This is a genomic window from Methylocella silvestris, from assembly GCF_002891535.1.
Taxonomy (GTDB): Bacteria; Pseudomonadota; Alphaproteobacteria; order Rhizobiales; family Beijerinckiaceae; genus Methylocapsa; species Methylocapsa silvestris_A.
Genome location: NZ_PDZR01000015.1, coordinates 55,823 through 97,518 on the forward strand (window position 1 = coordinate 55,823; position 41,696 = coordinate 97,518).

A 41,696-nucleotide genomic window follows, 5' to 3' on the forward strand; every position below is an offset into this window, starting at 1 on the left:
TGAGCGCGGAGCAGGTGAGGACCGGGCGTTCGCCGGCGCCAAGGCAGGCGACGAGTTCCTCGCCCAGGCGATCAAGCCAGCCCGCGCGATCTTCGTCCGTCAGCGGCGCGCCTGCGCTCATCTTGGCAATATTTGCCGGAGGATGGAAGGCGTCGCCTTCGATCAAACGCCCCTCGCTGAGGACCGCGATGGCGGCGCCGACGCAGCTTTTGCCGCAGCCGGCGACGCCCATGACGGCGAGGGCGGAGATTGCGCGGTCCATATTCCCCCCCCTTAGAGCGTTTTCCGGTCACATGGAAACATGTGACCGACAAGAAATCGCTCCACGTCAATAAGTTGGAGCATGTCCTTATCGTCCAGATGATTCCATCTGAACGGGACATGCTCCGAGCGCGGCGCTTTTATAGCGTTCAGCTCAATTTAACGCTTGCAAGGGACGGCCGGAAGACAAAAGTCAGGCCGCCGAAGCCGAACCTAGGCCTTTGGCCTGCAGGGGTTTCTAGGCGGTCTGCGGCCGCGCGCGTGCGCTCAAAAGATCATGCCGGTCTGGCGGAAACGGAAGCGTCGATTATATCGGTTTTCAAATCGCCGCATTTCGTATATTGAATTGTTGCAACGCGAAAAATATCCCAAATCGCTGGCGGGCCGGCTCAGCTTTATGCCGCTGAGCGCGAAGGCTCGCCTTATTGGCGTTTGCTCTCTGCCTTATGCGCCGGAGCAAAACCTGGCGCTCGATCGAGACACTGCACCTATGAAGCTGCGCAATATCGCTATCATCGCTCACGTCGATCACGGCAAGACGACTCTCGTCGACCGGCTGCTGCAGCAGTCGGGCTCATTTCGTGAAAACCAGCGCGTCGTTGAGCGCGTCATGGATTCCAACGATCTCGAAAAAGAACGTGGCATCACGATCATGGCCAAGGCGACGTCGATCGCCTGGGGCGACACCCGCATCAATATCGTTGATACGCCCGGCCATGCCGATTTCGGCGGCGAGGTGGAGCGCATTCTGTCGATGGTCGATGGCGCGATCGTGCTCGTCGACGCCTCCGAAGGACCGATGCCGCAGACCAAATTCGTGGTCGGCAAGGCGCTGAAGATCGGCCTGAAGCCGATCGTCGCCGTCAACAAGGTGGACAAGCCCGACGCCCGCGTGACCGAAGTCGTCAATGAGGTATTTGATCTTTTCGCAGCGCTTGACGCCACCGACGAGCAGCTCGATTTTCCCATTCTTTACGGCTCGGCGAAGCAGGGCTGGATGGCGGACAGCCCCGAGGGGCCGAAAGACGGCATGGGGCCGCTGTTCGATCTTGTCTTGAAGCATGTTCCGACGCCGCGCATCGAAGAGGGCGGCTTCCGTATGCTCGGCACGCTGCTCGAGGCCAATCCCTATCTCGGCCGCCTCGTGACGGGCCGCGTCTTCGCCGGCTCGATCAAGCCCAATCAGGCCGTCAAGGTGCTGGATCGCAAGGGCAATATCGTCGAGACGGGCCGCGTCTCAAAGATTCTCGCCTTCCGCGGCATTGAGCGCACGCCGATCGAGGAAGCCGAAGCGGGCGATATCATCGCCATTGCCGGCCTCGAAAAATTCAACGTCGCCGACACGCTTTGCGCGCCGGAAGTCACCGAGCCGCTGCAGGCGCAGCCGATCGATCCGCCGACCCTGTCGATGACCTTCTCGGTCAATGATTCGCCGCTCGCGGGGACCGAAGGCGACAAGGTGACGAGCCGGGTCATCCGCGCCCGCCTCTATAAGGAGGCCGAGGGCAATGTCGCGCTGAAGATCGAGGATTCGCCGGGGTCGGATTCCTACATCGTCTCCGGGCGCGGCGAATTGCAGCTCTCGATCCTGATCGAGACCATGCGCCGCGAGGGCTTCGAGCTCAGCGTGTCGCGGCCGAAAGTCGTGTTCCAGAAGGCTGAAGACGGCTCCATTCTCGAACCCATCGAAGAGGTGGTGATCGACGTCGACGAGGAGCATTCCGGCGTCGTCGTGCAGAAGATGGCCGAGCGCAAGGCCGAGATGATCGAGATGCGTCCCTCCGGCGGCAACCGCTTGCGGCTCGTGTTTCACGCGCCGACGCGCGGCCTGATCGGCTACCAGGGCGAGCTTTTGACGGACACGCGCGGCACCGCGATCATGAACCGGCTGTTCCATGAATATGCGCCGTGGAAGGGCGAGATCGCCGGCCGGCGCAACGGCGTCCTCATCTCCAACGATACCGGCGAGTCTGTCGCTTACGCCATGTGGAAGCTGGAAGATCGCGGCCCGATGATGATCGAGCCCGGCTGGAAGGTCTATCGCGGCATGATCGTCGGCGAGCATACGCGCGAGAACGATCTTGAAATCAATGTGCTGAAGGGCAAGCAGCTGACCAATATCCGCGCCGCCGGCAAGGACGAAGCTGTGCGCCTGACGCCGCCGATCAAGATGACGCTCGAGCGCGCGCTGGCCTATATCGAGGAAGACGAGCTCGTCGAAGTGACGCCGAAGTCGATCCGGCTGCGCAAGCTGTTCCTTGATCCGAACGACCGCAAGCGCGCGGTCCGGACCAAGGAAAGCGCCTGAGCCAGAGCGGAGAGGATGCGATGACCCCCCCGCGCATCGACGCCGCAGGCCTTGCTCCTTACCGCGACTATGTGCTCGAGGAAGCCTTCATCCCCGAGTTGCCGAATTATTATCGCGGCAAGGTGCGGGAGAATTACGATCTCCCGAATGGCGAACGCATCCTGATCGCGACCGACCGCGTCAGCGCCTTCGACCAGAATCTGGCGTCGATCCCCTTCAAGGGGCAGGTACTGACTGAAATCGCCCGCTTCTGGTTCGAGGCGACCGCCGATATCTGCCCGAATCACGTCCGCGCCAATCCCGACCCCAATGTGGTGGTCGTCGAGCGGCTCGAGATGATGCCGGTTGAAATCATTGTACGGGACTATCTCGCGGGCTCGACGGCGACGTCGATCCTCACGATGTACAGGGCCGGCGCGCGGCGGATATATGGGCTCGACTTTCCGGACGGCATGCGAGCCAATGAGAAGCTGCCGCAGACGATCGTCACGCCGACCAGCAAGGCGGGGCATGGCTCGCATGACGCGCCGCTGACGGCGGACGAAATTCTCGAGTCCGGGCTTTTGACGCCGCGGCAGTGGGAAGACGTCTGCGAAAAGGCGCTGGCGCTGTTTACGCGTGGGCGCGAGATCGCCGCGGGGCGCGGCCTCATTCTCGCCGACACGAAATATGAATTCGGCTTCAACGCCGAAGGCCATATCGTTCTCGCCGACGAAATCCATACGCCGGACAGCAGCCGCTACTGGCTGGAGGAAACCTATCCGGAGCGGCTCGAAAGCGGCGAGCCGCCGGATAGTCTCGACAAGGATTTCATTCGCCACTGGGTCAGCGCCCGCTGCGATCCCTATCGTGATCCGATCCCGGCAATCCCGCCGGAAGTGATCCTCGAGGCTGCCGCGACGTATATCCGCACCTTCGAGACGATCACCGCCAGAAGCTTCGTCTTTCCCGAGGACCAGATCGCCCCGCTCGATCGGATCCGCGCCAGTCTCGCCTTTTACTGGACGCGATAGGCGGTCCGGGACGCGGCCGTTCAGCTGGCGTCGACCGCCTTGGCCGCCTCATCGAGAATGGCGGTGATTTGGGCGAGTTCGTCCGCGCTGAGCGGACCGCGCGACGTACGAAGACGGAGCGCCGTCTTCACATTTTCCATCGCCCGGATGACCTGCGGCGCCGGACCGCCGCCATGGCGGGTATTGATATCGGCCATGCGCTCGAAAATCGCCGAGACGGTCGCGTCCTTGTCGCGCAGCAGCGTCTCGCCGTCGGGCGTTATCTCATAAAGTTTGCGCGGACCGTCGGTCTCCTTGACCCGGATCGCGCCCATTTCTTCGAGAAGCGTCAAGGTCGGATAGATGACTCCGGGGCTTGGCGCATAGGCGCCGCCGAGCCGGTCCTCGATCGCCTTGATGATCTCATAGCCGTGCGAAGGCTTCTCGGAGATCAATTTCAGAACGACGAAGCGAAGGTCGCCCTGCTCGAACATGCGCTGCCGTCCGCCCGGCCGGCCGTGACGGCGAAACAGCCCCGCAGGACCGCATCCCTCGCGGCGCGAGCCATCTTCGCGATGGGCGAAAGCGTGGAAATAGGGGTGAAATCTCAATTGTTTTTCCTTTTGCAGATTATCTAAAACTGTATCTAGATATATCGAACTCAAAAGATATATCGAACTTCTGGGATTGCAAGCGATTTTTCGGAAAAACCTCCGCTGCGCCGCGCGGGTGGGCCGCAAGCATTAAGTTCAAAGAATTTTAAGGCGTGACTTCTGTGCAATATCGCCGCCGGTTTTTCTGCTTTATCTTGCTGGAAATTCCATTCCTTTAACCAATGAATCGCCCCATGACTCAGCTAAACCGCCGTTCCCTTCTCGCTGGCGTCTCCTCTGCAGCAGCTTTAGGCCTTGGCGGCTGCGTCGGCGGCCAACAAAGTCAGATCGCTGCGAATGTTCCCGCGTCGGCTCCCGCGGGCGCCGTTGTGTCCCAGGGCGGCGACTTCAATTCGATGTATGGCGAGCTAAAGGACGGCAAATTCGTCGTTCCCGCCGTCAGGCAATCCGATCTTGGCCCCGCGTTCCGCCGCGCGGAAGTCTCCTACTCCGGCGCCGAGGCGCCAGGAACAATCGTCATCGACCCGGCGGCGCATTATCTGTATCTTGTCCAGCCGGGCGGCAAGGCGATGCGTTACGGCATCGGCGTCGGCCGGGAAGGCTTTGCCTGGTCGGGCGATTCAACCGTTAACAGCAAGCAGGAATGGCCGGATTGGTATCCGCCGAAGGAAATGCTGGAGCGCCGCCCTGAATTGCTGAAGCAGATGAGCCAGCTGCAGAGCGGTACCGGCATGCCGGGCGGCCCAAGCAATCCGCTCGGAGCCCGTGCCCATTATCTTTATCAGGGCAAGGTCGACACGCTTTATCGCATCCACGGCACCAACGAACCGGCGACGATCGGGCAGAGCGTCTCGTCAGGCTGTATTCGCATGGTCAATCAGGACGTGATGGATTTGTATCAGCGCACAAATGTTGGAACAAAGGTGGTCGTCCTTGGCTCGGCTCAGCCGATGAAGGTCGCCCATTCCTGATTTGATCCGAGCCCGTTGCGGCGCGGAGGATGAAAGCAGCGGCGCCCGGCTCATGAGTCGGGCGTTTTATTTTTGACACAGGCTACAGAAGAAGCTCGATCGGCCGCCTTGCGCGATTCGCGTGATTTCGCCTTCGCAGCGAAGCGTCGGACAAGGATGCCCCGCGCGATCGTAGACCCGAAAGCTGTGCTGAAAATACCCCAGGGCGCCATTGACCTGGCGATGATCGCGCAGCGAGGAGCCTCCCGCCGCGACAGCCTCTTCGAGCACTTCGCGGATCGTCTCGGCGAGCCGGTTCGCGCGTTCCGTCGGCTGCCCGGATTGTCTTGTCAGGCTGCCGGCCTGGCGCAGGGGCGACAGGCCGGCGCGATGCAAGGCCTCGCAAACATAAATATTGCCAAGGCCGGCGACGAGACTTTGATCGAGCAGCGCGGCTTTAAGCGACGTTGTTTTCCCGGCGAACAGCCGGGCGAGCGCCGCGCCGCTCAATTCATTGCCAAGAGGTTCGACGCCAAGTGATCGCAAGAGCGGATGGGCCGCCAATTCCGCGCGCGGCGCGATCTGCATGAAGCCGAAGCGGCGCGGATCATTGTAGATAATGCGCGCTCCGCCGGCGAGGGCGAAGACGACGTGGTCATGCAGGGCGTTTTTCGGCGCCGGGCCGCCGGCCGAGAGGTTTTTCGCGACGCCGGCTTGCTCGATGCGAAAGGAGCCCGACATGCCAAGATGCATGATGATGACATTGGCGTCGTCGAGATCAGCCAGAAGATATTTAGCCCTGCGGCCGAGCACCAGAATGCGCCGGCCGGCGAGGCGCTCAGGAAAGCGGTCCGGGAAGGGAAAGCGGAGATCTGGCCGCCGCTGATCGACGCTCAGGATGCGCGCGCCGACCATCACAGGCTCCAGTCCGCGCCGCACGGTTTCGACTTCGGGCAATTCGGGCATCGCGCATCCAAAAGCATGACGCCGAAAACTCCGCAAGCTTTTGCAATCATGCTTTGGCAAAGGCGGAAGGCGGTCTTTGCCGCAGAGAGCAGGGGAAGCCTCGGGATGGCGCCTGTGGCGCTAAAATGCTTTAACCGCGGGACGCGCGGCCATTTGTCTCCTGCTCAAGACGCTTCAGGTCAAGGCGAATCGGCGCTGGATCGGCTGAGTTTCGCAGATCGCGCATGGCGCGCTTGGATTTGGATCATGGTCGCGACAGTCTTGAGTTTTGCTGGAGCCATTTGGCTTTGCGTCGCCCTGGCGCTGCTTTTGACGACCTTCGTTTGCGGCCTTGCCCAGCCCTATATTCAAAGGCGGCGCGCGAGCGCAACCGCCCGTCCGCCCGTCTCGGCGATCCTGCCGATCAAACATGTCGATCCCGGCTTTGACGTTACGCAGGGCTCGATCTTCACGCAGGACTATCCCGATTTTGAAATTCTGATCAGCGCGGCCGAGGTGGACTCTCCGGCTCTGGCGGCAGCGCGGCGGATTGCGGCGAAGCATCCCTCCCGTCCCTGCCGGTTTATCCATTCGTCCGGCGCTTTCGCGATCAGCCCGAAGCTGAACAATATCGCTGCGCCTCTGGTCGAGGCTCGCCATGACGTCGTCATGACGAAGGATTCAAACATCGCGCTCGACCCGGACGTCATGACGGCTTTCCTGCAAAATCTGACCTCGGACGTCGGCCTCGTGGTCGGCGTTCCCGTCGCCGTCAGGCCGGAAGGTTTCGCCGCCAGGATCGAGGCGAGCCTTCTTAACGCGCATGCCCGCCTCCTGCTTTCGGCCTCGGCGCTAGGACTTGGTTTTGGCGTTGGCAAGGTGATGGTTTTTCGACGCGGCGACCTCGAACGCGCGGGCGGCGTCAAGGCGATGAGCCGAAATCTGGCGGAGGATACGGCCCTCTCGATGGCCATGGCGCGGATCGGCCTCAAAACTGTTTTCGCCCACCGCACCATCCGCCAAGAGGTCGGCGCGCGCAGTCTCAAAGCCGTTTTTCAACGCCAGGCGCGCTGGGCGGTGATCCGCCGCGCCAATGAATTATCCTACGCGCTGGAGCCGCTTGCGAGTCCTTTGCCGGCCGCGATTGCGGCCGCTCTTGCCGCGCCGCTTTTCGGATGGCCGGCCCCGGCGGCTTTTGGCGTCACGCTCGGCGGATGGTTTTGCGCCGAAACGGCTTTTGCCGCCGCCAAGGGCTGGGAGATTTCCCTGTGGTCGCCGTTGGCTTATCTTGGTCGGGAAGCGCTGGCGCTTAGCGCTTGGCTGCGCGGCTGGACGACGCATGAGGTCATCTGGGCGAGCCATAAGTTCGACGCGCGCAGCGGCGCTCTGGCGCCCCGGCAAAACAGGTCATCGCGCGAGCAAGTCTAGAGCATATGCGCCCAGATTGAATAAATCTGATTGACCTAAATATCCTCAAGCTTCTGAATCTGAAGCTATTTCTTTTGTCGGCCGAATGCTCCGATTCGATCGAAAGCGCTCCGGAAAGTTCGGGCGCCGCCTTCAATCGGCGGCGTCGGCGGCGCGCTCGCGCTTCTGCTTCTCATGCTGCGTTCCGAACACATAATCCCACCAGGGCGCGCTGACTCCGAAGCCGCGCGTCGGATCGCGGAAATGATGCATCAGATGCAGGCGGCGCAGCGTCTGGCCGAGGCGCGTCGTCGGATGCGCATGATGCGTATAATAATGCACCATGTCATAGGCGAGGTAGCCGATGATGAAGCCCATCAGTACGGGATAGCCGTAGGGCAGGCCGAACAGCACCCGGACCACCAGAAAGGCGATCAGCATGATCGGAATGCTGAGCAGCACCGGCATGACGAGCCGCAGCGGATCGTTTGGATGATCATGGTGGACGCCGTGAACCAGGAAATGCAGGCGCGCGCCGATTTTGCTCGGATGTTTGTAGTGGAATGGAAAGCGATGGCCGAAATATTCCGTCAACGTCCAGAGAAGATAGCCGAATGCCCCCGCAATCAGGACCACGGGAAAACTGAAAGCCTGAAGGCTCCAGACCGCGAGCAGGATAATGACGGGCGTATAGACGAAAACTGGCGTCGACCAATGGACGCGGGACAGCTTGTCCAGCAAGGCGTTCTCGAATAGCCGCGGCGAAGCCTTCAGGCGGTCGACATGCTGCGGAATAGTGTAGTCGAAATTGTTTCTGGTCTGCGTCATATCGGCATGGCTCCCGCGCGGCCTTAACCCAGCGTCTTAAAGCAATTTGCCGCAAATCCAAAGATTCAGATCAATCGCTCAGCTGGATGGGCCCTCCGCGTCGATAGATCGCGCCGGAATATGAGACCGCTCATCGCCTTCTGCGTCCGATCGAATCGATCCGACCGGAACAGCTTTGCGCGGACGGGAGATGGAACGTCAAACGCCGCGGTGCAGTTCATGGACGCTGAAAAGATCGCCTTCGTCCGTCCACACCCGCTGGCAGGACCATCCCGCCAGTTCCGCCAAAGCCTTAAATTGCGCAATCGAATATTTGTAAGAGTTTTCCGTATGAATGCTTTCGCCGGCTTCGAACGGAAACAGGCAACCGAGCAGGGCGATTTTTTGCCGGTGGCGGCTGACGAGATGCATTTCAATCCGGCCCTCGGCCGCGTTGAAGCGGGCTTCGTGGCGGAAGCTTTGCAGATCGAAATCGGCCCCGAGCTCCCGATTGAGGCGCGCCAGAATATTGAGATTGAACGCAGCGGTGACGCCGGAGGCGTCGTCATAGGCCGGGATGAGGACGGAGACGTCCTTCAAAAGATCGACGCCGATGATGAGTTTGCCGCCATGACCCAGTCCCTGCGCCATATGGGTCAGGAGAGCAGCGGCCTCGGCCGGCGCGAAATTTCCGATCGTCGAGCCGGGGAAAAAGCCCGTCCGCGGCCGCCGCGACAGGCCGGCGGGCAGGATCAGGGGCGCGGAAAAATCGCCGAGCGTCGGAATGACGCGTAGGGTCGGGAAACGGCGGCCAAGCCGGGCCGACGCTTCGGCCAACGCGCTTTGCGACACGTCGATCGGCGCATAGGCGGCCAGATTGGGCAGCGCGTCCAAAAGAATTTCCGTCTTGCGGCTCGATCCCGATCCATATTCGACCAACACCGCGCCGGGCGGCGTATGAGCGGCGATCTGGGGCGCCGCTTCGACGAGGATCGCCGCCTCGGTGCGCGTTGGATAATATTCCGGCAGACGCGTAATCTCTTCGAAGAGATCGCTGCCGCGCGCGTCGTAAAAGAGAAAGCTCGGCAGGGTCTTTTGCGGGCGCGAGAGGCCGTCGAGGACGATCTGGGCAATGGGACTTGTTGCGGCGTCCTGGACGCTGCCGAGCTTTTGTTCTGCGATCTGCGACATCACGCCTCGTCCGCCAGCCGCAACCCGCTGAACTGCCAGCGCTGGTGCGGGTAAAAGAAATTTCGGTAGGTTTTGCGCGCATGCCTCTTTGGCGTTGCGCAGGACGATCCGCGCAGCACCTGCTGGCTGCACATGAACTTGCCATTATATTCGCCGATCGCGCCGGGCTGCGGCCGGTAGCCCGGGTAGGGCGCATAAGCGCTCTGGGTCCATTGCCATGCGTCCCCGAACATTTGGCGCAGCCCTCCGCGCGGCGTCGCGGGCAGCGGACGCAACGCGTCCTGTTCCAGCATATTTCCGGCGACAGCGATGCCCTCCGCGGCGGTCTCCCACTCGAATTCGGTCGGAAGCCTTTTGCCGGCCCAGCGCGCGAAGGCGTCCGCCTCATAATAGCTGATGTGGACGACCGGCGCCGCCGGATCGATCGTTTGCAAGCCCCAAAGCGTCATCTGCAGCCAATGATCGTCCTGCTGCTCCCAATAGAGCGGCGCGCGCCAGCCTTCCTTCGTCACCTTCGCCCATCCATCGGAGAGCCAGAGCGTCGGCGTCAGATATCCGCCATCCGCCATGAACTCCATCCATTCGCCATTTGCGACAAGGCGGTCGGAAAGTTTAAAGGGCCGCAGCAAGGCCTGATGCCGGGGGGCTTCATTGTCGAAGGCGAAGTCGTCTCCCTTATGTCCGACGAAGCGGAGGCCGCCCTCAAAGGACAGATAGGCCATTTCGTTGACGTCGTGACGCGCGCAGGGTTTTGGACTTTCTCGATAGGCGGGACGCAGCGGGTTTTGCGCAAAGAGCGCAAGAATATCTGTGAGCAGCAGCTCCTGATGCTGCTCCTCGTGATTGACGCCGATTTCCACCCTGCTCAAAAGCTCCGGGTCAGCCGACCGCGCCGAGGCAAAAAGCGCGTGGAGCTGCTCGTCGACATGGGCGCGATAAGCCAAAACTTCCGGCGCGGTCGGCCGCGTCAGGAGACCGCGCAGCGCTCGCGGCTGGCGCGCGCCCTGTTGCTCGTAATAGGAATTGAAACAGAAATTGAAGCGGTCGTCGAAGACGCGATAGGTCGGAAGATAGGGCTTCAGCACGAAGGTTTCGAAGAACCATGTCGTATGCGCAAGATGCCATTTGGTGGGGCTGGCGTCTTCGTTCGCCTGGACCGCCTGATCTTCCGGCCCGAGATGCGAGGCAAGCGCTAGCGTTTGACGGCGAACCGCGAATAGATCGTCAGCCAGATTGGCGAGGGGAGGTCGTGGGGCGAGCTCAGGAGACGATATTGCCGGTGCGCTCATTTTCGATGTCTCCAGGCGTGGCTCTCTCGGCGCACGTTAATAACTGCGATATCACGGAGCGGGTTCCGCTTCGTGCTTTGCATGCGGAGGGCGCGGCAGACGCCGGCGATCTCTTCCAGGTTCGGAACAATGGGCGACGGCGTGGGATGGCGATCGCGATGGATGTGGGGTGGCGCGCGCGCCGAACAAGCCCTGTCGATCATGCTTTGGCGACGAGGTGGAAGAGCCGCGTCATCACGTCGCGCGCCGGCGCAAGGCGCGGCCAAGCACCATCAGCGCCTTCGCATTGACGGCGGGGGCTTCGCTGCCGAAGCCGAACCAGCGCCGCGGCTGGAGCCGCTCGATCGCCATGAGATCTTCGCCCACGGCAATCAGCGTTTGCGGCGGAGCCTCTGAGAGACCTGGCGCAATGGCGTCGAGATCGGCGGGACGATCAGCGTAGGCGCGGGCTCGGCATTTGACGAGATGAGTGACGGTTTGTCGGGCTCGAGCGTGAAGGAGCGCTTCGAGGCGCGCGCGGGGAGGGGATGTGCGGGCGGAAACGGGAGGCGGCATGGTCTGCTCCGGCGAAAGGCCAAAGCAGAATAGCAGGTATTATTACCTATAAAACGGTATTAAAACCTTACGACAAGCAATCTTACCGCTATCGCCTGCGCCACTGACCGGCTCGGACAACCCCCTGGATCGCCGCCGCCCACTCAATTTTGACGCTGCGAATGGGCGCGGCGTTGTGGCTTTCGAGATCGAAGGTGCCGGCCTTTGCGCCGCGCTGGATTCGCTTGAGATAACGCTTGCCGTCGGCGGTGCGCACAGCCGCCTCCCAGCCGACCACCTCCGCGGCGTCGGCTCCTTCGCGCCAGCAGATGATGACGTCGCCGGGGTCATAGCGCGGCCACATGCTGTCGCCTTCAACCTGAAAGGCGATCGCGTCCGAAGCGATGGGGAAGGGCACTTCTATTTCATAGAGGCCCTCGGGCGGCGTCTGCTCGAATTCGGGAAAAATCTCCGCGCCGGCGCCGATCCGCCCGACGACATGGACGCGATTGCCGGGGGTCGGATCGCCGACGCCTTCAAGCAGCCAGGCGGCCGTGGTCTTCAAAACGGGAGCGAGCGCCGTGAGCGTCTCGGTGGTGACGCCGCGCCGGTCGCCGCTTTTCACCGCCCGTTTCAGATTGCGAATGGCGTCTGGCTTTCGCGCGGCGAGCGAGGCCGCATGGGCCGACAGGCCGACGACGGCGAGGCGGCTTTCGATTCGGGTGAGAACGTCTTCGAGTTCCATACAGGTAGAATAACCGTACACACTGCCGCGCGCATCAGGTAAATTTACCTGGACATTTAAGGTATTTTTACCGTACACCCTGACCGCGGCGAAACACCGCCGCCGGAGCCAGGGAAGGGTAAGAGGCCATGACGATCCATACTGAAATCCGCAAATCCCGTTGGACGGGCGAGCGCATCGCAAGACTGGGCTTTCTGCTCGGCATGGGCTGGGACGCGCGCCGCATCGCGGAAGATCCGCTGATTTCATCGACCCCGAATAATGTGCATCGTCAGGCGCAGCGCTTTGGCCTCGCCTTCCGCGCCGCCGCCGCCGCCCTCGCCCTGCGCCTGCCCCCCGAGGCGACACAGCATTTCGACGCCGCCGCGGCAAGGCGCAACCTGACCCGAGAGGCGATGGTGCGGCTGCTTCTTCTCGTCGTCGCCGCCGATCCCGCCCTCATCGACAATATTCTCGACGACGGATTTTGATGATGGAGCCTGATGCGAAGATCAATGCGCTCGAGGCCCCTTTCCCGCTGCAGTCAAACGGTCTGCCAGAGCGCTGGGATGCCGAGCAGGTCGCAAAGGCGCTCATCAAGGCCTTCGTCACGCTCGACCGGCTGCCACGGTCGCGCGGACCGAGAGAGCCGGGAGGTCATTGGCCGCGCCACCAGGTCGAATGGGCCGATCAACTGGCGCAGGCCGAACTTGGCGAAGCCGAGCGCCGGGACCGCGCCGCCACGCTAAATCGAAGCGAGCTTCGTCCGACCAGCGCTGAAATAGCGCAGATGGACGCCGTCATCGATTGGCTGCGGCAATTGCGGCTCGTCGATAGCGGCATGGCGCTCGTCACCAGCCTGTGGGCGGCGCGCACGGCGCGCGGGAGATCAGTTAAAGCCTTGTGCAAGGAGAAGAAATGGGCGCCCCACACATTCTACCGTAAAAGAGCCAAGGCTCTTTCCTATCTGGCGTCATGGCTCAATGACCGAAACATCCTTGTGTTCTGATCGCCACGCTACGGCGCGTTCGTCGGATTTGACGAACGCGTCTCCCCAACCCACTCCTCGCCATCCCCCGGCGGTCGATGTGGAGCGCGTCGCAAGTTCTGCTGCGCGCAGCGTAATCCACACATGCTTCGACATCGAGGCGTAAGATCACGGCAATCCCAACCGCGCGAGAGACTTGACGCGCGACGAAATGTGAACGCTTTATGCGCGCATGTGCAGCGCCACAATTGCGCGAGCGCATCCAATCTCCTCGCAACATCATGACCATGATCCGGCTGCGCTGTGGCGTCCCGGCATGCGAGGTTGCGTTTAGGTCAAAGCCACAGGGACGGCTGCACGACGCCGCGCAAAAGAGCTTCTGATCACTTCATGGTAGTTCTGTAAGATACGTCATATGATGGCTGGCGCGGAACGTTGACCTGCAACGGTTTGCGACCCTAATATGCGCGTATGCCGGGCCAGAGATGCGTCTGCGTCTTGCCGCAGTCCGTTTCGGATCGCGGGCGCCAACGCACGAATCGCTGACGCGGCGGCCTGTTGGCCCGTAGCAACGACATCCGCTCTGTTGTGAACAATCGCAAAAGGCGCCGCGCCTTTCATTCTTCCTTCGCCTGCGTCGAGCAATGTAAGATATACGAATCCTGCTTTTGTCTGACGGCTTGACCTGCAACGGTTTGCAAGGCCAATATACGCGCATGCCGAGCCACACTTGCGTCTGGCGCTTTCGGCGGCGTTCTGGAGCCGCATGACGGCGGCGTTGGCAAAAGCCGAACAATGTTCATCTGCGCTGCCAAAGCGCGGTCGACCGGATCATCTGGTGTTGATCGCGGCGCGCGCCATGCGGCCACACCATTCATGCCGCTGAATACGTAAGATCTGATTTTCCTCTACAGCCTGGATGCATTGACTTGCAACTAAATGCAACGCCAATATGCGCGTATGCAGCGCCCCTGTTGCGTCGCGACGCCATGATCCAGTTCATGCGGCTGCGGCAGCTTATCGGGCCCCTGCGCCAGCAAACACGTCTTGCCGTCCCGTCGCGCGACGATCATCGCGCCGGCGCGCCTCGCCGCCCTTCGACTTGAATTTTCAACGACGAGACGGATCGTGCATGGTGACATTCAGCCTGGGCCAGGATGCGGCGCGCCGCTTGCTGGAGGGACCGCAGCGTTACACCTGTCTTGCCGGAGGAACGCGCTCGGGCAAGACTTTCCTTATCCTCCGCGCAATCATTATACGGGCGCTACAGGCTGAAGAGTCACGGCATGCCGTTCTGCGCTTTCACGCCAATGCGGCCCGCGCGTCCATCGCGCTGGACACGCTGCCGCGCGTCATGCGCCTTTGCTTTCCAAAGGAGACGCTGCGCGAGAGGCGGCAGGACGGATATTTTGAACTTGGTAATGGATCGCGCATCTGGATCGGCGGCCTCGACGACAAAGACCGCGTCGAGAAAATACTCGGGCTGGAATACGCGACTATTTTTCTGAATGAGGCGTCGCAGATTCCCTATTCATCGGCCATTATCGCTTTCACGCGGCTCGCGCAGATCGCGCCGCTGATCGGTCAACGCGCTTTCGTTGATCTGAACCCTGTCGGCAAGACCCATTGGACCAACCAGCTGTTTGGAGAAAAGCGCGACCCTGTATCGAAGCAACCTTTGCCGGATCCTGAGAGCTACTGCCGGGCGTTTCTCAACCCGCCTGACAACAGGGCAAATCTGTCGCCTGAATTTCTGACAAGCCTCTCGCATTTGCCGGAAAAACAACGCAAGCGCTTTCTTGAAGGCGTGTATGTGGATGAGGTCGAGGGAGCGCTCTGGACCTATGCCGGAATAGATGCGGGACGATGCGCCGCAGAGCGCATATCCATCGATAAGAGAGCCGCGGTCGTTGTTGCTGTGGATCCATCGGGAGCCGCCGGCCGGGACGATCTTGGAGCCGATGAAATCGGCATTGTCGTTGCGGCCAGGGGCGTCGACGGGGACGCTTATATTCTGGAGGATTTATCGTGCAGGGACGCGCCGGCCGTTTGGGGCAGGCGGGTGGTGGTCGCCTTCCACCGATATCAAGCCGACTGCATCGTTGCGGAAAGCAATTTCGGCGGTGAAATGGTTCGGGCGACGATACAGGCGGCGGATCGGAATGTCCCCGTTAGGCTCGTCACCGCAAGCCGGGGAAAGGCCGTGCGCGCCGAACCGGTCTCGGTGCGCTACGCACAGGGACAGGTCCATCACGTCGGCCGATTTCCCAAGCTGGAAGACCAGCTCTGCGCATTTTCAAGCGCCGGCTACAACGGCGGCGGCAGTCCGGATCATGCCGACGCGGCGATCTGGGCGTTGACGCATCTGTTTGGTTCTGACGACGGAACCGGCATCATCGAATTCTATCGCCGCGAAGCCGAAATCCGAAGTCGTGGCTGATCCTCTGAAGCCGTGACGCATTGGAAAAAACGCGAAGGAATCAGCATGGTCGATCGCAGCGCCGGGACGAGAAGCTGGTCGCTCAGTCCTTATGAGGTCGATATCCGCTTTACCTCCTCCCCGGCGAGCGAGGATGGCTGGTTTGGGCCGCAGCGGCCGATGACCCCGCTGGGGCCGCCGGACATCGCCGGGCGGCAGTGGGATTTTCCGGCCGGTTATAATCTGTCGACCACGCCGCGCAATACCGAGCCGGTCACTTTCGCGACCTTGCGCGGTCTTGCCGATGGATATGACCTGTTGCGGCTCATCATAGAGACGCGCAAGGATCAGGCGGCGCGGCAATGCTGGACAATCGCCGCCCGCGACAAGATTGGAAACGCCGCGGGCGTCGGCGATCGCATTGGCGCGGCGACGCGGTTTTTCGCTCGCCCGGACGGCAGCCGCTGCTTTGCCGACTGGCTGCGCATGCTGCTCGAAGAGGTCTTTGTCACCGACGCCGCGGCGCTCTACAAGCGGCGGGATCGAGCCGGTCGGTTGCTGGCCCTGACGCCTCTCGACGGGGCAACCATCAAGCCTGTCATCGACGGCTTCGGCCGCACGCCGGAGCCCTATTTCAAAGACGGTCAGCTCGTCTATCCGACCGCCTATCAGCAGGTGTTGAAAGGCTTTCCGGCGATTGACTATTCTGTCCGCGACTTGGTCTACAGGCCGCGCAACATGCGCGTCAACCGGGTCTATGGCATGAGCCCGGTCGAGCAGATCGTGACGACCGTCAATATCGCGCTCCGCCGGCAGATGTATCTGCTCGACTATTTTACGGAAGGCAACATCCCAGACAGTCTGATTGGCGTTCCCGAGAATTGGACGCCGGACCAGATTGCATCGTACCAAAAATATTGGGACGCCTATTTCGATGGGGATGTCGGACGCCGCCGCCGCGCGAAATTTGTCCCTGGCGGCGTTGCGAAGACCTTTATCCAGACCAAAGAGCCAGAGCTCAAAGGGCCATTCGACGAATGGCTCGCGCGGATCGTTTGTTTCGCCTTTTCGATCTCGCCTCAAGGCTTGACGCAGACAATGAACAGGGCGACCGCGGAGACGCAAAAGGAGCTTGCCGCCGAGGAAGGTTTAGCGCCGATCCTCGCCTGGATCAAGGCCCTGATCGACGACGTGCTGGCCGATGAGTTGGAGGCGCCCGATCTCGAATTCGTCTGGACCTCCGGGCACGAGACCGATCCGCTGACGCAGGAAACCATCCTTTCCAATTTCACGTCGAAGGGAATCTTGACGATCAACGAAGCGCGCGCCGCGCTTGGCCGCATACCCTTGCGCGAAGCTTCGGCGAACAAGCCAATGACCTTGACGGCGGGGGGCTATGTGCCGCTTCCGGATTGATCTCTGCTTGGATTGGCGAGACGCCTTCTCAATTGCAAACTGTCAAGGAGGACGTATGTCCGCGTTGCGAATGTTCATCCCGATTACCAAGGTCGACGCTGCGCAGCGCCTGGTCTATGGCCTCGCCACAGCCGAAGCGGAGGATCGCGCGGGAGAGATCTGCGACTACGCCTCCACGGAGCCCTTTTATGAGAAGTGGTCGGCGGCGATAGCGGCTGCGACCGGCGGCAAATCACTCGGCAATTTGCGGGCGATGCACGGACCCGTCGCGGCCGGCAAGGTCATGCAAATCAATTTCAATGATGAGGAAAAGCAGATCGAGATCTGCGCGAAAGTGATCGATGACGCGGAGTGGAATAAAGTTGCGGAAGGCGTCTACACCGGTTTTTCGCAGGGCGGCGCCTATGCGCAGCGTTGGACCGATGATCAAGGGTTGACGCGTTATGCGGCCGATCCAAATGAAATTTCGCTGGTCGATCTGCCCTGCCTTCCGCAAGCCTGCTTTGAAATGATCAAGCTGGACGGATCGCGGGAATTGCGGCGCTTCGGAAAGGCGGCGGACGCGGCGTCTCAAGCGCAAGGCCTCCTCGACGAGTTGCAGGCTCTTGACGGCAATGCCGGGGCAAGCGCGGAGCACGAGGCCGGAGCGCCCACCTTGGCGGATCAGTTGCGTGACATCCTGATGCGGACGGCGGCGCTCCTGCGCGAAGCGGCGCAAGAGAGCTTGGCGCAGGATACATCGGCGAGTAAGGCGGCGTCGCAAGCCAAATCCGTATTTGCAAATGAGTTTGCCCCCGCTGCAGCCAAGCGCGCTCAGGACGTCGAAACTGATCGAAGCAGCCGGCAAAGCGGCAGGACGGCTGGCGCCGTCGGGGGAGATTTCGCAACGCAGGACAGCGTCTCCGCCAGTCTGGAAAAGCGCTTCGACGCGTTCGCGTCGACGCTTGCCGATGTGCTGAAGCGCGTGCAGCAGATCGAGGCGCAGCCTTTGCCGCCGCCTTTCTATGGGCCAATGCGCGCGGTGGCGAAGTCCGAAGACGGCCGCGGCGATGAAGTGGAGAAGCTTCTCACCGATCCGGAGACGCTGTCGATTCTCGCCATCAAGCTCGCTCAGCGTAACGCCAGGTCGCCGCTTCGCTAGACGAGACGCCGGCGGCTCCGCCTCAAGCGACTGTCGATCGGCGCGCCGGTTTCCCCAATTCCACTTTCGCTGCGCGTTGCGCAGGCGAATTTGCTGTGGCCGACCCTACGTTCGCGATGGGCGCACTTCAGGCTCGTCACGCTAAAGCGATTTCCGTCAGGAGCAAATCATGACCACGCAGACCGAGTCACAAGACATTCTCGAGCGGCTTAAGACGGCTCAGTCGAAGCCGCTTGGCGATCCGCGCTTCAGGAGTCTGATGGGTCTTGAGAAGAGCACCTTCTCTGAAAGCAACAGCGCCAGTTCGGGACTCACCTTTTACGATCTCGAGCTTGGCGCCAAGTTTCTTTACCCGGTGATGACGCCTCTACGCAACGCGATCCCCAGAGTGTCCGGCAAGGGCGGCATACAGGCGTCCTGGCGTGCGATCACCGCGATCAACACGACCGGACTGCGCTTTGGCGTATCCTCTGCCAATCGTGGCGGCGTGCTTGCCGTTGCGACGCAGGACTACGCGGCCAACTACAAGGGGATCGGCGTCGAAACCAGCGTTGACTTCGAAGCCCAGTTCGCCGGTCAGGGATTCGACGACATTCGTGCGATCGGCGCCAAGACCGGTCTCGAGGCCCTGATGATCGGCGAGGAGGCGATGATCCTCGGCGGTTGTTCGTCCGCAATCGCAGCCACGCCAACGCCGACTCTCACGGCGCAGACGACCGGAGGCGCTCTTCCCGCGCAGACCTGGTCGATCATCTGCGCAGCCCTGACGCTGGACGGATTGATGAACGGCTCGGTCGCAGGCGGCGTTCAGGGCTCGATCACCCGCACGAACGCCGACGGCTCGACGGACACCTTCGGCGGCGGAGTCGCCAAGAAGAGCGCCAATGCGACGGTCGCGACCACGGGCTCGACGGGCCTCGTCAACGTGACCGTCGCCCCGGTCTCGGGCGCGATGGGATACGCCTGGTTCTGGGGCGCGGCGAACTCTGAAGTTCTAGGCGCGATCACGACGATCAATTCGCTCGTCGTCACGGCGCCCGCCTCCGGAACGCAGACTGCCGCGTCGCTTGGCGCGAGTGATAATTCGGCCAACGCGCTCGCCTTTGACGGGCTGATCTACCAGGCGACCAAGCCCGGATCCGGCGCGACGCTCTACACGATGGGGACGGGGTCAGCTGGCGTCGGAACCGGGCTGACCACCGACAGCGCCGGCGGCGTTATGGAGCTTGACGCCGTACTGAAGTCCATGTGGGACAATTATCGCCTGTCCCCGGATACCATGTGGGTCAGTTCGCAGGAAGCGCTCAACATATCGAGAATCATCGTCAAGGGCTCGCAGACTGCTGCGCAGCGCTTCGTCTTTGAGACCGCGCAAGATCTCATCGGCGGCGGCATCATGGTCCGCACCTACCTCAATCGGTTCTCGATGCAGGGCGGCAACGTGATCGATATCCGGGTGCATCCCAATATGCCGGCCGGAACCATTCTCCTCACCACCAAAACCTTGCCCTATCCGCTTGCGGGCGTCGGCAACGTCATTCAGATCCGCACCCGCCAGGACTACTATCAGATCGAATGGCCGCTGCGGACGCGCAAATATGAATATGGCGTCTACTCGGATCAGGTTCTGCAGAACTATTTTCCGCCCTCAATGGGATTGATCACGAATATCGGCAACGTCTGAACCATCATTGGGGCGGTCGCGTGCGACCGCTCCATTGTTCAGAAGCGCCAAGAATGCAACGACGAAGGGCTGTGTCTATGAAACTTCGCGCTCCACCATGTTGCGAGGCCGTCACACATGACGGACGGGCTCTCGAGATCTCCGAAGACAGATCATTGGTGGTTAAGGCCACGGATTGGCGGGCGCTGGCGGCGCATGGTTTTAGCTGTTGGGAAGTTGGCCCCTCGCCGCAAGGGGAAGGATTCACGGCGGAGGCGACGGGACGTCAAGGCGCAGCTGTCGCGACACGAAGCTTCGCAGATTTATTCGGACAACGCCAGGCTCAGTCGCCAGCAGTCGAAAAGCCAAAACACGTCGATGTCGCCAATGGCGTCGGCGTCAACACAATATCCCAACTCAATCGCCGTCAGCTGTTCTTCTTTCTCAAAGAGCGTCGCATTGGCGTGCGCATACCGATCACGAACGACCGACTCCGCGCTCTGGCTCTGCGCGCAATCGAGTTCGTCTAGGCGCGAACTGATCGCGAACCGCCCGCATTTCGTGACGGACGACGAAATCCTCGCTTCGAGACGACGGCCGCATGCGGTCGCATAGAAGGGTACCGGTCGATGGCGTCTACTTATGATCTCGCGAAGCTCGCAGATGTCAAAGACTGGCTTGATATCTCGGGCGCCGACGATGACGCTCTGCTTTCACGGCTCATCACGAGGCTCAGCCGCGGGATCTTGAATTATCTCGATCGGCAATCGATTCTGCCGACGAAATTCTCCGAGACGTTTGACGGCGGTGGCGAGCGATCTCTCCTGCTCGGTCAGTGGCCTGTCAATGTGGTGCTGGGCTGCGCCGTGAACAGCTTGCCGATTCCCCCGGCGCCGGCGATGACGCCAGATTCGCTGCAGCCCGGATTTGTTCTGGATGAGGGCGACATCGCCCCTCCGGGCCGTCGGCAGCGCCTCTCGCTTCGCGGGCGGCGCTTCGATTGCGGCATACAGAATGTGTCCGTGTCCTATTTAGCAGGCTACCAAATCGCGGGCGAGGCCGCCATGATCCCGCCAGGGGCGCCCTTTTTGGTCACAGCTCTGTCGCCCTACGGCGATTGGGCGAGCGACGGCGGCGTCACCCTAAACGGGCTCGCAATGACCCGCGTTGCGGCAAGTCCTGCGGCTGGCCAATATTCGGTCGCCGATGGAATCTACACATTCAATGTAGCAAATGCGGGAATGGGCGCGACAATCACCTATGGCTTTGTCCCGGCGGATCTTGCGATTTGCTGCATGGACTGGGTCGCCGAGCGCTACTCCTATCGGTCGCGCATCGGCCAACAATCAAAATCTCTCGGCGGCCAGGAAACCATGGCTTACCTTGTTAAGGACATCCCCGATTTCGTCGCGGCCGGCCTGCAGCCTTACCGCCGCGTCGCGCCATGAGCGATTTCACGCTCGATTCCGATGCGTTGCATCAGGCGCTGGTTCAGCGCGCCGAAACAGCGCGAACCGCGCTCGAGGAGAGGATCGTCAAAAAGCTGTCTGGCGAAAGCTTGCAGCAAAAGTCAGGCGCGCTGGCTGCTTCGATCCGCTCGTCGATCGCGGATGATGCAGGCGCAATATCGATCATAGCGTCGAGCGTCGGGGTCGCTTATGCGGCCATCCAGGAATTTGGCGGCAAAACCACGGCGCACGACATTGTGGTCGTGAAAGCTCGGGCGTTGAAGTTCAGCGGCGCGGGAGAAGCTTTCGCCAAGAAAGTTCATCATCCGGGCTCGACCATTCCGGCCCATTCCTTTTTCGGTGGGTCGATGTCCGAGATGAGGGACGACATCGCTGCGAGCCTCAAGGAGGCCGCGCTGGAAAGTCTACGGAAAGACTGATCCCGGCGCGCGTGACGCGGACTTCAACGCCAGATCAAGGAGCAGGCATGGCTACGACGAAGCGGGAGACCGCGTTGGCGGCGCTACAAAGCGCTATCGCCGCCGCCTATGCGTGGAAACTCGGCCCCTCGCGCCGGCTTAAACTCTGGAGCGATGTTCCTTCGGCGATGCGGCCGGCGTGTTTCCTGTATGAGGGCGGCCAAGAGACATACGCGTGGAGCGAAGGCGCAACGCCGAAACGTGTGATGGAGGTTAAGCTATTCATCTATCTCAACGCCAAGGATACGTCGATCACGGGCGCCGTGCTTTTGAACGATTTGATGGACGCGCTTGACGTCGCCCTTTCCATTTCAGGAGGAGATCTAATCCGCGGGCGCAACACGCTCGGCGGCGCCGTGCACCACTGCCGCATCGACGGGAAAACCCTTAAAGATCCCGGCGATCTTGACGGCGATGCGATGTTGATCGTTCCGATCAAACTCGTTCTTCCCTAGCGTGCTTTCCGATCCGTCGCGTCCGCGCGGCATCGGCGTAGATCGAACCAGCGAGGTCACTCATGTATAGTTTCGGCTCGGGCGTGTTGCTCGGAACCCGCACGGATATAGCGAATGCGACGCCGATCAATTTCGGCCTCGTTCAGGAGGTGACGATCGAGGAGACTGCGACCATCAAGGAGCTGACGGGCCAGTTTCAGCGCCCCGTGGCGATCGCGAGAGGCACGATCAAGACTACCGGAAAAGCCAAGGTTGCGCGCATCTCCGGATTGGCTTTCGCTAGCCTTTTCTATGGCTTGACGCCGACTGCGGGTCAAATCGCAACATCCTTCGCCGAAGCCGCCGCCATTCCGGCGGCGTCTCCTTACACCGTGACTGTGGCGAACGCCGCGACGATTGTCGATGATGAGGGCGTTCTCTATGCCGCGACCGGCCTGCCTCTCACAAAAGTTGCTTCGAGCCCGGCTGTTGGGCAATATTCCATTTCCACCGGCGTCTTGACGTTCAACTCCGGCGACGCAGGAAAAGCAGTATTGGTGAGTTACACCTATTCCATCGCCGGCTCGGGACAGAAATTCACGGTCGCCAATCAGCTGCTTGGCGTGACCCCGACGTTTCAGGCTGTGTTCTACACAACATTCCAGGGACAGGCTGTGACGCTGAAGCTCAACAATTGCACCTCGAACAAGCTGAGCTTTCACACCAAGCTCGAAGATTTTGTTATGCCAGAGTTCGATTTCTCCTGCTTTGCTGACGCCGCCGGAAATGTGATGACCTGGTCCTTCGCGGAGGCGTCGTGATGAGGCCGGCTTCAGAAACGATCCGGCTCGGAGCGCGCGAATGGTCGATCCGGCCGCTAAATTTGCGTCAGGTTCAGGAAATTGAGCCGATTCTGATCGCGGGAGCCTCCGAGGCAAAGGGCAATATTTCGGCCGCCATGGCGATCGTTGCGATCGCCCTGAAGCGCGACAACGCCGAGGCCGCGTCGGCGCTCGGAGACGTTGAAGCGACGGCCCCGGAAATCGCGGCAGCCATGGCGACCGTGCTGCGTCTTGGCGGATTTCTGCCGGCGGCCGAAGGAGACTGCGCGCCGGGGGAAGTGTGAGCGGGCGCTCAGGCGCAGCCGACGCCCGCATTGATTTTGGCTTCATCTATTCAAGGCTGATGTCGGCTTGCGGATATACGCCGGCCGAGATCGATGAAATGACGCTGCATGATGTGCTCGGCCTGTTTGCCTATTGGCGAGACTACCCGCCGACGCATGAAATCCTGAAAAGCGTCTATGGCGTCGAACGCAGACCTGAAACTGAAAGTCGCAAGCCCGGATATGACCCAAGCGGAATCGGCAGCCTGATCGCGCGATTTCCAGATGGGTTCGTACCGGCGGGCGAAGGCCGGCGTCACCCCGGGGGTGGGCCGACGCTTGGCGAGCAGGACTATCGGGCGGCGACCCAACCTTGAGGAAATGTGTCAATGGCAGATGACGTCACTATTCGATTTACCGCCGACGTCTCCTACCTGCAGCGTGGCATTCAGCAAGCAAACACCGCCCTCGGAGCGACGACGACAACGCTTATTTCGGGAGCAAGTCAGATCAACGCGTCCTTCGCCAATCTGACGCAGGCGTATGTCGGCAATGCGGGGCAGGAAATATCAAGCGCGCGCCCAGCAGGAGAGGCGCAGATCGCCATAGCGCGACAAGCGGAGCAGGCTCGCTTCGACATTGCATCGAACGGAGCAAAGTTGCAGGCGTCGCTTATTAGGGAACAGAGCGATTGGACGACGGGCGATGGCGGCGTCGATTTTCGTAATTGGTCGGCGCCGGCCTCTACCGCATGGCCGCCGGCGCTTTCGTGGATCCTCCAGGCAATAGGCGTCCCGAGCGCATCGGCTGGCATTGAATGCGCCGTCCTGGCGGCGGCGGGGGACGTCAACCTGTCATCATTTCAAAATACGCTTGCCATGCCTGTGAGCGTTGCCACGAACGCTGCGCTGTCTCTCAAGGTTGCGACCTTGTGGGGGTCGACAGGAACCGGCGTCAATCAGATCAAGCTCAGTCAGCTCGTCGTGGAAGCTCTCAACTAACGCCGTCGACCTCATGCCCAGATGAATCCGCCCTTCATGGCGGGATAATTCCTTTGCGTGGAGCGGGAGCTAAATTGCTATGAAGACACAACTCATGTCACCGCCCGAAAATGGCAATCGTAATGATGTGTCGATCAACGGTCGCGTTTATCAAAGCGTTCCCGGAGCGGCCATTTCAGTCCCGCCGTTCGATGTTGCGATCCTTGAGGCCAATGGATGGCAAATATTCGACGGCCCGTCTTCGCCGATCACGACCACAAATTACGCCTCCGGGTCTGTCAGCGGCATAGTGATGAGTCCAAGTGGGAACGCCATGGGGCTGGGCGTCCGACTCTATCTTGACGGGTCGGCAAACGCTGCGGGCGTCACGGCGGCCGACGTAAACGGGCGCTGGTCCATCGCGACCGGAGCGTTGTCAGCGGGACCTCATAGCTTCAGCGTTGAGATCGACGAGGGCTCTGGCGTCTTCTTGGTCGGCGGCGGCGGCGCTTCGAGCGGCGTCATGGATTTCAGCGCATCAGTAAATAGTGGATTGATTGCTGCAGTCGCAGCGTAGAACGGAGTAAAGCAATGGCTTTGCCGACGCTTAGCGTTACCCCAGGATCAGGGGCGACGATCAATACCTTGCCGAATGCGCCGCAGGCGACCGTGAATAGCGTGGCTGTCGCGCTGGCTACCGACCAGGCTGCAGTACCAATATCTGCCGTCGCCCTGCCACTTCCGGCGGGCGCCGCTACTGCGGCAAATCAGGCGACAGAGATGTCGACGCTCGCGTCAATCCTTGCCGCGATTCAGGCGATGGACACGGCAATCGCGGTTACGAGTCGATCAGGCTATATATGGGGGGCAGTCTCCACGGCGGCGATTGCGTCCGCAGGATTAACGGGCGGCTATGCGCCGAGCGATACGATTACGTTACCCACCGGAACCGGCGTAAATGCTCCGGCGGTTCTCATGGTTGTGGCGACCCAACTCGCGGCAATCCCGACGATCGTCAATGCGGGGAGCGGCGGCGCGGCAGGAACACAGACCCTGACCGGCACCACTGGAGCGGGAACGAAGTTTGCGCTGTCTGCGACGGTCGCTGGTGGAGTTATCACCTCGATCAACAGTATCACGACAGCGGGAAATTATACCGTCAATCCAACCACGGTCGCCGCCGAGCCCGTGACGGGAGGCAGCCTTGTCGGTGCGACAGTCAGCGTCAAGATGGCTCCGTTGACCCTGACTGTCGCCACTGGCGGCGTCTATGCGGCTCAGGTTGCAAATCCGGTGTCACAAGGATCGTCCTCGGGCTCGGGAGTGGGAGCGACTTTCAATCTGACAGGATTTGCGCCGCTCGCCACTCCGGTCGCGGCTGTGAATGCATCGCGGCAATATCTCGCATTCCGTAATGACAGTCAGGCGTTGAGCCTTGGCGCTTCGCTCACTGGATCAGCGGGTTTGGGCGCGCTCGGGACCACGTCATTCGATCCTGGCGGATATGGCTACGAGTGGGGTGGAAGCCGCGTTCCAAGCAATGCACTGAGTTTGATTGGTCAGGCCGCTTTCCAGCAATTCACGGCGTGGGAGGGCTAATTCGATGGATCTTCGCGGGCGTCCCCAACCTGGGGAAACGATTTTCGGCAAGATCAAACGACTGGCGTCGCGCGCCCGGTCAGGCCTCGGCAATCCTCATTTCATCGATCCGGCGACCGGCCTGCCGATGCTTATGGCCAACGCGCCGACCGTGACGACTACGGCGAGCCTCTTCGCCAATCAGGCCGCTGTTGTGGCGGCGGGCTATAGCAAGCTCTTCGCCGCCGTCGTCAGTGGAAGCGTCAATCCGGTGTATTATTGCGCCGGTGGCTGGCCGAGGATCAACGCCAACGTCTATCTCGTCCTGCCGTCAGGCACGACCTGGTCGACGGGAAACGGCAACGCGGGCAATAATCCGCCGTTGCAGGCGCTCGCCCCCCGCGTGAAATTCAAGACTGACAGCCCGAAGTTTGTCCTCGGCGTCACCGGCACATATCGGCTGATCGTCAATGGGCGATATCTCTCTGGCGCAATATGCGCCATCGGGCGCCGTGCCCTCCTATTCGCTGGTCGACTTTACCGCTGTCGGCGGCCGGCAAGAGCGGCAGATCGAGATCGAGATGATCACCGCCACATCGTTCTATGGCGCATGGGTTGGGCCGACAGAGACGATCTGGGCGCCGCCGTCCAGCGACAATCTACGCTGGATCCAGAACGGCGACAGCCTCACGCAGTCGGCCGGAAATCTGCCTGGCGGTCTTGGGGACGGCTATGGCGAGATCATGGCCGATTGCCTCGGCATATCCGATTATCGCGCGGCGGGCATCGGTGCACCGGTTATTACGCCAACAACGGCGGCGTCAATTACCGAATGCAGGAACATATGTTTGACCTGCTCAACTACAACCCGGATGTGATCTCGCTGGCCGCGGCGTCAATGACGCAACGTTCGGCTTCGCTCTTGCGCAACCTGGCCTTGCGTCATGCATCGCGCAGGCGCGGGCCTATTCCGTCACCATGCCTATTTTCGTTACCGGCGTCCTGGTGTCGGCCAATGATGCGGTTGCGCTTGCGTGGGAGACGGCGCAGGCGGCTTATGTCGCGTCGCTGAACGATCCCAACTTGTTTTTCATCCCGATCACAACAGACCCTAACGGCTGCTTGGACCAAGCCGGAATTGCGCCCCGAATTTGATCTCATTTTCCGGCGTCGTTTCGGGGCGCCGTCCTCGCGGAGCGGGAGATGGGCGATTCGCTCCGATTAGGGCGCGAGGCGGACACATGACGTCCGCGCCGACCCGGCTTTTTTGATGAAAAAGTTCAACCACCTCATTTTCTTACGCTGTGTTCGCCTCGCCTTGTGCGGGCTTTTTCTTGTTTGGAGACCGCGATGGCCATGGGACGATTTTCCTTCTGCCTCCCCTATACTTTGCGAGAAGAGGGTGGGGAGTCGAACGATCCGCGCGATCCAGGCGGCTACACCAATAAGGGCGTAACGCAGAGTCGCTACGATCAGTACCGCAGCGCCGGCCGCATGCCGCGTCAAAGCGTCTCGAGGATTTCCGATACCGAACTGGAAGACCTCTACCGCCGCTGCTATTGGGATGCGGTCAATGGCGAGAAACTACGACCGGGCGAGGATCTATCCGCCTTCGATTTTGCGGTGAATTCGGGTCCGACGCGCGCCCGATCCGCGCTGGCCAAAGCCAGTGTGGGATCCCCGCCGATCGCCACAGTCATCGAAAACATTGCGAATATTCGGCTTTCCTTCCTCCATGCGCTCGGGACCTGGGGCGCCTTCGGTAAGGGCTGGGGCGCGCGCGTGGCGCGGATTGAGGCCGCGAGTTTGAAGATGGCTTCTGCGCCGATCGCCCCGCATGCCGCTGCGGCCAAGGCGCGGCAAAAGGCAAACGCCACTGCTGCAAAGAGAAGCGCCGCCGCGGCTCCCGTAGGCGCCGCTGGGGCGCAGCATTTTCTCGAAAGTCCGTTATGGGTCGCCGCGCTCGTTTTCGTGGCGATGATCGCCGCAACGGCTGTTGTCGCCTATGCGGCATGGCGTCAAAGCCAGCGCGCTGAAGCTCTCGGTGATGCGGCCGCCGCTCAGGCCACCGCCGTGGACCAACTCTTAACTACAAGCGTGGCCCAGGTCGCAGTTGGGCAAGCAAAATCCTGACGCTAAAATCCGGAGATCCTGGAATGATCTGGTTTGCTCTTTTCAGCACGGCGAGCCTCGCCGTCTATTTCCTTCTCATCCGGCCGAAGCTGAAGGAATTCCGCCTCATCGCTGGAATTCTCGGCAAAATCGACGAGGCCGGGCTCTCTGGATGGGAGAAGTTCAAGCTGCGCTTGCTCGGCCAGAAGACCTGGCTTTCCGGCGCCGTCGGCGTGTTTGTGACGGTCCTGCCTGGCGCCCTCGAGAATCTCCACCTCGTGGATTTTTCGGCCTTCTTCGCGGAGGGAGTCGCGCTGAAGATCTCGGGGGCGATCATGTTGCTCATGACCGTGACGCATATTTTCGGAATCGTAAAGGCGGCGCAGATCGAACCGAAAAGGCCTGATCAATGATTGCGCTGCTTCTGCCAATTCTGAATGCGTTGTTCGGCGGCTTCATAAAACCCTTCGTCGCCGCCTGGACGAATTACGAGCGCGCCAAGCTCGATTTGAATGAGAAGGGCTTTGAGGCGGCCGCGTCGTCCGACGCGGCCGTGATGAGCCAGGCGCTCAAATCAGATATCGAACTCAACGCCTTGAAGGTCCAGGTCTACGGCCAGCCGGTCAATCGGCTGATCATGCTGATCGCGGGCGTCCCGCCGGCCATTCATTTCGGCCTGGTCTTCCTTGATACGATCCTCGCCGCAAAATTTCTGTTCGGCGCTCCTGGGCCGCTGGGCGTTCCGAAGCTCCCTGCGCCTTATGACACTTTTGAATGGGCGATCGTCTCGAGTTTTTTCCTCGTTCATGCCGTCGCATTAGGCGCCGGGAATGTCTCGGCATGGCTAAGCCGGAAGGGTGGGTGACGCATGAAAATCATCGTCCTTATCCTGACCTGCCTCGCCTCGACGCCGCAGGAGGCGTGCACGCGAGAAACCGCCCTCGATGTCCGCGAGGTGACGGCGTCACCCGGGGAATGCGGGATGGCCGGTCTGGCGACAGCGGCGGCCGATCCGCGCGGCGGCGACGGACTGCGCCTCAAGATCGTTTGCGGCCGCCCCGTGCGAGAGGAGCGCGCATCAAATGGCGGTTCCTGACGCGACGGATGTCTGGTCGAATATTGTCTCGGGCGGCGTCGGGACGGCGCTTGGCGTGCTGGGAACCATCATTGTCGCGGTGCTCAATCGCCAGCCATCGATGGCGACGATCGTCGACGCGCGCATTCGCACCCTTATCGAGGGATATGAGAAGCACGTCGAAGACCTGCAGCACGAGATCCAGAAGCTGGAGGCCAAGGTTGATACTTTGACACGGGCGCTTGCCGCCGCTCACGCCTATCGCTTTTCGGGAAAAATCGACGACGTCTGATACGAAAATGCTGGCGGGAGCAAAGCGGCGCCTATCAAAAGAACATATCACACGCCGCGCTTTGTCTGACGACTCTCGCAGCGCCGCGGCCTCCCATTTTGCCCCTGTCTCGCTCTAGCGAGGCGGGGGCTTTTTTGCTGTTTCGAGCTCAACTTATGAAAGGCATGATCCAATGCTGTGTTGCGCGAAATTGGCCTCGCGCGGCTTGCAGGAACAAGTATTATGCGCCAACAATCGGGCCGAAAACTTGCATCAGCTGCTTAAAGGGATCGCGTGCAGGTGTCTGGCGATGGGCAGTCCGGGAGGTGGAGGTGACGGCGCGTTTGCTTTCAGTGAACGTCGGCCTGCCGCGCGATATCGACTGGCGCGGGAAGACTGTCCACACCGCCATCTGGAAGACGCCCGTGCAAGGGCGACGCATAGTGCGTCATCTCAACATTGACGGGGATGGGCAGGGAGACATCGCCGGACACGGAGGCGAGCACCGCGCCGTCTTCGTCTATCAGATCGACTCCTATCGCTACTGGCAAATCCAGCTCGGCCGAAACGATTTCACCCATGGGCAGTTCGGCGAGAACTTCACCATTGATGGCTTGTCCGACCAAGACGTGTGCATCGGAGATCAATATCGTATCGGCGGCGCGTTGCTGGAGGTGACGCAGCCGCGCGTCACCTGTTACCGGGTAGGCATCCGAATGCGCGAACCACAGATGGCCGCGCTGCTGGTGGCGCATGGCCGGCCGGGGTTCTACTTTCGTGTTTTGCAGGAAGGCGAGGTGGGAGCCGGCGACGAGATCATGCAGGTCGCCGCGGGCCCCGAACGCATGAGCGTTTTCGAGATCAACGCTCTGCTGTATATGCCCGGTCACCCTCGTGGCCAGCTCGAGCGCGCGCTGCGCATCCCCGCGCTGAGCGCCGGCTGGGGCGCCTCTTTCCAGGCGCTGCTCCAGCAGGACCAAAGCGGCGGCGCCACAACAGGAAACGCGGGGCTTGCTCGGCGGTTTGGACCTGCTCCGGCATGGCCGGGATTTCGCCCGCTTCGGGTTTCGCGAAAATTTCAGGAAAGCAGCAGCGTCCTCTCGCTGACTTTCGAGTCAGTTGACGGATCCTCTCTGACCAAAGCCCTGCCAGGTCAGTTTATCATTCTGCGGCTGAAGGCTGGAGCCAACGCGCCCGCGCTCTTGCGCAGCTATTCGCTATCGGGCGAACCCAGCACTGAACACTATCGCGTAAGCGTAAAGCGCGAACCCCATGGAGCGGCTACCGCATACATCCACGATGAACTGCAGGTTGGCGACGTGCTCGACGTGAGCGCACCCCGGGGCAGCTTCACGCTTCGGCCCGGTGACGGACCTGTTGTGTTCCTAAGCGCCGGCATTGGCGCGACCCCTCTGCTGGCAATGCTCCACGCTTTGGCGGCGGAGGCTTCGGCGCGGGAAATCTGGTGGCTGTACGGAACTCGTGACCATCACGAGCACCCGTTCGCCGCTGAGGCGGACGCCCTCGCGCAAATGTTGGGCCACAGTCGCCGCCGCATTTGCTACAGTTCGCCTGCGGCCGACGATCAGTTGGGAGTCGATTTCGACGCGCGCGGACACATGGATATGGACGGCGTGCGAGAGCTCGGGACGCCGCGAAATGCTGACTTTTACATCTGCGGGCCGCCTACCTTCTTGAGCGATCTCAGCGCTGGTCTCGCCGAATGGGGGGTCGCTTCAAGCAACGTTCACACCGAGATTTTCGGCTCGGGTCCATCCATGACTCCAGGCGTCGCAGCGGCGCCGCGCCCGCGGCCTCATCTGCCGCATGGGGCTCCCGGCAATGGACCTCGCGTCTCGTTTGCCCGGAGCGGCATAGACGTTCACTGGGGTTCGAACTGCCAGAGCCTGCTTGAGCTTGCCGAAGCGTGCGACGTGCCGGTACGATGGTCATGCCGGACGGGCGTTTGCCACACCTGTGAGACGGGGCTTGTGGCCGGGGCCGTGATATATCGGCCCGAGCCAATCGACGCGCCCGCCGGCGGCAATGCGTTGATCTGCTGCTGCCAGCCCCAAGGCGACATCGTCATAGACCTTTGAAATCGAGTTGGGGCCGGCGCCTATCACGATGACCTCGGAATCGCGGCTCGCTACGGCAGCGGTTTTCCGGCCTGCTCCTGGACAATGTATTCGGCGTACCAGTCCGGCTCCCCCCTGGCTGATCTATGCTCGTGTTCGTCGTGCGGGGCGGCCGCGTCCCGAAGCGCAGCTGCGAGTTCCGTCCCCGAATGAAATATTGTATCGTTGGCCTCCACTCGTCCCGGGCAATTGCACGGTAATCGCCTCGAACATCCAGCCATTGACGCCTGGATCGCTGGATGAGGCGAACGAAGCATAGCTGCGCAGGGCAGGGCAGATGACGCGGCCCTCAAGGTGCGCAACGGGTGAAGACAAATCGCACGGCGCGGACTTCCTCTGCACGCTCTCGACAAAGAGTCGCAAAGACTCATTCTTGAGCGGATCCATCAAATGCATGGGATAAACAGGGAAGATAAATATAAGGATTTTTTTGGCAGTTTATAGATGTAGTAAATAATAGATTTTAGCAAATACTGCTGTTATTTAATACGCTATGATTACTGCGAGAATATACAATCATATCCATGATCTTCTTGCTTTATTCGCGGGCCGGCCGTCTGACGCCGGCGTCGCGGGCGGCTTCGCACGCCTTCGCGAGAGGCCAGACGCCAAAATCTTGCCACCCCCGGCACAGACCGCTACACGGTGCAGCGTCAGACCTCAGATATTTGGAGACGAGCCATGCCCTTGAGGCTGGATACGAGGCGCGCGGATTTCGGCGCGGCTTTCGAAGCGCTTCTCGGCGCCAAAAGGGAGTCCGCGGAGGACGTCGACGAAGTCGTGAGGAAGATCATCGCCGAGGTCGCCGCCGAAGGCGATCCGGCGCTCTTTCGCGCGACGAAAAAATTCGACCGCGTCGATCTTGACCGGGTCGGGCTACGAGTCGACGCGGCCGAGATCGACGCGGCGAGCGCTCTTTGCGAGCCCGAGGCTCTCGACGCGCTGGAACTGGCGCACGAGCGCATTGTGGCTTTTCACAAGCGGCAATATCCGCGGAATGAACGCTTCACGGACGCGTTGGGCGTGGAGCTTGGCTGGCGCTGGACTGCGATCGAATCCGTCGGTCTCTATGTCCCCGGCGGGACGGCGAGCTATCCGTCTTCCGTCCTGATGAATGCGGCGCCCGCAAAGGTTGCAGGCGTCGAGCGCATCGTGATGGTCGCCCCCGCTCCAGACGGAAAAATGAATCCGCTCGTGCTGGCGGCCGCCAGATTGGCAGGCGTCGATGAGATTTACCGCATTGGCGGGGCTCAGGCGATTGCCGCGCTCGCTTATGGAACGCAGACCATCCAGCCGGTCGCGAAAATCGTTGGTCCGGGAAACGCCTATGTCGCCGCCGCCAAACGCCGCGTTTTCGGCAAAGTCGGCATCGATATGATCGCTGGTCCGTCAGAGGTGCTGATCATCGCTGACGGCGACGCCAATCCGAACTGGATCGCCGCCGACCTTTTGGCGCAGGCCGAACATGACGCCGCGGCGCAATCCATTCTGATTACCGACGAGCCGATTCTTGCTGATGCCGTCGCGGCGGCCGTAGAGGATCAACTGGCGACGCTGCCTCGTCGCGCGATCGCTGCGGCGAGCTGGCGAGATTTTGGCGCGATCATCATCGTGCAAAATCTTCAGGAAAGCGTCCTCCTGGCCAATCGGCTGGCTGCGGAACACCTTGAAATCGTGGCGGCTGGCGCCGAGGAGCTTAGTCATCAAATCCGCAATGCGGGGGCAATTTTTCTGGGCGGCTTTACGCCGGAGGCGATTGGCGATTATGTCGGCGGGTCCAACCATGTGTTGCCAACCGCGCGCTCGGCGCGCTTTTCTTCCGGCTTGAGTGTGCTGGATTTCATGAAGAAGACGTCAATCCTGAAATGCAGCCGGGATAGCCTCGCGGTTCTTGGCCCCGCAGCGGTCGCCCTCGGTCGCGCGGAGGGTCTGGATGCGCACGCGCGGTCAGTCGCGCTTCGTCTCGAAAAGGGAGCGTCATGAGCGGAACGGATCCAGCCGCACGTAATCGACTTGTTTCTGTCACGCTGGACGAGACGTCGATCGGCCGCAGCACCGCCGACAAGGAGCATGAACGTCAGATCGCGATCTACGATCTCATCGAGGAAAACAGTTTCGGCGTTCCGGGGCACGATGCGGGGCCTTACGGCCTCAAAATCGCCCTGCAGGACTCCAAGCTGGTGCTCGAGATCCTCGACGAGCACAGCGCCCCCTTGGTGACGCATATCCTGTCTTTGACGCCGTTGCGCGGACTGCTCAAAGACTATTTCTTTGTCTGCGAAAGCTATTATGCGGCGATCAGGACCGCGATGCCGGGCCAAATCGAGGCGATCGACATGGGACGGCGCGGCCTCCATAATGAGGGCGCGCAAATGCTGATCGAGCGGCTCAAGGGCAAGATCGACTGCGACATCGATACCGCGAGGCGCATCTTCACCCTGGTCGCCGCTTTGCACTGGAAGGGCTAGCGTCAATGCCCGCGAAAGGGGACGCGAAGGCGCCGCCAGGATGAAGGCCGGAATCAAGGACCGTCCACAATCCATCCTTTTCGCGTGCACGCAAAATTCAGTGCGATCGCCGATGGCGGAGGCGCTGGGAAGGCATTTTTTCGGAAAGGAAATCTATTTCGCGTCCGCTGGCCTGAAGCAGGGAGAACAGGACGGCTTCGCGATCGCTGCGATGGATGAGCTTGGCGTCGACATCAGCCGCCACAATCCGCGCACTTTCGAAGATCTCGAGGATATGTCCTTCGATCTCATCGTAAGCCTGTCGCCGGAAGCGCATCACAAGGTCCTCGACCTCACCCGCACCCTGGCGATTGAGGTTCTCTATTGGCCGACCATCGATCCTACGGCCGTAGAAGGCTCGCGTGAAAGAATGCTCGAAGCCTACCGCGGCACACGCGACGGGCTTTTGGAGCGCATCGAAAAGTTGCTGGACTATCGGCCAATGGGAAATCTTTAATTTATAATTCCGTTTATTTGCGGAACGACGCGCATGCCTGCCGGCTCGCGCCCGCGAGTTCCTCACGTTAGACTCCGGGGCATGAGCGAATCGTCCGCATCCCATCCCCGCCCCTTCCTCGGCGTCGAACGTTCGGCGCTCGGCGCCTGCTGGCGCGACCGGCTTGACGCAGGCGGCCAAGCCAGGGCCGCAGCGATTGCGCAATTGCGCGGCCACGGTGAAATTCTGGCGAGGATCCTTGCCGGGCGCGGGGTAGGGCCCGAGACTTGCGACGAATATCTCGATCCGACGCTGCGGCGCCTGCTCCCCGATCCGTTCTGCATGAAGGACATGGAGCCGGCGGCCGCACGGATCGCCGAGGCCGTAGAACGATCGCGCAAACTCGCGATTTTTGGCGATTATGACGTCGACGGCGCGGCTTCCGCCGCGCTCCTTGCTGATTATTTTACGGCCTGCGGCGTCGAAGCCGTTGTCTATATCCCCGACCGTATCGTTGAAGGCTATGGTCCGAATGTCGAAGCGATCCGCCAGCTTGCCGCGGCCGGCTGTCAGCTTCTGATCACTGTCGATTGCGGCACGATGAGCCATGATCCCCTGGCGGAAGCGACCGCGCTCGGGCTCGAGCCGATCGTCCTTGACCATCATCAAGCTCCGGAAATCCTGCCGGACGCGCTCGTCGTCAATCCCAATCGGCAGGATGATTTATCCCGTCTTGGCGCGCTCTGCGCCGCGGGCGTCGTTTTCCTGACATTGATCGCCGTCAATCGGATGCTCCGGGAAAGAGGATTTTTCGCGCTACGCCCGGAGCCCGATCTCCTCGGCGGGCTTGATCTGGTTTCGCTCGCGACAGTGGCGGATGTCGCGCCTCTCGGGGGGCTGAACCGCGCCTTTGTCACCAAGGGCCTCGCGGTGATGCGCCAACGCCTGCGCCCGGGCCTGAACGCCCTGTTCGACGTCGCGAAACTGGACGGTCCACCGACCCCCTATCACCTCGGTTTTCTGATAGGCCCGCGCATCAACGCCGGCGGGCGAATCGGCGACGCGGCGCTTGGCGCGCGCCTCCTCAGCATCGCCGACCCGATCGAGGCGAAGCGCATCGCCGAAGACCTCGATCGTCTCAATCGCGAGCGGCAGGTGATCGAAAGCGGAACCCTTGACGAAGCGGAGGCGCAGGCGATCGCCGGCGGCCTCTCGGCCGATGCCGCCGCCATTGTCGTCGCCTCGGAGGGGTGGCATCCGGGCGTTGTCGGCCTTGTCGCCTCGAGGCTGAAGGAAAATCAGCGCAGGCCTGCCTTCGCGATTGCTTTTTCTGGAGATGTCGGCGTCGGTTCGGGGCGATCCATTCCGGGCGTCGATCTCGGCGCCGTGGTGCGCGCGGCGGTCGAAGCCGGAATTCTGGTCAAGGGCGGCGGCCACGCGATGGCGGCTGGAATTACGATCGCCAAAAACCGTCTGGACGATTTTCGCGCCTTCCTCGACGCGAGCCTGGCCGAAAAACGGGGAGGCGAGGGCGCCCATGCGCTGTTGGTTGACGCCGCGCTGACGGCCGGCGGGGCGACCACGACCCTCGTAAAATCCCTGGAGCAGGCGGGTCCCTATGGCGCCGGCAATTCCGAGCCGGTATTCGCTCTACCGGCGCACAGGCTGACCCGGGTCACGGAGGTTGGCAATGGCCACCTCCAGCTGCGCGCGGAAGCTGGCGACGGCGCGAGGATCGATGGAATAGCGTTTCGGGCGGCGACGCAGCCGCTCGAAAAGGCGCTGCGAGCCGCGCTCGGCTCATCGGTCCATCTGGCCGGGACGCTGGCGCTCGATAGCTGGGGCGGAACCCAGCGCGTGCGACTGCGGCTCCTCGATCTCGCGCCGGCGCGCGGACCGCGCGCCTCATAACTCGTGTTTTGCGAACTTGCCAGTCCGACGATCGCGCTTTATATGTCGCGCCGCTGAGGGCGGCGTCGATCATTGATGTGCGCCCCGGCCCCCGCGCCCATCGTCTAGCGGTCTAGGACGTCGCCCTTTCACGGCGAAAACAGGGGTTCGATTCCCCTTGGGCGCGCCAACGAAATCAAAGACTTACGTACAATTTCCATTTGTGGGCGCCAGTCATACGGAAAATGTACGGAAAACATGCGCTCGGACATTCTCGGAAAATCTCGGACTATTTGATTTCTAACCCGCCCTTTAGATGGCTCTGGTCAAAGCATTTTTTGCTCGGTGGACGTTCATATCAGCGGGACCGTTTCGTGGGCGAGCGCATCCGAATGATGGTTTGATGAGTTGGCTATTGGGCAGTGTTCAGTTTGAAATGCGAGGGCCTTGACGCGCGCTCGCTTTGGCTTGATCTCCCTGCTATGCTTACCGGAAAGCAGGAGCAATAAATGGCTGAAATTCCTTCTGCAGAAGAGAGCGCTCGGAAAATCCTTCGCGTTTTAGTGGATGATGGGTCGCTTTCGGGGCAAGGCGGCCCGATACCCCAAGTGCAGCATCGGTTTGCAGCGGCAGTGGGTGCCTACGCCGATTTTGACAAGGCCAAGGATTATGCTCTTAAAAAGAAATGGCTTATTCTCGGCCAAAACAATTTTCTATTATTGACGGATTCCGGGTTTAAGGAGGCGTAAATGCCAACCGGACCTGAAGGCGAGAAGCTCCCCGCCGACGTAATCGGCAACGCCGTGAAGGCCATGCGCATTGCCACGGGCAAAGAGGACCTCGGCCCCGCGACCGGCAAAACGTGGCTGCGCGAGAACTTTGGACGAAAGGGGAAGCCAAAGCTCGCATTTGACCGAAGCCCAACGCCAAGAAATCGCAAAAAAGGCCGCTAATTGACGGTGGGGAAGAGATCGCCCTGTTCGGGGCTCGAAAGAGCAGATTTGGCCTTTTCGTCTAACAATCCATCTTGAATGCCCTTCATAATTACAAAGGGCTGCATCGCTGGATTACTAAACCGATAACGGTAGATTCTTTCTGAGCCGATTTGCTGCAAAACGTCACCGCGCTTATCGCTGGCGAGTTCCTTAAGGTTTGGGTTGAACCCGTCAATTCCAATTGACTTTTTGAGGATGCTAGTGAGGGGGGCCTGAACTTGCTTCGCAGTGAAATAACCGCTCTCGTCTGTCTTGGCCAACGCGCAAGCAGTCAATATCTGACGGAATCGGGCTTTAGCTTGATTACTCCTGATGGCTGTCTCGTAGTCTTTTTTTAGTGTGTTCTGTGAGCTTGATAGAAGAGCGCTAATAGAACTATCAACATCAACCTCGCCGACGGACAACCGTTTCGAATCGATTGCCGATAGGACAGCGCCTCGACCGAGACCATGACAGAAAGCTGGCAATCCCTTGCTTAAATTTATAATTTTCCATTTTGCGTCACCTATAATTTTCATACCAAGTTTTGATGTTCTGCTCTCAAGAAGAGCCTGCATTTCGACGCTATCCATGCGAGGCATCAATATTTCCTCACAACACCTCGAAATAGATGCGTGACCTTCTATCAGATCTTCGACAGTATCGCTTATCCCAACGATAACGATTGTTACATTAAGGCCAGCGTCAGATACGGCTTTGATCGTTTCTGCCATATTATGAGAAGAGTCTTTGTCTTTTATCAGATTGTATTCATCGATAACAATTATCGGAATGTCATTTTCTTTGAAATTCGACAGCTCTCGAACGACATCACTAGGCGTTACGCCAGCTGAGTACATATCAGAGACAGAATACAGTTTAATTCCATCGCCTATATCGACTTTGAATTTGATACTCTTAAAAATATCCATCCAAATTGAAGAATAGTTGTCTGATGAAAAGGCAGCCTTTCTAATATATACCACTTCGGACGTTTTCCTCGGCACAAAATACTGCAATATTTGAGCTACAGATGTTTTGCCGACTCCGGGCTCGCCGTAAATTATTGCGTGGCGACCCCTTTCCGAAACCGTCTCGATGAGCTTCCGAATCTGCGGCGTGCGTCCAGCGAAAGCCTCTGCCATATTAATAGGGGTCGATGGCGTAAAGTGCTGGCCAGCCTCAAAACGGAGGGCTGCCCAGTCCTCGTCGGTTCTCTGCGTTGCCATTAGTGCGATCAATTAGCTATCTAGTGATGACACTTGATGTCTAATTGATTGCTCAACAATGGTCAATGATCGCCCTTTGATTGACACTAAGTGTGAAGGTCAAGCTTCCTGTTGCCACCCGCGCTCAAAAATCCTTTCGATCCTTTGCGAAGCCGCTGCAATGCGCTCTGCCACGCGGCTGGCGAACAAATCGATCAGCACTGTTTTGAAGCTTCTTGAAGACGCGAGCAGATTCTGCGGGCTTCCACGACGCAAAGGCACGCAACGTGAAGACAAGCCCGTTCAAGTCGATGAAATTTGGTCATTCACGGTGGCGAAGCAGAAGAACGTCGCGGGGGGGGGGGGCGTCGCTGAACCCATTCGGCATGACCGAGGTCAATATTACGAAGCTCTAAAAGAAGCTGATCTTGCTTGAATAAACGGAGATCTTCGCTTCGAAAAATGGAGGAGAATCTAGCTCGTCTGGTGATGAAAAAGCTATGAACTCCTGCTCGCAACCGACAGTATAAATAGCGTTACCGCCGCGAGAGAATCCTAATTTCAAACTGAGTTACCACCGACTATTGCGATACGATGGGGCGGCCCGCCAAATTGGTGATGAGGGGAGCGAGCCCTTTGGGTGGCGGACCGAACGTCTGGCCCAGAACGCTTTCGAGGTTGCAATGACCGCAAGACAGCACCATTACGTCCCGCAATGCTATCTCAAGGGTTTTGTTTCGAATCGAGAGAAGCCAAGGCTGTTCGCTGTTGACTTCAAAGAGCGACGCATATTCTCGCCTAACCCCAAGAATGTTGCCGCAGAGCGTGACTTTCACACAATTGACGTTGAGGGCCGCCCCCCCGATGCGCTTGAAAATGCGTTCTCTGGATTTGAAACCGAACTAGATCAAGCTCTCAAGCGAATTATCAGCGCCCGTTCGATCAAAAATGAAAACGATCGCGCCCTTATCTTCAATCTAATTGGTTTGATGGCCACAAAGAACCCTCGGCTGCGCGAAAATTTTCGCGCAGCACATGAGCGAACCGCAAAGATGATGATGGACTTAGCGGCTGCCACGCCGGAGGGTTGGGCGTATCAAGTTCGGCGCGCAAAAGAGGATGGTTTTCTCCCTGCTGACGCGGATGCCGACTATGAAAAGATGCGCGAATTTCTGAATCGAGACGATTTCAGAATCGAGACGGAAACATCGATGCATTTACAAATGGAACTACAGACATTTGATAAAATACTTCCCCTCATTTTTAGTCGCCGCTGGATGCTGTTCCGAACCCCGCCGAATGCGCCCGGTTTCATCACGTCAGATCACCCGATGTGCATAATGTGGTCTGACCCAGCAAGGCGTGGAATATATCCTACTGGCCTTGGGCTTCGTAACACCCAACTGCTTTTTCCAATTTCGAACGAACTGGCGATAATTGGTTCCTTTGAAATTGATGATGGCGACGAGGTCGATGCAGACGAGTCTCTAATCGCGCAAATCAACGGAAACATCATTTTGCATTCGATGACTCAGGTCTACGGCCGCGATGGCAATTTTCCCTACATGATGAATCACCACACTAAGGTCATGCGTGGCGCCGGGCTTTTGGAGGACCGGCTTTGGGAAGGTCCTTAAAAGCGGCAGCGCGATGCATAAGATCAAGTAGCTGTTAAGCGTGTCTGGCCCGGCATTTTAAGGAAGCGTGCAGCTAGCTTGCGAATTAATAGTTCGACGCCCTCCGACTGTCTTCCTGAAGTCAGGGATGATCGCCTCAATCTTTTTCGCCGTTGTTCATGGGAGAGCCTGAAGGCTCCCCCGTACTGGGCGCTTGCACAGTCTTTAACCGCTGAATTTTCTCGCCGATGGCGTCGAGCTTTCTTTGCAGCGATTTGTCGGCTTGTGTCTCGTCGATCTTATCGTTGGATTTAAGCGACGCGTCCTTGCCGATCAGTTTCAGTTGCCGATCTATAACTGCAATTACGCACTCTGCCGCGCGGGGGTTTCCAGCTTCGGCGCTGGCCATATGCGCGCGAAGAAGCCGCTCCAGCCGAAGATTCGTAATTTTCAGAAACTCGGTAGCCGACAAATCGACTTTTTTCTCAATCGCTTCACCGATTAGGTCGGATACACGCTTGACCGAAATCTTTTCCGCTTTTGCGATATCGGAAAGGGTATGTCCGGCAGTTCGCCAGTCGAGGATTCGCGCGATTCGATCAGCGCGCATGATCGCCTGCGGACTCGTTTTCGATACGCGGCGGATCGTGTCCGCGACGTAAGATGGAGCGAGGTGCGCGTAGTGCATTTCCGCCATGCGCGTTCCTGAATGGCCGAGCGCTTCCGCCACGACCATAAGAGGCGCGCCGGCCCGCACCATCGTGCTGGCGTAGGAGTGGCGCAATTCGTGAAGCGTGATGTGGCTGAGTTCGGCGCGGGCGACCGCGGCCTTGAACTCGCGCTGATAGGCAGCCGCCTTCCAGCGGCCGCGGGCGTGAGCGAGGAGAGGCGCCGTTTTCTCGCGATTGGCTGAGAGACGCTCGAAAAGCGCGATGCAGCCGGCCGTCAGCGGAATATGCCGCGCCTTGCCGCTCTTGCTCTCTGCAATGAAGACCGATCCGTTAATGGGATCGAAGTCGCGAACAGAGAGCCGTGCAAGCTCGCCGAAGCGCGCGCCGGTCATGAGAGCGGCCGCGACGAGATCACGCAATTCGGCCTCTGCGCTGTTCACAAGCGCCTGCTGCTCGGCCGCAGTCAGAAACCGAACGCGGGCCGACGTCGTGCTGCGATAGGGTTTGACAAGGCGCCAGGCGCTATTGTCGTCGACGAGCCGGTGGTCGAACGCCCAATTGAGCGCGGCCTTCAATGTCGTCAGCGTCCGGTTGGCCGTGTCGCGCCGCCTGCGCGCTGCCTCGGGGTCCGAAAGATCGACGGCGCGCGTATTCACCTTCGTCGCGAATTTCCCGGTCCGCAGCTTCTTCGGCGTGGCAACCATGCTGTCGCGCCATTTGCGCACCTGGTCGACGGTCAGCGCGGCGACGAGCGATTTGCCGAGCTTCGGCCGAATGTGCAGGCCGGCGCGCGACTTGGCGTCGTAAATCGACTTCATACCTTCGGAGGCTTTAGCTTCGAAATATTGGTCGAGCACCTCGCCGACGGTTAAGCCCGTGGTCGCCCCGCTGCCGGCGCGCAGTTTCTTGAGCCAGAGGCGGGCGGCTTCCTTCGCTTGCTCGCACGACAGCACGCGCGTGGACTTGCCCCGGTTTAGTGGAGAGGCAAACGGTCGTCAGTTTGCTGCTCGCTCGAACTGAGCGGGGCTCCTATAGCCGAGCGCCGAGTGGCGCCGGATCGGATTGTAGAAGCCGTCGATATAGCGGGCAATGGCGGTGGTCGCGTCCTGGCGGGTCAGGAAGACG

General features: G+C 60.3%; 45 protein-coding genes and 1 tRNA gene (1 of these 46 cut by a window edge). 35 read left to right on the forward strand and 11 right to left on the reverse strand.

What is annotated here, in order from left to right; genetic code table 11:
* Positions 1 to 262: the 5' portion of a gluconokinase gene (locus tag CR492_RS13320; protein WP_102844230.1), read on the reverse strand. The gene continues 329 nt to the left of window position 1, outside the view; only the first 262 of its 591 coding nucleotides appear in the window; the start codon lies at positions 260 to 262; its stop codon lies off the left edge, out of view.
* A gap of 489 nt (positions 263 to 751) precedes the next feature.
* On the opposite strand from CR492_RS13320, the gene typA reads away from it, so the two are divergent.
* Positions 752 to 2,569 (forward strand): translational GTPase TypA, encoded by a 1,818-nt coding sequence (gene typA / locus CR492_RS13325; protein WP_102844274.1) that lies wholly within the window; start codon positions 752 to 754, stop codon positions 2,567 to 2,569.
* Positions 2,570 to 2,589: 20 nt separating this feature from the next.
* A complete protein-coding gene (locus CR492_RS13330) occupies positions 2,590 to 3,582 on the forward strand; it encodes a phosphoribosylaminoimidazolesuccinocarboxamide synthase (RefSeq protein ID WP_102844231.1) in 993 nt (330 codons plus the stop codon).
* Between the two features lie 20 nt (positions 3,583 to 3,602).
* On the opposite strand, the gene CR492_RS13335 is transcribed toward CR492_RS13330, so the two are convergent.
* Positions 3,603 to 4,172 carry a PadR family transcriptional regulator gene (locus CR492_RS13335; protein WP_245412076.1) on the reverse strand — a complete coding sequence of 190 codons (570 nt, stop codon included), beginning with the start codon at positions 4,170 to 4,172 and terminating at the stop codon, positions 3,603 to 3,605.
* Positions 4,173 to 4,408: 236 nt separating this feature from the next.
* On the opposite strand from CR492_RS13335, the gene CR492_RS13340 reads away from it, so the two are divergent.
* Complete coding sequence (locus tag CR492_RS13340) at positions 4,409 to 5,146, forward strand: L,D-transpeptidase (protein WP_102844233.1); 738 nt, start codon at positions 4,409 to 4,411, stop codon at positions 5,144 to 5,146.
* 66 nt (positions 5,147 to 5,212) lie between these two features.
* On the opposite strand, the gene mutM is transcribed toward CR492_RS13340, so the two are convergent.
* Complete coding sequence (gene mutM / locus CR492_RS13345; protein WP_102844234.1) at positions 5,213 to 6,091, reverse strand: bifunctional DNA-formamidopyrimidine glycosylase/DNA-(apurinic or apyrimidinic site) lyase; 879 nt, start codon at positions 6,089 to 6,091, stop codon at positions 5,213 to 5,215.
* 246 nt (positions 6,092 to 6,337) lie between these two features.
* Here mutM and CR492_RS13350 point away from each other — a divergent pair, with 246 nt between their 5' ends.
* Positions 6,338 to 7,498, forward strand: a complete 1,161-nt coding sequence (locus CR492_RS13350; protein WP_245412077.1) for a glycosyltransferase — start codon at positions 6,338 to 6,340, stop codon at positions 7,496 to 7,498.
* Between the two features lie 132 nt (positions 7,499 to 7,630).
* Here the strand turns inward: CR492_RS13350 and CR492_RS13355 are convergent, their stop codons facing one another.
* The 5 genes from CR492_RS13355 to CR492_RS13375 all read right to left on the reverse strand — a co-directional run bounded on the left by CR492_RS13355 (position 7,631) and on the right by CR492_RS13375 (position 12,064).
* The gene (locus CR492_RS13355) at positions 7,631 to 8,305 is read right to left on the reverse strand and encodes a sterol desaturase family protein (RefSeq protein ID WP_102844235.1); all 675 of its coding nucleotides are present in this window, start codon (positions 8,303 to 8,305) and stop codon (positions 7,631 to 7,633) included.
* A gap of 198 nt (positions 8,306 to 8,503) precedes the next feature.
* Positions 8,504 to 9,475, reverse strand: a complete 972-nt coding sequence (egtD, locus tag CR492_RS13360) for an L-histidine N(alpha)-methyltransferase (RefSeq protein ID WP_102844236.1) — start codon at positions 9,473 to 9,475, stop codon at positions 8,504 to 8,506.
* A complete protein-coding gene (gene egtB, locus CR492_RS13365) occupies positions 9,475 to 10,764 on the reverse strand; it encodes an ergothioneine biosynthesis protein EgtB (RefSeq protein ID WP_102844237.1) in 1,290 nt (429 codons plus the stop codon). Before egtB ends, egtD begins: the two co-directional genes overlap by 1 nt.
* A gap of 234 nt (positions 10,765 to 10,998) precedes the next feature.
* Positions 10,999 to 11,319 carry a hypothetical protein gene (locus CR492_RS13370; RefSeq protein WP_102844238.1) on the reverse strand — a complete coding sequence of 107 codons (321 nt, stop codon included), beginning with the start codon at positions 11,317 to 11,319 and terminating at the stop codon, positions 10,999 to 11,001.
* An 88-nt stretch (positions 11,320 to 11,407) separates the two neighbouring features.
* A complete protein-coding gene (locus CR492_RS13375; protein WP_245412078.1) occupies positions 11,408 to 12,064 on the reverse strand; it encodes a S24 family peptidase in 657 nt (218 codons plus the stop codon).
* Positions 12,065 to 12,171: 107 nt separating this feature from the next.
* Between CR492_RS13375 and CR492_RS13380 the strand changes: the two genes are divergently transcribed.
* The 28 genes from CR492_RS13380 (at position 12,172) to CR492_RS20525 (ending at position 36,851) form a co-directional block, all read left to right on the forward strand.
* Positions 12,172 to 12,513: a hypothetical protein gene (locus CR492_RS13380; RefSeq protein ID WP_102844240.1), complete on the forward strand. Its 342-nt coding sequence runs from the start codon at positions 12,172 to 12,174 to the stop codon at positions 12,511 to 12,513.
* 2 nt (positions 12,514 to 12,515) lie between these two features.
* On the forward strand, positions 12,516 to 13,031 hold the full coding sequence (locus CR492_RS13385; protein ID WP_102844241.1) for a hypothetical protein: 516 nt from the start codon (positions 12,516 to 12,518) through the stop codon (positions 13,029 to 13,031).
* A 1,111-nt stretch (positions 13,032 to 14,142) separates the two neighbouring features.
* Complete coding sequence (locus tag CR492_RS13390; RefSeq protein ID WP_102844242.1) at positions 14,143 to 15,450, forward strand: phage terminase large subunit; 1,308 nt, start codon at positions 14,143 to 14,145, stop codon at positions 15,448 to 15,450.
* A gap of 45 nt (positions 15,451 to 15,495) precedes the next feature.
* Positions 15,496 to 16,845 carry a phage portal protein gene (locus tag CR492_RS13395; RefSeq protein WP_102844276.1) on the forward strand — a complete coding sequence of 450 codons (1,350 nt, stop codon included), beginning with the start codon at positions 15,496 to 15,498 and terminating at the stop codon, positions 16,843 to 16,845.
* Between the two features lie 55 nt (positions 16,846 to 16,900).
* Entirely contained in the window at positions 16,901 to 17,986 is a 1,086-nt protein-coding gene (locus CR492_RS13400) for a hypothetical protein (protein ID WP_102844243.1), read from the forward strand.
* Positions 17,987 to 18,155: 169 nt separating this feature from the next.
* On the forward strand, positions 18,156 to 19,670 hold the full coding sequence (locus tag CR492_RS13405; RefSeq protein ID WP_102844244.1) for a hypothetical protein: 1,515 nt from the start codon (positions 18,156 to 18,158) through the stop codon (positions 19,668 to 19,670).
* A 608-nt stretch (positions 19,671 to 20,278) separates the two neighbouring features.
* Positions 20,279 to 21,097, forward strand: coding sequence for a phage head-tail connector protein (locus CR492_RS13415; protein ID WP_102844246.1), 819 nt, complete (start codon positions 20,279 to 20,281; stop codon positions 21,095 to 21,097).
* Positions 21,094 to 21,537, forward strand: coding sequence for a hypothetical protein (locus tag CR492_RS13420; protein ID WP_102844247.1), 444 nt, complete (start codon positions 21,094 to 21,096; stop codon positions 21,535 to 21,537). The genes CR492_RS13415 and CR492_RS13420 overlap by 4 nt, the downstream gene beginning before the upstream one ends.
* A 47-nt stretch (positions 21,538 to 21,584) precedes the next feature.
* On the forward strand, positions 21,585 to 22,031 hold the full coding sequence (locus tag CR492_RS13425) for a hypothetical protein (protein ID WP_102844248.1): 447 nt from the start codon (positions 21,585 to 21,587) through the stop codon (positions 22,029 to 22,031).
* A gap of 62 nt (positions 22,032 to 22,093) precedes the next feature.
* Positions 22,094 to 22,831 carry a hypothetical protein gene (locus CR492_RS13430; RefSeq protein WP_102844249.1) on the forward strand — a complete coding sequence of 246 codons (738 nt, stop codon included), beginning with the start codon at positions 22,094 to 22,096 and terminating at the stop codon, positions 22,829 to 22,831.
* Positions 22,831 to 23,136 carry a hypothetical protein gene (locus CR492_RS13435; RefSeq protein WP_102844250.1) on the forward strand — a complete coding sequence of 102 codons (306 nt, stop codon included), beginning with the start codon at positions 22,831 to 22,833 and terminating at the stop codon, positions 23,134 to 23,136. The genes CR492_RS13430 and CR492_RS13435 overlap by 1 nt, the downstream gene beginning before the upstream one ends.
* Positions 23,133 to 23,492 (forward strand): hypothetical protein, encoded by a 360-nt coding sequence (locus CR492_RS13440; protein WP_245412079.1) that lies wholly within the window; start codon positions 23,133 to 23,135, stop codon positions 23,490 to 23,492. Before CR492_RS13435 ends, CR492_RS13440 begins: the two co-directional genes overlap by 4 nt.
* 12 nt (positions 23,493 to 23,504) lie before the next feature.
* Positions 23,505 to 24,116, forward strand: coding sequence for a hypothetical protein (locus CR492_RS20830; RefSeq protein ID WP_180982543.1), 612 nt, complete (start codon positions 23,505 to 23,507; stop codon positions 24,114 to 24,116).
* 79 nt (positions 24,117 to 24,195) lie between these two features.
* Positions 24,196 to 24,672, forward strand: a complete 477-nt coding sequence (locus CR492_RS13450) for a hypothetical protein (protein WP_146030262.1) — start codon at positions 24,196 to 24,198, stop codon at positions 24,670 to 24,672.
* 14 nt (positions 24,673 to 24,686) lie between these two features.
* Entirely contained in the window at positions 24,687 to 25,694 is a 1,008-nt protein-coding gene (locus CR492_RS13455; RefSeq protein WP_146030263.1) for a hypothetical protein, read from the forward strand.
* Between the two features lie 449 nt (positions 25,695 to 26,143).
* Complete coding sequence (locus tag CR492_RS13460) at positions 26,144 to 26,551, forward strand: hypothetical protein (RefSeq protein WP_102844253.1); 408 nt, start codon at positions 26,144 to 26,146, stop codon at positions 26,549 to 26,551.
* Positions 26,552 to 27,023: 472 nt separating this feature from the next.
* Positions 27,024 to 27,806, forward strand: coding sequence for a glycoside hydrolase family 108 protein (locus tag CR492_RS13465; protein ID WP_102844254.1), 783 nt, complete (start codon positions 27,024 to 27,026; stop codon positions 27,804 to 27,806).
* Positions 27,807 to 27,829: 23 nt separating this feature from the next.
* The gene (locus CR492_RS13470) at positions 27,830 to 28,198 is read left to right on the forward strand and encodes a hypothetical protein (RefSeq protein ID WP_102844255.1); all 369 of its coding nucleotides are present in this window, start codon (positions 27,830 to 27,832) and stop codon (positions 28,196 to 28,198) included.
* A complete protein-coding gene (locus CR492_RS13475; RefSeq protein ID WP_102844256.1) occupies positions 28,195 to 28,650 on the forward strand; it encodes a hypothetical protein in 456 nt (151 codons plus the stop codon). The genes CR492_RS13470 and CR492_RS13475 overlap by 4 nt, the downstream gene beginning before the upstream one ends.
* A gap of 3 nt (positions 28,651 to 28,653) precedes the next feature.
* The gene (locus CR492_RS13480; protein ID WP_102844257.1) at positions 28,654 to 28,881 is read left to right on the forward strand and encodes a hypothetical protein; all 228 of its coding nucleotides are present in this window, start codon (positions 28,654 to 28,656) and stop codon (positions 28,879 to 28,881) included.
* Positions 28,868 to 29,152: a hypothetical protein gene (locus CR492_RS13485; RefSeq protein WP_102844258.1), complete on the forward strand. Its 285-nt coding sequence runs from the start codon at positions 28,868 to 28,870 to the stop codon at positions 29,150 to 29,152. Before CR492_RS13480 ends, CR492_RS13485 begins: the two co-directional genes overlap by 14 nt.
* Positions 29,153 to 29,463: 311 nt before the next feature.
* Positions 29,464 to 31,230, forward strand: a complete 1,767-nt coding sequence (locus CR492_RS13490) for an MOSC and FAD-binding oxidoreductase domain-containing protein (protein WP_102844278.1) — start codon at positions 29,464 to 29,466, stop codon at positions 31,228 to 31,230.
* 720 nt (positions 31,231 to 31,950) lie between these two features.
* Positions 31,951 to 33,252, forward strand: coding sequence for a histidinol dehydrogenase (gene hisD / locus CR492_RS13495; RefSeq protein WP_102844259.1), 1,302 nt, complete (start codon positions 31,951 to 31,953; stop codon positions 33,250 to 33,252).
* The gene (locus CR492_RS13500; RefSeq protein WP_102844260.1) at positions 33,249 to 33,737 is read left to right on the forward strand and encodes a UPF0262 family protein; all 489 of its coding nucleotides are present in this window, start codon (positions 33,249 to 33,251) and stop codon (positions 33,735 to 33,737) included. The genes hisD and CR492_RS13500 overlap by 4 nt, the downstream gene beginning before the upstream one ends.
* A gap of 40 nt (positions 33,738 to 33,777) precedes the next feature.
* Positions 33,778 to 34,233, forward strand: a complete 456-nt coding sequence (locus CR492_RS13505; protein ID WP_102844261.1) for a low molecular weight phosphatase family protein — start codon at positions 33,778 to 33,780, stop codon at positions 34,231 to 34,233.
* Positions 34,234 to 34,314: 81 nt separating this feature from the next.
* The gene (gene recJ / locus CR492_RS13510; RefSeq protein WP_102844262.1) at positions 34,315 to 36,123 is read left to right on the forward strand and encodes a single-stranded-DNA-specific exonuclease RecJ; all 1,809 of its coding nucleotides are present in this window, start codon (positions 34,315 to 34,317) and stop codon (positions 36,121 to 36,123) included.
* 93 nt (positions 36,124 to 36,216) lie between these two features.
* Positions 36,217 to 36,292 (forward strand) — tRNA-Glu (locus tag CR492_RS13515).
* Positions 36,293 to 36,611: 319 nt separating this feature from the next.
* Positions 36,612 to 36,851 carry a hypothetical protein gene (locus CR492_RS20525; protein ID WP_146030264.1) on the forward strand — a complete coding sequence of 80 codons (240 nt, stop codon included), beginning with the start codon at positions 36,612 to 36,614 and terminating at the stop codon, positions 36,849 to 36,851.
* A gap of 200 nt (positions 36,852 to 37,051) precedes the next feature.
* Here the strand turns inward: CR492_RS20525 and CR492_RS13525 are convergent, their stop codons facing one another.
* Positions 37,052 to 38,317, reverse strand: a complete 1,266-nt coding sequence (locus CR492_RS13525; protein WP_146030265.1) for an AAA family ATPase — start codon at positions 38,315 to 38,317, stop codon at positions 37,052 to 37,054.
* 46 nt (positions 38,318 to 38,363) lie between these two features.
* Between CR492_RS13525 and CR492_RS20530 the strand changes: the two genes are divergently transcribed.
* Both CR492_RS20530 and CR492_RS13530 read left to right on the forward strand, forming a co-directional pair.
* On the forward strand, positions 38,364 to 38,720 hold the full coding sequence (locus CR492_RS20530; protein ID WP_146030266.1) for a hypothetical protein: 357 nt from the start codon (positions 38,364 to 38,366) through the stop codon (positions 38,718 to 38,720).
* Positions 38,721 to 38,967: 247 nt separating this feature from the next.
* Entirely contained in the window at positions 38,968 to 39,921 is a 954-nt protein-coding gene (locus tag CR492_RS13530; protein WP_146030267.1) for a DUF4238 domain-containing protein, read from the forward strand.
* Positions 39,922 to 40,057: 136 nt separating this feature from the next.
* Here CR492_RS13530 and CR492_RS13535 read toward each other — a convergent pair whose 3' ends face one another.
* Positions 40,058 to 41,146, reverse strand: coding sequence for a tyrosine-type recombinase/integrase (locus CR492_RS13535; RefSeq protein WP_280951545.1), 1,089 nt, complete (start codon positions 41,144 to 41,146; stop codon positions 40,058 to 40,060).
* Here CR492_RS13535 and CR492_RS21170 point away from each other — a divergent pair.
* Positions 41,097 to 41,378: a hypothetical protein gene (locus tag CR492_RS21170; protein ID WP_245412081.1), complete on the forward strand. Its 282-nt coding sequence runs from the start codon at positions 41,097 to 41,099 to the stop codon at positions 41,376 to 41,378. The genes CR492_RS13535 and CR492_RS21170 overlap by 50 nt on opposite strands.
* Before the next feature lie 188 nt (positions 41,379 to 41,566).
* Here CR492_RS21170 and CR492_RS13540 read toward each other — a convergent pair.
* On the reverse strand, positions 41,567 to 41,696 hold a 130-nt coding region (locus tag CR492_RS13540; RefSeq protein ID WP_146030260.1), incomplete at its 5' end, for an IS3 family transposase.

Excerpts from the sequence above, each read along its gene's own strand:
- CR492_RS13485 (WP_102844258.1), top strand. The coding sequence starts at position 28,868 with ATGGCGGTTCCTGACGCGACGGATGTCTGGTCGAATATTGTCTCGGGC.
- CR492_RS13330 (WP_102844231.1), top strand. The coding sequence starts at position 2,590 with ATGACCCCCCCGCGCATCGACGCCGCAGGCCTTGCTCCTTACCGCGAC.
- CR492_RS13465 (WP_102844254.1), top strand. The coding sequence starts at position 27,024 with ATGGCCATGGGACGATTTTCCTTCTGCCTCCCCTATACTTTGCGAGAA.
- CR492_RS13385 (WP_102844241.1), top strand. The coding sequence starts at position 12,516 with ATGGAGCCTGATGCGAAGATCAATGCGCTCGAGGCCCCTTTCCCGCTG.
- typA (WP_102844274.1), top strand. The coding sequence starts at position 752 with ATGAAGCTGCGCAATATCGCTATCATCGCTCACGTCGATCACGGCAAG.
- egtD (WP_102844236.1), bottom strand. The coding sequence starts at position 9,475 with ATGTCGCAGATCGCAGAACAAAAGCTCGGCAGCGTCCAGGACGCCGCA.
- CR492_RS13380 (WP_102844240.1), top strand. The coding sequence starts at position 12,172 with ATGACGATCCATACTGAAATCCGCAAATCCCGTTGGACGGGCGAGCGC.
- CR492_RS13435 (WP_102844250.1), top strand. The coding sequence starts at position 22,831 with ATGAGGCCGGCTTCAGAAACGATCCGGCTCGGAGCGCGCGAATGGTCG.
- CR492_RS13450 (WP_146030262.1), top strand. The coding sequence starts at position 24,196 with ATGAAGACACAACTCATGTCACCGCCCGAAAATGGCAATCGTAATGAT.
- CR492_RS13370 (WP_102844238.1), bottom strand. The coding sequence starts at position 11,319 with ATGCCGCCTCCCGTTTCCGCCCGCACATCCCCTCCCCGCGCGCGCCTC.
- CR492_RS13405 (WP_102844244.1), top strand. The coding sequence starts at position 18,156 with ATGACCACGCAGACCGAGTCACAAGACATTCTCGAGCGGCTTAAGACG.
- CR492_RS13425 (WP_102844248.1), top strand. The coding sequence starts at position 21,585 with ATGGCTACGACGAAGCGGGAGACCGCGTTGGCGGCGCTACAAAGCGCT.
- CR492_RS20525 (WP_146030264.1), top strand. The coding sequence starts at position 36,612 with ATGGCTGAAATTCCTTCTGCAGAAGAGAGCGCTCGGAAAATCCTTCGC.
- CR492_RS20830 (WP_180982543.1), top strand. The coding sequence starts at position 23,505 with ATGGCAGATGACGTCACTATTCGATTTACCGCCGACGTCTCCTACCTG.
- CR492_RS13420 (WP_102844247.1), top strand. The coding sequence starts at position 21,094 with ATGAGCGATTTCACGCTCGATTCCGATGCGTTGCATCAGGCGCTGGTT.
- CR492_RS13390 (WP_102844242.1), top strand. The coding sequence starts at position 14,143 with ATGGTGACATTCAGCCTGGGCCAGGATGCGGCGCGCCGCTTGCTGGAG.
- hisD (WP_102844259.1), top strand. The coding sequence starts at position 31,951 with ATGCCCTTGAGGCTGGATACGAGGCGCGCGGATTTCGGCGCGGCTTTC.
- recJ (WP_102844262.1), top strand. The coding sequence starts at position 34,315 with ATGAGCGAATCGTCCGCATCCCATCCCCGCCCCTTCCTCGGCGTCGAA.
- egtB (WP_102844237.1), bottom strand. The coding sequence starts at position 10,764 with ATGAGCGCACCGGCAATATCGTCTCCTGAGCTCGCCCCACGACCTCCC.
- CR492_RS13500 (WP_102844260.1), top strand. The coding sequence starts at position 33,249 with ATGAGCGGAACGGATCCAGCCGCACGTAATCGACTTGTTTCTGTCACG.
- CR492_RS13395 (WP_102844276.1), top strand. The coding sequence starts at position 15,496 with ATGGTCGATCGCAGCGCCGGGACGAGAAGCTGGTCGCTCAGTCCTTAT.
- CR492_RS13400 (WP_102844243.1), top strand. The coding sequence starts at position 16,901 with ATGTCCGCGTTGCGAATGTTCATCCCGATTACCAAGGTCGACGCTGCG.
- CR492_RS13470 (WP_102844255.1), top strand. The coding sequence starts at position 27,830 with ATGATCTGGTTTGCTCTTTTCAGCACGGCGAGCCTCGCCGTCTATTTC.
- CR492_RS13415 (WP_102844246.1), top strand. The coding sequence starts at position 20,279 with ATGGCGTCTACTTATGATCTCGCGAAGCTCGCAGATGTCAAAGACTGG.
- CR492_RS13475 (WP_102844256.1), top strand. The coding sequence starts at position 28,195 with ATGATTGCGCTGCTTCTGCCAATTCTGAATGCGTTGTTCGGCGGCTTC.
- CR492_RS20530 (WP_146030266.1), top strand. The coding sequence starts at position 38,364 with ATGGTCAATGATCGCCCTTTGATTGACACTAAGTGTGAAGGTCAAGCT.
- CR492_RS13355 (WP_102844235.1), bottom strand. The coding sequence starts at position 8,305 with ATGACGCAGACCAGAAACAATTTCGACTACACTATTCCGCAGCATGTC.
- CR492_RS13530 (WP_146030267.1), top strand. The coding sequence starts at position 38,968 with ATGACCGCAAGACAGCACCATTACGTCCCGCAATGCTATCTCAAGGGT.
- CR492_RS13430 (WP_102844249.1), top strand. The coding sequence starts at position 22,094 with ATGTATAGTTTCGGCTCGGGCGTGTTGCTCGGAACCCGCACGGATATA.
- CR492_RS13480 (WP_102844257.1), top strand. The coding sequence starts at position 28,654 with ATGAAAATCATCGTCCTTATCCTGACCTGCCTCGCCTCGACGCCGCAG.
- CR492_RS13460 (WP_102844253.1), top strand. The coding sequence starts at position 26,144 with ATGGGCGATATCTCTCTGGCGCAATATGCGCCATCGGGCGCCGTGCCC.
- CR492_RS13340 (WP_102844233.1), top strand. The coding sequence starts at position 4,409 with ATGACTCAGCTAAACCGCCGTTCCCTTCTCGCTGGCGTCTCCTCTGCA.
- CR492_RS13455 (WP_146030263.1), top strand. The coding sequence starts at position 24,687 with ATGGCTTTGCCGACGCTTAGCGTTACCCCAGGATCAGGGGCGACGATC.
- mutM (WP_102844234.1), bottom strand. The coding sequence starts at position 6,091 with ATGCCCGAATTGCCCGAAGTCGAAACCGTGCGGCGCGGACTGGAGCCT.
- CR492_RS13350 (WP_245412077.1), top strand. The coding sequence starts at position 6,338 with ATGGTCGCGACAGTCTTGAGTTTTGCTGGAGCCATTTGGCTTTGCGTC.
- CR492_RS13505 (WP_102844261.1), top strand. The coding sequence starts at position 33,778 with ATGAAGGCCGGAATCAAGGACCGTCCACAATCCATCCTTTTCGCGTGC.